The sequence below is a fragment of the Trinickia sp. LjRoot230 genome, from assembly GCF_964253315.1.
Lineage (GTDB): Bacteria > Pseudomonadota > Gammaproteobacteria > Burkholderiales > Burkholderiaceae > Trinickia.
In genome coordinates this window covers 1766785-1823810 of record NZ_CAXUQX020000001.1, presented here as the reverse complement: position 1 = coordinate 1823810, position 57026 = coordinate 1766785, and the positions used below count along the sequence as shown (strand labels likewise).

At 61.3% G+C, this 57026-nt stretch carries 58 protein-coding genes and 1 pseudogene (2 of these 59 only partly in view); 18 read left to right on the top strand and 41 right to left on the bottom strand.

The annotated features are described in order from the left end of the window. Positions 1-816, bottom strand: partial view of an ABC transporter ATP-binding protein gene (locus ACSQ20_RS08530; RefSeq protein ID WP_436018925.1) — the 5' portion only. 783 nt of this gene lie to the left of the window's left edge; 816 of the gene's 1599 nt are visible here — the first part of the coding sequence; its start codon is at positions 814-816; the stop codon falls past the left edge of the window. A 201-nt stretch (positions 817-1017) separates the two neighbouring features. Between ACSQ20_RS08530 and ACSQ20_RS08525 the strand changes: the two genes are divergently transcribed. Continuing rightward, positions 1018-1953, top strand: coding sequence for a LysR substrate-binding domain-containing protein (locus ACSQ20_RS08525; RefSeq protein WP_436018923.1), 936 nt, complete (start codon positions 1018-1020; stop codon positions 1951-1953). Between the two features lie 31 nt (positions 1954-1984). On the opposite strand, the gene ACSQ20_RS08520 is transcribed toward ACSQ20_RS08525, so the two are convergent. Next, positions 1985-3391, bottom strand: coding sequence for an 8-oxoguanine deaminase (locus ACSQ20_RS08520; RefSeq protein WP_436018921.1), 1407 nt, complete (start codon positions 3389-3391; stop codon positions 1985-1987). Between the two features lie 247 nt (positions 3392-3638). Here ACSQ20_RS08520 and uraH point away from each other — a divergent pair, with 247 nt between their 5' ends. Together uraH and ACSQ20_RS08510 are read left to right on the top strand one after the other, a co-directional pair. Beyond that, positions 3639-3992: a hydroxyisourate hydrolase gene (uraH, locus tag ACSQ20_RS08515; protein ID WP_436018919.1), complete on the top strand. Its 354-nt coding sequence runs from the start codon at positions 3639-3641 to the stop codon at positions 3990-3992. 44 nt (positions 3993-4036) lie between these two features. Next, entirely contained in the window at positions 4037-5230 is a 1194-nt protein-coding gene (locus ACSQ20_RS08510; protein WP_436018917.1) for a urate hydroxylase PuuD, read from the top strand. Between the two features lie 71 nt (positions 5231-5301). Here ACSQ20_RS08510 and ACSQ20_RS08505 read toward each other — a convergent pair whose 3' ends face one another. The 12 genes from ACSQ20_RS08505 to ACSQ20_RS08450 form a co-directional block, all read right to left on the bottom strand. Continuing rightward, positions 5302-5601 (bottom strand): flagellar transcriptional regulator FlhD, encoded by a 300-nt coding sequence (locus ACSQ20_RS08505; protein ID WP_436018915.1) that lies wholly within the window; start codon positions 5599-5601, stop codon positions 5302-5304. A 193-nt stretch (positions 5602-5794) separates the two neighbouring features. Then, positions 5795-5935, bottom strand: a complete 141-nt coding sequence (locus ACSQ20_RS08500; protein WP_436018913.1) for a hypothetical protein — start codon at positions 5933-5935, stop codon at positions 5795-5797. A gap of 257 nt (positions 5936-6192) precedes the next feature. Continuing rightward, positions 6193-6708: an ureidoglycolate lyase gene (locus tag ACSQ20_RS08495; protein WP_436018911.1), complete on the bottom strand. Its 516-nt coding sequence runs from the start codon at positions 6706-6708 to the stop codon at positions 6193-6195. Between the two features lie 11 nt (positions 6709-6719). After that, positions 6720-7733, bottom strand: coding sequence for an allantoicase (gene alc, locus ACSQ20_RS08490; protein WP_436018909.1), 1014 nt, complete (start codon positions 7731-7733; stop codon positions 6720-6722). 64 nt (positions 7734-7797) lie between these two features. After that, complete coding sequence (uraD, locus tag ACSQ20_RS08485) at positions 7798-8319, bottom strand: 2-oxo-4-hydroxy-4-carboxy-5-ureidoimidazoline decarboxylase (RefSeq protein ID WP_436018907.1); 522 nt, start codon at positions 8317-8319, stop codon at positions 7798-7800. Further along, positions 8316-9266 carry an allantoinase PuuE gene (gene puuE, locus ACSQ20_RS08480; protein ID WP_436018905.1) on the bottom strand — a complete coding sequence of 317 codons (951 nt, stop codon included), beginning with the start codon at positions 9264-9266 and terminating at the stop codon, positions 8316-8318. The genes uraD and puuE overlap by 4 nt, the downstream gene beginning before the upstream one ends. Positions 9267-9461: 195 nt before the next feature. After that, the gene (gene ldcA, locus ACSQ20_RS08475) at positions 9462-10403 is read right to left on the bottom strand and encodes a muramoyltetrapeptide carboxypeptidase (protein WP_436018903.1); all 942 of its coding nucleotides are present in this window, start codon (positions 10401-10403) and stop codon (positions 9462-9464) included. A gap of 42 nt (positions 10404-10445) precedes the next feature. Further along, positions 10446-11015, bottom strand: coding sequence for a tRNA adenosine(34) deaminase TadA (gene tadA, locus ACSQ20_RS08470; RefSeq protein ID WP_436018901.1), 570 nt, complete (start codon positions 11013-11015; stop codon positions 10446-10448). Further along, positions 11012-11437, bottom strand: coding sequence for a DnaJ family domain-containing protein (locus ACSQ20_RS08465; RefSeq protein ID WP_436018899.1), 426 nt, complete (start codon positions 11435-11437; stop codon positions 11012-11014). Before ACSQ20_RS08465 ends, tadA begins: the two co-directional genes overlap by 4 nt. 106 nt (positions 11438-11543) lie before the next feature. After that, complete coding sequence (locus ACSQ20_RS08460) at positions 11544-11810, bottom strand: hypothetical protein (protein ID WP_436018897.1); 267 nt, start codon at positions 11808-11810, stop codon at positions 11544-11546. Between the two features lie 159 nt (positions 11811-11969). Continuing rightward, on the bottom strand, positions 11970-13532 hold the full coding sequence (locus ACSQ20_RS08455) for a methyl-accepting chemotaxis protein (protein ID WP_436018895.1): 1563 nt from the start codon (positions 13530-13532) through the stop codon (positions 11970-11972). A gap of 228 nt (positions 13533-13760) precedes the next feature. Further along, positions 13761-14687, bottom strand: a complete 927-nt coding sequence (locus ACSQ20_RS08450; RefSeq protein WP_436018893.1) for a LysR family transcriptional regulator — start codon at positions 14685-14687, stop codon at positions 13761-13763. 90 nt (positions 14688-14777) lie between these two features. Between ACSQ20_RS08450 and ACSQ20_RS08445 the strand changes: the two genes are divergently transcribed. Next, positions 14778-15797, top strand: coding sequence for a zinc-dependent alcohol dehydrogenase family protein (locus tag ACSQ20_RS08445; protein ID WP_436018891.1), 1020 nt, complete (start codon positions 14778-14780; stop codon positions 15795-15797). Here the strand turns inward: ACSQ20_RS08445 and ACSQ20_RS08440 are convergent. Next, entirely contained in the window at positions 15794-17005 is a 1212-nt protein-coding gene (locus ACSQ20_RS08440; protein ID WP_436018888.1) for a CynX/NimT family MFS transporter, read from the bottom strand. The two genes, ACSQ20_RS08445 and ACSQ20_RS08440, sit on opposite strands and share 4 nt — an antisense overlap. Before the next feature lie 117 nt (positions 17006-17122). Between ACSQ20_RS08440 and ACSQ20_RS08435 the strand changes: the two genes are divergently transcribed. Continuing rightward, positions 17123-17920: an AraC family transcriptional regulator gene (locus tag ACSQ20_RS08435; protein ID WP_436018886.1), complete on the top strand. Its 798-nt coding sequence runs from the start codon at positions 17123-17125 to the stop codon at positions 17918-17920. A 48-nt stretch (positions 17921-17968) separates the two neighbouring features. Here ACSQ20_RS08435 and ACSQ20_RS08430 read toward each other — a convergent pair whose 3' ends face one another. Further along, a complete protein-coding gene (locus tag ACSQ20_RS08430; RefSeq protein WP_436018884.1) occupies positions 17969-18343 on the bottom strand; it encodes a nuclear transport factor 2 family protein in 375 nt (124 codons plus the stop codon). 99 nt (positions 18344-18442) lie between these two features. Here ACSQ20_RS08430 and ACSQ20_RS08425 point away from each other — a divergent pair, with 99 nt between their 5' ends. After that, a complete protein-coding gene (locus ACSQ20_RS08425) occupies positions 18443-19378 on the top strand; it encodes a LysR family transcriptional regulator (RefSeq protein WP_436018882.1) in 936 nt (311 codons plus the stop codon). 45 nt (positions 19379-19423) lie between these two features. Here the strand turns inward: ACSQ20_RS08425 and ACSQ20_RS08420 are convergent, their stop codons facing one another. Both ACSQ20_RS08420 and ACSQ20_RS08415 read right to left on the bottom strand, forming a co-directional pair. Further along, positions 19424-20038: a GNAT family N-acetyltransferase gene (locus ACSQ20_RS08420; RefSeq protein WP_436018880.1), complete on the bottom strand. Its 615-nt coding sequence runs from the start codon at positions 20036-20038 to the stop codon at positions 19424-19426. A 474-nt stretch (positions 20039-20512) separates the two neighbouring features. Then, a pseudogene (locus ACSQ20_RS08415) lies at positions 20513-20608 on the bottom strand (IS5/IS1182 family transposase); the annotation flags it as partial. 503 nt (positions 20609-21111) lie between these two features. On the opposite strand from ACSQ20_RS08415, the gene ACSQ20_RS08410 reads away from it, so the two are divergent. From ACSQ20_RS08410 to ACSQ20_RS08375, 8 genes are all read left to right on the top strand, one after another. After that, positions 21112-21849, top strand: a complete 738-nt coding sequence (locus ACSQ20_RS08410; protein ID WP_436018878.1) for a tRNA-dependent cyclodipeptide synthase — start codon at positions 21112-21114, stop codon at positions 21847-21849. Positions 21850-21851: 2 nt separating this feature from the next. Beyond that, complete coding sequence (locus ACSQ20_RS08405; protein WP_436018876.1) at positions 21852-22817, top strand: 2OG-Fe(II) oxygenase family protein; 966 nt, start codon at positions 21852-21854, stop codon at positions 22815-22817. Further along, positions 22814-23722: a 2OG-Fe(II) oxygenase family protein gene (locus ACSQ20_RS08400; protein ID WP_436018874.1), complete on the top strand. Its 909-nt coding sequence runs from the start codon at positions 22814-22816 to the stop codon at positions 23720-23722. The genes ACSQ20_RS08405 and ACSQ20_RS08400 overlap by 4 nt, the downstream gene beginning before the upstream one ends. After that, on the top strand, positions 23719-25158 hold the full coding sequence (locus ACSQ20_RS08395) for a cytochrome P450 (RefSeq protein ID WP_436018872.1): 1440 nt from the start codon (positions 23719-23721) through the stop codon (positions 25156-25158). Before ACSQ20_RS08400 ends, ACSQ20_RS08395 begins: the two co-directional genes overlap by 4 nt. A gap of 13 nt (positions 25159-25171) precedes the next feature. Beyond that, positions 25172-26059, top strand: coding sequence for a 2OG-Fe(II) oxygenase family protein (locus tag ACSQ20_RS08390; RefSeq protein ID WP_436018869.1), 888 nt, complete (start codon positions 25172-25174; stop codon positions 26057-26059). 30 nt (positions 26060-26089) lie between these two features. Beyond that, positions 26090-27022 carry a 2OG-Fe(II) oxygenase family protein gene (locus tag ACSQ20_RS08385; protein WP_436018867.1) on the top strand — a complete coding sequence of 311 codons (933 nt, stop codon included), beginning with the start codon at positions 26090-26092 and terminating at the stop codon, positions 27020-27022. A gap of 24 nt (positions 27023-27046) precedes the next feature. Then, complete coding sequence (locus ACSQ20_RS08380) at positions 27047-27949, top strand: 2OG-Fe(II) oxygenase family protein (protein WP_436018865.1); 903 nt, start codon at positions 27047-27049, stop codon at positions 27947-27949. Positions 27950-28012: 63 nt separating this feature from the next. Beyond that, positions 28013-29203: an MFS transporter gene (locus ACSQ20_RS08375; protein ID WP_436018863.1), complete on the top strand. Its 1191-nt coding sequence runs from the start codon at positions 28013-28015 to the stop codon at positions 29201-29203. 231 nt (positions 29204-29434) lie between these two features. Here ACSQ20_RS08375 and guaA read toward each other — a convergent pair whose 3' ends face one another. Together guaA and guaB are read right to left on the bottom strand one after the other, a co-directional pair. Then, positions 29435-31018 (bottom strand): glutamine-hydrolyzing GMP synthase, encoded by a 1584-nt coding sequence (guaA, locus tag ACSQ20_RS08370; protein WP_436018861.1) that lies wholly within the window; start codon positions 31016-31018, stop codon positions 29435-29437. Positions 31019-31139: 121 nt separating this feature from the next. After that, entirely contained in the window at positions 31140-32600 is a 1461-nt protein-coding gene (guaB, locus tag ACSQ20_RS08365; protein ID WP_436018858.1) for an IMP dehydrogenase, read from the bottom strand. Between the two features lie 290 nt (positions 32601-32890). Here guaB and ACSQ20_RS08360 point away from each other — a divergent pair, with 290 nt between their 5' ends. Beyond that, a complete protein-coding gene (locus ACSQ20_RS08360; protein WP_436018856.1) occupies positions 32891-33901 on the top strand; it encodes a DMT family transporter in 1011 nt (336 codons plus the stop codon). Between the two features lie 14 nt (positions 33902-33915). Here ACSQ20_RS08360 and ACSQ20_RS08355 read toward each other — a convergent pair whose 3' ends face one another. Both ACSQ20_RS08355 and ACSQ20_RS08350 read right to left on the bottom strand, forming a co-directional pair. Continuing rightward, the gene (locus ACSQ20_RS08355; RefSeq protein ID WP_436018854.1) at positions 33916-34251 is read right to left on the bottom strand and encodes an RnfH family protein; all 336 of its coding nucleotides are present in this window, start codon (positions 34249-34251) and stop codon (positions 33916-33918) included. Next, positions 34248-34685, bottom strand: a complete 438-nt coding sequence (locus tag ACSQ20_RS08350) for a type II toxin-antitoxin system RatA family toxin (RefSeq protein ID WP_436018852.1) — start codon at positions 34683-34685, stop codon at positions 34248-34250. The genes ACSQ20_RS08355 and ACSQ20_RS08350 overlap by 4 nt, the downstream gene beginning before the upstream one ends. A gap of 100 nt (positions 34686-34785) precedes the next feature. On the opposite strand from ACSQ20_RS08350, the gene smpB reads away from it, so the two are divergent. Next, positions 34786-35232 (top strand): SsrA-binding protein SmpB, encoded by a 447-nt coding sequence (gene smpB, locus ACSQ20_RS08345; protein WP_436018850.1) that lies wholly within the window; start codon positions 34786-34788, stop codon positions 35230-35232. Between the two features lie 30 nt (positions 35233-35262). Here the strand turns inward: smpB and ACSQ20_RS08340 are convergent, their stop codons facing one another. From ACSQ20_RS08340 to ppsA, 3 genes are all read right to left on the bottom strand, one after another. After that, positions 35263-36201, bottom strand: a complete 939-nt coding sequence (locus ACSQ20_RS08340; protein ID WP_436018848.1) for an SPFH domain-containing protein — start codon at positions 36199-36201, stop codon at positions 35263-35265. Between the two features lie 3 nt (positions 36202-36204). Next, entirely contained in the window at positions 36205-36684 is a 480-nt protein-coding gene (locus tag ACSQ20_RS08335; RefSeq protein WP_436018846.1) for an NfeD family protein, read from the bottom strand. A gap of 108 nt (positions 36685-36792) precedes the next feature. Continuing rightward, the gene (gene ppsA / locus ACSQ20_RS08330; protein ID WP_436018844.1) at positions 36793-39201 is read right to left on the bottom strand and encodes a phosphoenolpyruvate synthase; all 2409 of its coding nucleotides are present in this window, start codon (positions 39199-39201) and stop codon (positions 36793-36795) included. A gap of 342 nt (positions 39202-39543) precedes the next feature. Here ppsA and ppsR point away from each other — a divergent pair, with 342 nt between their 5' ends. Beyond that, positions 39544-40359 (top strand): posphoenolpyruvate synthetase regulatory kinase/phosphorylase PpsR, encoded by an 816-nt coding sequence (gene ppsR / locus ACSQ20_RS08325; protein ID WP_436018842.1) that lies wholly within the window; start codon positions 39544-39546, stop codon positions 40357-40359. A gap of 40 nt (positions 40360-40399) precedes the next feature. Here the strand turns inward: ppsR and ACSQ20_RS08320 are convergent, their stop codons facing one another. The 16 genes from ACSQ20_RS08320 to rpsB all read right to left on the bottom strand — a co-directional run bounded on the left by ACSQ20_RS08320 (position 40400) and on the right by rpsB (position 56439). After that, a complete protein-coding gene (locus ACSQ20_RS08320) occupies positions 40400-41185 on the bottom strand; it encodes a TrmH family RNA methyltransferase (RefSeq protein ID WP_436022991.1) in 786 nt (261 codons plus the stop codon). Between the two features lie 21 nt (positions 41186-41206). Continuing rightward, a complete protein-coding gene (rnhB, locus tag ACSQ20_RS08315; RefSeq protein ID WP_436018840.1) occupies positions 41207-41977 on the bottom strand; it encodes a ribonuclease HII in 771 nt (256 codons plus the stop codon). Further along, a complete protein-coding gene (lpxB, locus tag ACSQ20_RS08310; protein ID WP_436018838.1) occupies positions 41974-43143 on the bottom strand; it encodes a lipid-A-disaccharide synthase in 1170 nt (389 codons plus the stop codon). The genes rnhB and lpxB overlap by 4 nt, the downstream gene beginning before the upstream one ends. Then, entirely contained in the window at positions 43144-43932 is a 789-nt protein-coding gene (gene lpxA, locus ACSQ20_RS08305; protein ID WP_436018836.1) for an acyl-ACP--UDP-N-acetylglucosamine O-acyltransferase, read from the bottom strand. A gap of 83 nt (positions 43933-44015) precedes the next feature. After that, a complete protein-coding gene (fabZ, locus tag ACSQ20_RS08300; protein ID WP_436018834.1) occupies positions 44016-44474 on the bottom strand; it encodes a 3-hydroxyacyl-ACP dehydratase FabZ in 459 nt (152 codons plus the stop codon). A gap of 162 nt (positions 44475-44636) precedes the next feature. After that, on the bottom strand, positions 44637-45704 hold the full coding sequence (lpxD, locus tag ACSQ20_RS08295; protein WP_436018832.1) for a UDP-3-O-(3-hydroxymyristoyl)glucosamine N-acyltransferase: 1068 nt from the start codon (positions 45702-45704) through the stop codon (positions 44637-44639). A gap of 20 nt (positions 45705-45724) precedes the next feature. After that, positions 45725-46261, bottom strand: coding sequence for an OmpH family outer membrane protein (locus ACSQ20_RS08290; protein WP_436018830.1), 537 nt, complete (start codon positions 46259-46261; stop codon positions 45725-45727). Between the two features lie 29 nt (positions 46262-46290). After that, the gene (gene bamA / locus ACSQ20_RS08285) at positions 46291-48594 is read right to left on the bottom strand and encodes an outer membrane protein assembly factor BamA (protein ID WP_436018828.1); all 2304 of its coding nucleotides are present in this window, start codon (positions 48592-48594) and stop codon (positions 46291-46293) included. Between the two features lie 69 nt (positions 48595-48663). Then, entirely contained in the window at positions 48664-50046 is a 1383-nt protein-coding gene (gene rseP / locus ACSQ20_RS08280) for an RIP metalloprotease RseP (RefSeq protein ID WP_436018826.1), read from the bottom strand. Positions 50047-50062: 16 nt separating this feature from the next. Continuing rightward, entirely contained in the window at positions 50063-51286 is a 1224-nt protein-coding gene (locus ACSQ20_RS08275; protein ID WP_436018824.1) for a 1-deoxy-D-xylulose-5-phosphate reductoisomerase, read from the bottom strand. Positions 51287-51313: 27 nt separating this feature from the next. Beyond that, positions 51314-52135: a phosphatidate cytidylyltransferase gene (locus tag ACSQ20_RS08270; protein ID WP_436018822.1), complete on the bottom strand. Its 822-nt coding sequence runs from the start codon at positions 52133-52135 to the stop codon at positions 51314-51316. Continuing rightward, entirely contained in the window at positions 52129-52911 is a 783-nt protein-coding gene (uppS, locus tag ACSQ20_RS08265; protein WP_436018820.1) for a polyprenyl diphosphate synthase, read from the bottom strand. Before uppS ends, ACSQ20_RS08270 begins: the two co-directional genes overlap by 7 nt. Positions 52912-52970: 59 nt before the next feature. Further along, complete coding sequence (frr, locus tag ACSQ20_RS08260) at positions 52971-53531, bottom strand: ribosome recycling factor (protein ID WP_436018818.1); 561 nt, start codon at positions 53529-53531, stop codon at positions 52971-52973. 95 nt (positions 53532-53626) lie between these two features. Then, positions 53627-54340 carry a UMP kinase gene (gene pyrH / locus ACSQ20_RS08255; protein WP_436018816.1) on the bottom strand — a complete coding sequence of 238 codons (714 nt, stop codon included), beginning with the start codon at positions 54338-54340 and terminating at the stop codon, positions 53627-53629. A gap of 275 nt (positions 54341-54615) precedes the next feature. Then, positions 54616-55497 carry a translation elongation factor Ts gene (tsf, locus tag ACSQ20_RS08250; RefSeq protein WP_436022989.1) on the bottom strand — a complete coding sequence of 294 codons (882 nt, stop codon included), beginning with the start codon at positions 55495-55497 and terminating at the stop codon, positions 54616-54618. A 192-nt stretch (positions 55498-55689) separates the two neighbouring features. After that, complete coding sequence (rpsB, locus tag ACSQ20_RS08245) at positions 55690-56439, bottom strand: 30S ribosomal protein S2 (RefSeq protein WP_436018814.1); 750 nt, start codon at positions 56437-56439, stop codon at positions 55690-55692. Between the two features lie 398 nt (positions 56440-56837). Here rpsB and map point away from each other — a divergent pair, with 398 nt between their 5' ends. Beyond that, positions 56838-57026: the 5' portion of a type I methionyl aminopeptidase gene (map, locus tag ACSQ20_RS08240; protein ID WP_436018812.1), read on the top strand. It continues 624 nt past the right edge of the window; only the first 189 of its 813 coding nucleotides appear in the window; it begins with the start codon at positions 56838-56840; its stop codon lies beyond the right edge, outside the window.

The window sequence follows — 57026 nt, the reverse complement described above, 5'->3', positions numbered from 1 at the left end:
GACGCTGAGCAACGCTGCGCCCGGCGTGTGTGGGCGGCGCTGGTAGTCAGGCAACGAATGCCCGACCATCAATTGTGCGAGCGACGCATGGGTTTGCTCGCGCGGCCTTACGCGCCCGGTCACGCGGCCGCCCCGCATGACTGTGGCGGAATCGCACAGCGCCTGGATTTCGTCGAGCTTGTGGCTGATGTACAAAATGCTGCACCCAAGTGCTGCGAGCCGTCGCAATGTTTCGAAGAGCTTGTGCACAGCTTGCGGCGTCAGCACGGAGGTCGGTTCGTCCATGATCAACAGACGCGGATGCTGCAACAGACAGCGCACGATCTCGACGCGCTGGCGCTCCCCAACCGTCAGGCTGTGCACGTGTCGCGCGGGATCGATATCGAGCCCGAACTCGTGCGAGACCACACGAATCTGTTTTGCGAGCGCGGCGAGATCGAACGGCTCGTCGAGCGCAAGCGCAATGTTCTCGGCCACGGTCAGCGTCTCGAAGAGCGAGAAATGCTGAAAGACCATGCCTATGCCGAGCTTGCGTGCCGCCGCCGGGCTCGTTATCTCGACTGGCTCGCCTTCCCATCGGATCTCGCCCGCGTCTGGTCTCACCGCGCCATAGATGATCTTCATCAGCGTGCTCTTGCCGGCGCCGTTCTCGCCCAGCACGGCGTGAATTTCGCCCGGCGCGACGACGAGATCGACATCGTCGTTGGCCCGCACGCCCGGGTATTGCTTGGAAATGGCGGTCAGCGCCAGACGCGCCGCGTTCGGTGCGCCGCGTCCGTTATCCAAGCCGTCATTGGAGAAAGAGATTTCGCTCATTACGTCAGTGGTCTACGTCTGCATCGTGGCCCGACGATACCCAAATCGGGGCGGACCGTCGAGCCGACAAAATGAGGCGAATGGCATACGTGCACACACCCGCATTCGCACTTTTCCTCGCTTGACGCCGATTTATGCACATATTAAAAATCTGATACTCCTGCCCCTGGTCGATCAGCTTCACCATATATCGGAGAAATCATGAGCCAGCAACGCGAAGCGATCGACACGTACCTGTTGCGCGTATTGCACACGCTGTTGATGGAGCGCAGCGTGACACGCGCGGCTGTCAAACTGAACCAATCCCAACCTGCCATCAGCGCCGCGTTGCGGCGGCTGCGCGACATTACTGGCGACCCGCTGCTCGTGCGCGGCAAGTCCGGCATGGTGCCGACCGAATATGGTCTATGCCTGCTCGAACCCGTGCAAAACGCACTGCGCGAAATCGAACGCATCCGCTTTCAGCAACACAATTTCGATCCGGCCACGTCGATCCGCTGCTATCGAATCGGCTGCCCCGACTATCTCAACGTGCTCTTCGTACCCACTGTTGTCGAGCGCTTTCGCCTGGCCGCACCGAATGCGCAACTCGAATTTCACTCGCTCGGCCCGGCGTTCGACTACGAACTCGCGCTCGAAGACGGCAAGCTCGATATCGTCGTGGGCAACTGGCCCGAACCGCCCGAGCAATTGCATCTGTCGAATTTGTTCATCGACGAAATCGTCTGTCTCGTGAGCAGCACACACCCGTTCGCCAAGCGTGGCCGCATGACGCTCGATCAATACCTGAGCGCCCCGCATCTCGCGCCGACGCCCTACTCCATCGGCCAACGCGGCGCCATCGATTTACACCTTGCGCGCGAACGCTTGAAGCGGCATGTCGTCGTTACGCTGCCTTACTTCAATCTCGCGCCGTATGCGCTCGTGAAATCGGACCTCATCTTTACGACGACGCGACTCTTCGCCGACCACTACGCCAAGCTGTTGCCGCTGACCGTCCTGCCCGCGCCGCTCGACTTTCCGCCGATGCAGTACTACCAACTGTGGCACGAGCGCTCGCATTACTCAGACGAGGTGCGCTGGCTGCGCGGTCTCGTCGCCGATGCGACGCGCACGCTCGTTCAACAAGCGGCGTAAGCGCTCGATCACGCCAGCCGCCGCGGACCTGCTAATGCGCCGCGCTCGCCAGACGCTGCGCCAGCGCATTGTGCCGGTTGATGAGCGGCTCCAATTCCACCGTCGCAAGATGACCCTCGCGCACCACAACCTTTCCGTCGATCACGCTATACGCGACCTGCGACGGCGCACAAAAAATAAGCGCGGCGACAGGGTCATGCCACGCGCCCGCAAACCGCGGTTGATGCAAATCGAACGCGACGAAATCGGCGGCCATGCCCGGCGCGAGCGCGCCGATATCGTCACGACCGAGCACCGCTGCGCCACCGAGCGTCGCGATCTCGAGCGCCTCTCGCGCGCTCATCGCATCGGGGCCGAAGCCGACGCGTTGCAGCAGCAGCGCCTGGCGCGCTTCGGCCACCATCTGCGCGCCGTCGTTCGAAGCCGAGCCGTCCACGCCAAGGCCGACCGGCACGCCGGCCGCGCGCATGCTGCGAACCGGCGCGATGCCAGACGCGAGACGCATGTTCGAGCAAGGGCAATGCGCTACGCCGGTGCGCGTGCGTGCAAATAGATCGATGCCCGCTGCATCGAGTTGAACGCAGTGAGCGTGCCAGACGTCCGGCCCCAGCCAGCCAACGTCTTGCGCATACTCGGCGGGCGTCATGCCGAATCGCTCGCGGCTATAGGCAACATCGGCTGCGTTTTCAGCCAGATGCGTGTGCATCGACACGCCATACGTACGCGCGAGCGCAGCGGATTCGCGCATCAGATCGCGGCTCACCGAAAACGGCGAACACGGCGCCACCGCCACGCGCAGCATCGCGTAGCGGCCGGCATCGTGATAGGTCTCGATCAGGCGCTGGGTGTCCGCCAGGATATCGGCCTCGCGCTCGACGAGCCCATCAGGCGGCAATCCGCCGTCTTTCGCGCCGACGCTCATGCTGCCGCGACTGGCGTGAAAGCGCATGCCGATGCGCGCGGCGGCCGCGATGCTGTCATCGAGCCGACAGCCGTTGGGATACAAATAGAGATGATCGCTCGACGTCGTGCAGCCCGAGAGCAGCAGCTCCGCCATGGCGGTAAGCGTCGATATTTCGATCATCTCTGGCGTGAGATTCGCCCAGATGCGGTAAAGGCTCGTGAGCCAGCCGAACAGTTCGGCGTTTTGCGCAGCCGGCACCGCGCGCGTCAAGCTCTGATACATGTGATGGTGCGTATTGACGAGCCCCGGCACGACGAGATGGCCGCGCAGGTCAAGCACTTCGTCCGCCGTGGGCGGCAGCTCGCTCGTCGGCGCGACCGCGGTGATGCGGTTGTCTTCGATGAAGAGCCCGGCATCGCGCAACTCGCGGCGCGCGCCATCCATCGTCACGAGCACCTCGGCATGCCTGACGAGCATCGTCTTCGGACATGATCGGCCAGGCGAAGACGGACGATAGGACGGCTCGGGGGTCATTCGATCTCCGTTGGCTGCTGTTGACATAACGATCAAGGGCCAAAATAACGCTGGCAATGTGCCGCGGCGCGATACCCACCTTCACGGCTACGATATAGTCCCGCGCTTCATGCGGCCGTCCTTATCTTGCCTATCGGTTGTGCGCACCGGCTCGCGCCTTTTTTAGAATGCCATCAATGCGCGGCGCCCGGTCGTCATCGCGGTCGTTGCCAACGGCCGCCGCGCTTACTACGAGGATCGATTGCAAATGGGAAAGCTTACGACTCACGTGCTGGACACCGCGCTCGGCCGCCCTGGCGCCGGAATGACGATCGACGTTTTCGCGGCGGACGGCGATGCGCGCCGACTGCTCGGCACGGTCGTCACGAACGCGGACGGCCGCTGCGACGCGCCCCTCGTCGAGGGAGCCGATTTTGTGATCGGGCAATACGAACTTGTCTTTTATGCGGGCGATTATTTTTTCACCGCGGGTCTCGGGCTACCGGCGCCGAATTTTCTCGATCGCGTGGTCGTACGCTTCGGCGTATCCGATGCCACCGCTGATTATCACGTCCCGCTGCTCGTTTCTCCCTGGGCGTACACCACCTATCGCGGCAGTTGAGCGCACACGATAACGAACATCATCGGCCTTTAGGGAGGCAATTCATGGAAGGGTTCATCGCCGACTGGCTCAATCTCGCGATTCGCTGGCTGCATGTCGTGGTGGCGACCGCGTGGATCGGCGAGTCGTTTTACTTCGTCGCGCTTGATAACGGCTTGAAAAAGCCCAAGGACCCTGCGCTCGTCGCGCGCGGCGTATTCGGCGAACTCTGGCACGTGCATGGCGGCGGCTTTTACAACATGCAGAAATACATGGTTGCGCCGCCGGAGATGCCCGAACACCTGCACTGGTCGAAGTGGCCCTCCTATACGACGTGGATGTCGGGCTTTGCGCTCTTCACCGTGCTTTACCTCTTTTCCCCTGGCACTTATCTGATCGATCGCAACGTCCTCGATATGACCGCGCCGATGGCGATCGCCGCGGCGCTGGGCTTTCTGGCGGCAGGGTGGATCGTCTACGACGCGTTGTGCCGCCTGCTCGGCACCCGCGACCGCCTGCTCGGTCTGACGGTTGGCCTTTATGTGCTCGCCGCGGCGTGGCTTGCCTGCCACACGTTTTCAGGCAGAGCCGCCTATCTGATCGTCGGCGCAATGCTCGCGACGATCATGTCCGCCAACGTGTTCTTCGTGATCATTCCGGGACAACGCAAGATGGTCGGCGCCATGCTGCGCGGCGAGGCACCCGATCCAATTTACGGTAAGCGCGGCAAACAGCGCTCGGTACACAATACCTATTTCACGCTGCCCGTCGTCTTCGCGATGCTGTCGAACCACTATGCGATGACCTATACGCACCGCTACAACTGGGCGGTGCTGGCCGTCATCATGCTTGCGGGCGCCCTGATCCGGCAGTTCTTCGTCATGCGACATCGGGGACAAGTGCTGTGGTACCTGCCCGCGGCGGGCGTCGCGTTGCTTCTCGCCGCACTCGCGTGGACGATGCCGCGACCGATCGCACCGCAAGCGCAGGCCGCCAACGCACCGGTGATCCGCATCGCCGACATCACCCCGGTGCTGAAGGCGCGATGCGTCGCCTGCCACTCCGCGCAGCCATCGTTGATGAACAGCGCACCGGCCGGCGTGATGTTCGACACGCCGGACGAGATCGCGCAAAACGCGCAACGCATCTATCAACAGGCCGTCCAATTGAAAGCGATGCCGCTTGGCAATGTCACACATATGACCGACGACGAGCGTATGCAGCTCGCTGCCTGGTTCCAAGGTGGCGCGTCGAAGTAAAAAAAACCCGCCGGTGAAGGCGGGCAAGGTATGGTCCGCCAAACGACGGACAGGAAACGGACTCGCTCGAATCAGTTAGCTTGTGCGACCAACCGCGCTTTATCTGCGGCAGAGACAGCGGCTTCGCCGGGCGCACCCAATGTGCCAAGCATCGCCTGATCGTTGAAGCGAAAGAAGCAAACGAGTTGATCGCATGATGCAAGCTTGAGCGTTTGGGCTTGCGAGAGGCCGGACAGCACCTCCGCCAGCGGAGCCGACAAGCCAAGCGATGCCATGCCGGCCGTGCGGTCGTCGTTCAGCATGCGCTGCACGAGCGACAAATACGACAGGTTGATTTCGCGAATCGATTCGAGTGTGTCGCAACCGTTCATGGCATTCCTTTGCTGTGTGTCCCATTGTTTCGTTATGTGCTGCTCGCTCTTTTTGTTATTCCCTGATTGCCGCCTGGTCTCCCGCACGCTTCGTTGCGGTTGTTCTTTCGTGTTCAATGTTTCGGTGTTTCGATTACTGCCGATGCCTGCCGACGGAGCCAACGTTTGCGTGCCCGGCCAGGCTTAAATCCGATCAGCAGCCAGCCCGCTGGTCGTTGACGCCCGAGGCGATCAAACTCGCGGCCACTTCGCGCAGCAGATGCTGCGTCAGCGCTCCCGCACCGCCCTGTGTCAGGCGCCTGAGTTCCAGCAGATCTTTGGCTATGCGGCTCATGTCATTTCTCCAAGGGGTGGCGGCGCTGTTGCTGCCTGCCTGCCGGCTATTTCGAAACCGGTTTCCTGTGAACAAAGTATGGGTCAGCCCGAGGCGGAATCAAATCAGCGGGCGCTGAGCCGTACGTAATACGAACGCGCTTGGGTGTCAGCGCTTTCCTACGTGAGCCATGCGTAAAAGCGACGAAGCCCGGGCACGCCCCGGGCTTCGTCGCTTTTGCACTCGACAATCGGTAAAAGGTGCAGCCGGCCGTATGTCTATGAGATCGCCTGCCGCAAGCACTCGTGCGTCAGCCACAGCGATTCCGGTAGCATTTGCTCGTCACAGTTGTGCCCTTCACCACCACGATCGACGACGATGAAATCGCTGGTGTGCTCACCGAGCGCAATCAACGGATGGTGCCAGACACCTTTGGCGTAGTTGACGCCCTGCCAGCCGCGCGCCACGAACGCGCGAACGTCTGAGGGCACCAACGCACCCGCCGGCGCCACGACGACCAGATACGGATTAGCGTCGAGCGGAACGAACGCCTGGCTGCCGAGCGGATGGCGCTCGAGCATGGTCACTTCGAACGGCAGCGTGCGCGGCTCGCCACGAAAAACGTTCAGCAGCGGGCGCCCGCCCGCATCGGCCACGTCGATGCGGGCCAGATCGTGGTAACGCATCGTCGTGCCGAGATTGATCGGAATCTGATGCGCGCCCTCAAGCTCGATGACATCGCCGAACCGCGCAAACCCCTGCCGCGTGAGCGGTTCGATAGGAAGCACTTTCACGCGCCCGCTCCTTATTCGATGTGGCCCCAAAGACGCAGGCGCGACACGCCGCCGTCCGGAATGATATTGAAACGAACGTGCGTCACAGGCCCCAACGCCGCAAGCTCGCTTTCGAACAGATGCTGGTTGTCCATCTGCAGCTTTTGCTCCGCGAGCAATGTGGGCCAGAACATGGCCTGCGTGACGAGCGAGCTGTCCGTGCCACCTGAGACACTGGCGGCTTGCAACGAGCAGCGATCCGGGTAATTGCCCTTGAAGTACGCCGTATCGACTTCAATTTTGGCGATCGTGCCGCGATGCGCCAGCGCAACGATGGCCCAGTCGTTGCCGGGCTCGCGTCGGCGGCGCGTCTCCCAGCCATCGCCCATATTCACACCGCGCCCCGGCATCAGCAAATTGGAGGCTGCGCCGAAATGCTGATTGTTCGCGGCCACCACGTAGGCGCCGTTATCCATCGCGGCGAGATCCACGAGCGCATTGCGGTCCGCACTCGCCCAGTCGATCTGCGGCTCGCCGTAAATGCGCAACCGCGCCACCCCGCCGTCGGGGAAAAGGTTGAGCCGGATATGCGTGCACGCACTGCCGTCATGCACATCGAGGTAGTGGTGACTATTGCCCTGCAATGTCGTGGCTGCGACGAGTTCCGTCCATTGCGTCGTCGCGTCGGGGGCGGCACCGGCCGCGACATGGGCCGCTTCGATCGATGCCGCGGGCGGAAAGTTGCCCGTGAAATGGCTCGTATCGATATCGACGCCCTTGACGACACCGGCGCGAGCGAGCTTGACCACGCACCAGTCGTGCCCCGCGGTACGCTTGCGGCGCGTTTCCCAGCCGTCCATCCATTTGCCGTGGTCGTCGTATTTGCCGGGAATGAACACCGCCGGCTCAGGGTTCAGCATGCGAGCTTTGGGCGCAAAAAAATCGTCGCTCGCTTCAAGCGCTTCGGCACCAAGCCGAGCGTCGGCAAGATTGACGTAGCGGCGCGTGAAATTCGGTGCATTGGGGTCCGTAGTCGGAACAGCCATCGTCGTCATCCTTACCAATCCAATGAATGAAATGAGCCGTGTTCGTCGGGCAGCCTGACGTGCGTCATCCGCCGATGAGATCGTCGAGCCGAAAGCGCGCGATCCGGTGAATCTGTTCCACGCTCATGCGCAATTCCTCCTCGCGGCTATGGCTCAAACGAGCCTCGACGTTCGCAATGATGCCGTCTCGATCGTAGCCCCGCACGGCGAGGATAAAAGGAAAGCCGAACTTCTCGCGATAAGCGCGATTCAGGCGCTGCAGCTTTTCCAATTGCTCGGGCGTACATTGCGATAGCCCTGCGCCGCTTTGTTCGCGTGTCGATTCGGCCGTCAACTCGCCGCGCACGGCGGCCGCACCGGCCAACTCCGGGTGCGCGTTGATGAGCGCGAGCTGACGTGCCGCGCCCGCCTGCTCGACGACGTCTGCCATCCGCCGGGCCATTGCATCGACGCTGTCGAACGGGCGCGCGCCCGCCGCTGCTTCGGCCACCCACGCGGAGTGCTCGTAGATGCCGGCCAGTAACGCAACGAATGCGTCTGCCCGCAGTGCATTCAGTTGTGCAAGCGTGTATCGCATCGCGTTCATGCCGTCGCGCCGGATGCGACGCCGCCATAGGGGTGGCGCGTGCGCCAGTGTTGTGCGATATCGATGCGCCGTGTCACCCAGACGCGATCATGCTTTTCGATGTGATCGAGAAACCGCTGCAACGCGCGAAAACGCCCCGGCCGCCCAAGAAGCCGGCAATGCATGCCAATCGACATCATCTTGGGTGCCTCATCGCCTTCTTCGTAAAGCACGTCGAATGCGTCACGCAAGTAAGTGAAGAAATGCTCCGCGGTATTGAACCCTTGCGGCGTGGCAAAACGCATGTCATTCGTGTCGAGCGTGTAAGGCACGATCAGGTGCGGCCGTCTTTCGCCGCCCGTCACTTCGACGTCGGTCCAAAACGGCAGATCGTCGCCATAGTAATCGGAGTCGTAAAGCAAGCCCCCATACTCGACCGCGAGCCGACGTGTGTGCGGGCTGTCGCGGCCCGTGTACCAGCCCAACGGCCGCACGCCCGTTATGCGCTCGATTGCCTGCATGCCGAGACGCATGTGCTCGGCCTCTTGCTCGGGCGACATGTCCTGATAGTGAATCCATCGCCAGCCATGACAGGCGATTTCGTGGCCGAGTTCGACGAACGCGCGCGCGAGTTCGGGGTGCCGCTCAATTGCCATGCCGACACCGAACACGGTGAGCGGCAGGCCACGCTTTTCGAATTCCCGCAAGATGCGCCAAACCCCGGCGCGCGAGCCATATTCGTAGATCGACTCCATGCTCATGTGGCGGGCTGGATAAGCAGCGGCGCCTACGATTTCGGACAGGAACTGCTCGGACGCGGCATCGCCGTGCAAGACGCAGTTCTCCCCGCCTTCTTCGTAATTGAGAACAAACTGCACGGCCACGCGCGCACCGCCTGGCCAGTCAGCCTGGACAGGGTGCCGGCCGTAACCGACCAAGTCGCGCGGATAAGTGGGATCGAATGACATGTTTGCAAAGCGTGGCGGCCAAGGGCCGATGCGCGGGACGCGGCGTGCGCCGGAACGTACGTTTGCCGTTCATCGCTTGACGCCAACTGGCATCGGGATTGCGGCCAGTGTAGCGAAAACACCCGGCCGCGCCCATATGGCCGAACGGATAGTGCGAGTCAGAGGCGAAGTATGTGGACGACGCGCGGTGGTGCGTCATCGCGTATCGGTATCGCGCAGATGCGGATAGGACGACACGCTGAGCCGAAACCCGTCCGGGCGCGCAACGAGATGCGCCGTGCCGCCGACCGGAAGCGTGATGAGGTCGGCACAATGGCCGAATGGCAGCCCCGTCACGACAGGGATATTTACGACCGAACGGATATGCTCGATCATCGCGCTCAGGTCGTAGCCGTTGTCGTAATCGAAGGCCCGGATGCCGGAGAAGTCCCCCAGCACCAGCGCGCGCTGCCTTGCGAGCACGCCCGAGCGCTGCAGTTGATAAATCATCCGTTCGATACGGAACGGCTGTTCGTTGGTGTCCTCGATAAAAAGAATGCCGCCCTCGACGTCGGGCAGATAGCGCGTGCCGACGAGCGAAACGATCGTCGACAGGTTGCCGCCCCAAAGCGTGCCTGATACATCGGCCGTCTGTGCTTGCGGCACGGCGAACTCGAGCGTCAGCGTAGGCCCGTTCATCGCACGCCAGAAATGGTCCATCGTGAACGCGCTCGGCACCTCGGCGCCGAAATGCATCGCCAGCATCGGGCCGCTGAAGGACGGCAGCCCCGCGCGAGCCAGCAGCGCCAACTGAATCGCCGTGAAATCGCTGTGACCGACGAGCGCCACCGGCTGGCCCGTCAAACGCCGCCGCAGCCCGTCGTAATCGAGCGCATCGAGCAACCGCACCGCGCCGTAGCCGCCGCGCAACGCCAGCACGATGTCGGGCAACGCATGCGCTGGATCCGCCAGACGGTTGATATCCTCTGCTCGTTCGCCGTCCGTCCCGCCAAAGCGTTGATAGCGTCGAGCGGTCGCCGCTTCGTTGCGGACCTCGTGCCCGGCAACGCGCAGCCGTGCGATTGCCCGCTCGACCGCTGCCTGGTCTGGAGGGTAGCCCGATGGCGCAATGAGTTCGACGATGCGGGAAAGGCTCATGAGAGGGTCGATCCGATGTTGATCCGCTTGAGGGGCACCGCGTCAGCCGGGCGGTAGCGGCACGTTGGCAACGGTGCTTGCGGCGGCCTCGCGCGCCGCGCGAATGGCTTGCCGCCGCTGCGCAAAAAACGACTTCAGGGCGTTGCTGCATTCGGTCGCGAGCACGCCGCCTTCAACACGTGTGTGATGATTGAGCTGCGCGTTGGCAAATGCATCGACAACACTGCCGCATGCGCCGGTCTTCGGGTCGTGCGCGCCGAATACGACGCGCGCGACACGTGCGTGCATGATCGCGCCGGCGCACATCAGGCAAGGCTCGAGCGTCACGTAAAGCTCGCACCCGGGCAAGCGATAGTTCTGAAGCGCAAGCGCTGCAGCACGCAGCGCGATCATTTCCGCATGCGCGGACGGATCATGGGCGCCAATCGGATGATTGAAACCCGTTGCTATCACCTCGTCGCCGCGCACGAGCACCGCACCCACCGGCACTTCGCCCGCCGCGCGCGCAACCTCGGCGGCTGCCAACGCTTGCGCCATGAAGCGGCGATCGCGTTCGGCATCGCCCGCTTGCGGGCCGGCCGCCGGAGGCTCTACGGCGGGCAAGCCGCTCACGAATGCCCCGCTACGTCGCCTGCGCTCAAAGCGTCCAGATCGACGCCGCCCGAGAGCGCGCGCTCCGACAGCCGCTCGGCAATGCGGCGGCAATATTCGCGCGGCACGACAGTGGGCGCGCCGCGCAATGATTCGAGCGCCATGTCGAGCGCCAACAGCTTCGAGTGCAGCCTGCAACGCTCGGCCTGGTCGCCTGCCACGCGCAACTCGTCTTGCAAATGCCGCAGCGCGCGCAGTTGTTCGACAGCAGGCGGAACGAACCCGGCGTTCTTGAGAATGCGGTTCGCCACCCGCACTTCCTCTGGGACGAGCAGATCGTCGTCCAGTTCCTGCGGAGCACCCGCACCGGGCAAATCGTCGAACTCGCCACGCGCGGCGGCTGCGGCAATGCGCTGTTCGACCAAAGCATCGAGCAATTTCATCTGTGATCCACTACATGGCGGCGCCGGCATTTTAGCAGGCTGCCGCCCTCCTTCGGCGCAGCGCGTTAGGCGCTCTACTCGGTACGGGGTGTGGCGTCAGCCGGGCTTACTTGCCGATCTTCATGCGCAGCTCGCGCGCCGTTTCGAGCAACCCTTCGTAGCCCGCTCGGCTGTGCTCCGGCAAATCGGGGTCGCCAACCAGCGCGCCGAGCGTCTCGATCAAGCTGTAAAGGATGCCCTTTGCGGCGCTCACGGCAATGCTGCCCGTGCTTAACTGGGTATTGACATGGCTGAGCGCCGCGTCCAATTGCTCCAATTCCAATGGCTTTGACGAAGGCTCTTCGGGTGACTTATTCGACGGGTCGGACGTCATGAGATCATTTCCTATAGGGTCGATGCGTCGCGCAGAGCCGGCCAGCGCCGTGCGAGACACGTTGTCCGGTTTTTATATACCTGCGCGGCGCTCGCGTCCACTATTGCAGCCGGCAGCGGCCGCATGGCAGCCAGCGCGGAGGCCGAGGCGGCGATGCGCTCAAGCGCTCGCCGTCTCGCCGATCCGGAAAACCGCAATCGCGGTCTGCAATTGCCGCGCCTCGCCCGCCAGCGATTCGACCGCCGTCGCGGCCCGCTCCACGAGGGCCGCATTTTGCTGCGTCATGCCGTCCATATGCGCCACCGACGCGTTCACGGCTTCGATGCCCGCGGTTTGCTCATTCGCGGCCTGCGCGATCGCTGCGACGATCTCCATGACCTGCGCGATGGCGCCGCGCGCCTCGTCGATCGTTGCGCCGGTTTGCTCGACGAGCTCGGCACCGTCGCCTACCCGGCCGACCGCGTTCTGAATGAGTTTGCGGATTTCCTTGGCCGCATTCGCGCTGCGCTGAGCCAGCGAACGGACTTCGCTCGCCACGACGGCAAAACCGCGGCCGTCCTCGCCCGCACGCGCCGCTTCGACCGCTGCATTGAGCGCGAGAATGTTGGTCTGAAATGCGATTCCCTCGATCACCGCGATGATCTCGACCATCTTTTTCGATTCGTCGGAAATATCGCGCATCGTCGAAACGGCTTGTGTTGCCGCCGCGCCGCCGCGATCGGTGATAGCCACCGCACGCTGGGCAAGCTCATTTGCCGCGCGGGCATGGTCCGAAGCCTGCCGAACTTGCGACGTGATCTGCGTCATGCTGGCGGCGGTCTCGCGCAGCGCCGTGGCCTGATCGACCGTGCGCGCCGAGAGATCGACGTTGCCACCCGCGATCTCGCCGGAGACCATCGCCACGTTATCCGATGCGTGCTTGATCCGCGCAATCATGCCGATCAGCGACTCGCGCATGTGAGCGATCGCGCGCAACAGGCTTTGCGCATGTGCGTCGTGCACATGCGTCGCCGTCACCAGATTACCGGCCGCGATGCCGTCGGCGATGCGTGCTGCGATGGTCGGGTCGCCGCCGATCGTTCGCACAATGCTGCGATTGATGAATGCAACCAGCGCCGCGAGCAGCGTCGCCAAAACGATTAGGATACCTAACGATGCATAGACGGACCGCGTAAACGCGCTATCGATATCGTCGATGTACGCACCAGTCGAAATGATCCAGTCCCAGGGTGCATAGCGCACGACATAACCGAGCTTCGCGATGGCCTGCGTGGTGTGCGGCCGCGGGAAGACGTAATCGACAAAACCGCCTTCCGGAGCCTGCGCTGCTTGCGCAAACGCAACGTAGTGATGGCGGCCGTCCGCATCGGCGACGCTTGCCAGGTCATGGCCAACCGTCGCCGGCTTCATCGGATGCATCACCATGCGCGGCGTCGAATCGATCACGATGAAGTAGCCGTTTTCCCCATAGCGCACCGCGCGCAGCCGAGCAAGTGCCTGCTGGCGCGCTTGCGGCTCGCTCAATGCGCCGCTGTGCGCCAACGACGCATACTCCTCGACGATAGCAAGCCCCACGTGGGCCACGTTCACCAGATCGTTCTTGCGCTCTTCCATGCGCGTGGCGCGCAACATCAATGCTGCGGCTACCGAGACCGCCGCTAATACGATCATGCTGACGACCAACGGCAACCACAATTTTTGCTTGAAAGTGAGTGTGGCCATGAAGACACTCCAGAGTCATCGTTTTCGCCGACAGCCACCCTCATTGTTCGGCGCTTTCAGATAAGCGAAACCTGCATATTCGTGCTTATCGACCGCGAACAAAAAAGCTTGATAGAGCAAAACCCGTGCTTCGGATAGGTAATCGCAATCGCAACGCATTGAAAGCTTGTCGACATGTTGCGCCAGCGCCGCTTCGGCTCCGGCGAAGCGCGCATTATTCGATTCAGTTCAGCGCTGGTGCGAAAGCCAAGGCGGAGGATGCATCCGTTCGCTGATCAGGTCAGCGAACGCACGTGTTTTCGATGATGCACCGCCTGCGGAAGGCATGACGACATAGATCGCGCCCTCGTCCGCAACCGTCCATTCGTGCAGCAACGGCACGAGGCGCCCCTCGGCGAGTTCGCGACCAACGAGCCAATCGGTGGCCATGACGATTCCGATCCCGGCAACGGCAGTTGCGACCAGCGCTTCGGCGTCGTCGGAGACGACGGGGCCATCGATCGACACCGTGCGAACCTCCCCCGACGCGTGCGCAAACTGCCAACGATACGGCGTCGGAAATCCGGAGAAGATCATGCAAGGATGATCGGTCAGCGCCTCGGGGGTACGGGGCTCGCCGTGTCGTTCGAGATACGCGGGCGCCGCACAGACGAGCCGCCGCCGCCGGGCGACCTGGCGCGCGACGAGCCGCGAGTCGGGCAGCACACCGAGCCGCACGGCCACGTCGAACCCCTCGCCGATCAGGTCGACAAAGCGATTCGAGAACGAAATATCGACCGTCACCTCGGGATACCGGGCGAGAAAGACCGGCACAAGCGGCGCGAGCCACATCCGTCCGAACGTACTTGGCGCTGCAACGCGAAGCCGCCCGCGCGGCGCACCGGAAGCATACGCCGCCGCCTCGCGAGTAGCGGCGCCAAGTTCACGCAAGATTGGCTGCACGCGCGTGAGGTAGGCCGCTCCCGCCTCGGTCAACGCCACGCGGCGCGTCGAGCGCGCGAACAGGCGCACGCCCAGCCGAGCCTCGAGCGCCTGCACACGCCGCGAGACGATCGTGGCGTCACGGCTCAGTTGCCGCCCGGCGGCCGCAAACGAAGCGTGCTCAGCTACCGCAACGAAGGCAGCGATGTCGTCAATATCGGGATATTCATGCATATAACGCAGCATTAAACTGCAATCATCACCGATTATCAATCTTAACCGCATGATTTAGTCTGACAGCACGCTAACCCATGGGAGATGAACATGCGCGCAATTCAGCTGACCGGTCCTTCGCTTGACGCTTTCGCCTCGGTCGACTTGCCCGAACCTCCGCCGCCGGGCCACGGCCAATTGCACATCGCTATGCGTGCCGCGAGCCTGAATTTCATCGATGTGGCCGTCGCGCTGGGGCAATACCCAGGGGTCTCGTTTCCGCTGATACCGGTGGCTGACGGCGCCGGGGAAGTGCTTGCTGTCGGAGAGGGGGTATCCGCGTTCAACGTAGGCGATCGCGTGGCGCTGCATCCGAAGGCACGCTGGGCTGCTGGCCGTCCTACCGTCGAACGGTCCCGCGTCATGCGCGGCGTGAACTTGCCGGGGGTGTTGATGCAGGTGGCCACCGTGGACGCGAGCGCTGTCGTCAAGGCGCCGGATCACTTGAGTTGGGAAGAGACGGCATCGCTGCCCATCGTTGCCACGACCGCCTGGAATGCGCTGGAAGCCGCCCACATCGGTCCGGGCTCGCACGTCGTCGTACTGGGAACGGGCGGCACGTCGCTGATGACGCTGCAATTGGCGAAGGCCCGTGGCGCGCGCGTCATCGTGACGTCGTCCTCCGACGACAAGCTCGTGCGCGCTCAAGCGTTAGGCGCCGATCACATCGTCAACTATCGCACTCACCCGACGTGGGACGACGAAGTCCAGCGGCTGACCGACGGCGTCGGCGCGGATCTCGTGCTTGAAACGGTCGGACCGCAAACGTTCATGCGCTCCCTCGGCGCGGTTCGCCAAGGCGGCACCGTGTTCACAATCGGCTTTTTGAGCGGCACGGTGGGCCAGATCGACTTACTGCCGTTGATCATCAAGAGCGTGCGCGTGCAGGGCAACAACACGGGCTCCGCCGAAGATCTGGCAGACGCGTTGGCAGCCATCGCCGCGCACCGGATCAAGCCCGTGCTCGGTCGCACGTTCCCCGTGCGACGAATTGAGGATGCCTATCGCAGCGCTGCCGAAGGCGGCTCGTTCGGCAAGCTTGCGATCACACTGGACGAGATCGCGCTTTAGCGAATGGTGTCCGCACCGATCTGACGGTTGCGGCCCGCGAGCACACCGAAGATTGCCATCGCCACGGCGAGCACCGCGCCGATGGCGAGCGGCGCGTGCCAGCCGCCGGTGAGATCGTGCATCTTGCCAGCCATGGCTGGCCCGCAAGCCGCGAGCAGATATCCGACGCACTGAGCCATGCCCGAGAGCGTTGCCGCCTGATGCGCGCTGCGCGTGCGCAGCCCCATCGCGATGAATGCGAGCAACACACCGCCGCCCGAACCTGCGCCGAACAGGCACACCCAGAGCAATGACCAGTGCGGCGCGAAGATAAGACCGAGTAGCCCTGTGCACATGAATGTCGCCGTCGCGGCAGCGATCAATTTCTGATCGTTCATGCGGCTGACGATAGGCCCTAATACGAGTCCGGGAAGCGCAGACGCAAGCTGCATCGCGCCGTGCAGCGAGCCAGCCGACGCGGGCGAAAATCCCGCATCGATCAAGATCGCGGGCAGCCATCCAGCCAGGATGTAGTAGAGCAGCGAATTGAAACCCATGAAAAGCGTCACCTGCCATGCCAGCGCGGAATGCCAGATGGGTCCGCCGTGCGAAAGCGTCGACGTGTTCGCGGCGGGCGGCGAGTGGCTGCCGAGCTGCGCGCTCCAGACAGCGCCGGAAACGAGCGGCAGCACGATAATCGCGCCAAGGGCCGCTTGCCAGCCCAAGCCGTTGTAAAGCGGCACGGCCGATATGGAAGCGAGCGCAGCGGCCCCGCCCATCGCAATGCCGCAGATGCCGGTTATCGTCGGCACCTTTGTTGGAAAATCGCGCTTGACGAGACTTGGCAACAGGACATTACCCACTGCGATGGCAGTGCCCAGCATGCCGGTACCGAGATATAGACACCACACCGGCCCAAGCGACCGAACGATAACGCCGGCAACAATCCCGAGCAACGCACCGAATAAGGTACGCTCCAAGCCATAGGCCCGCGCCAATGCCGCGGCAAATGGGGAAATAAATCCAAATGCGAGTAGCGGCAGCGTCGTCAATAAACCGGCTTGTAGCGGGGACAGCGCCAACGTCGACTGAATCGTCTCGAGGACAGGCGCGACGCCGGTGATCGGCGCGCGAAGGTTGGTTGCAATCAGCAGCAGGCCGACAACCAGCAATGCGGGGCGCGCAATGTTGTCGACTCTGACGCTGACGGGGGCGTTGACCTGACTCATGTGTATTAATCCAAAGACAAGCGGTTCGAATATGGATTAACACCTTAACGTTTGAGCCTTTAAATGGATTTAGCTAGAATGCCAAACAATATCTAAATCCGGCCAACTTTCGATTACGTGTCACTCGAACGCTCGCTCACCCACTTCGATGAAGTCAGCATCCGCGGTCCAGCTGTGGGCATGCGGATGCAAGTGGCGGACTACAAGAGCGAGGTTCCGGTGCACCAGCATCGCTTGGGTCAACTCGTGCTCGCGCTCAAAGGCGGCGTGATGTGCAGCGTTCCCAGCGCGCTGTGGATGGTCCCGCCGTCGTGTGCCGTCTGGGTGCCCGGCGGGACACCGCACAGCATCCGTGCCACAGCCAACGCGCGAATTTGCTACCTCTTTGTACAGCCGGGTGCTGTTCGATTACCGGAACACTGCTGCACGTTGTCCATTTCGCCGCTGGTGCGGGAGTTGGTCGTCCACATGACGGATGAACCGCTCGATTACCCGTTGAACAGCCCGACGGGACGCAAAGCCATCGTGCTGCTGGACGAGTTGGCCCGTATGCCGGTCGAGCATTTGCACCTGCCCACTTCGGACGAGCCGCGCATGCGGAAAATCGCGAAGATGCTGTCGGCCGACCCTGCCGATCGACGTACGTTAGCGGAGTGGGGAAAGCTCGTGGCAATGAGCGAGCGGTCGCTGGCGCGGCTCGTTCGGCAGGAAACGGGCTTGAGCTTTGGACGCTGGCGGCAACAACTGCATTTGATCGTCGCGATACGTCAACTTTGTGCGGGGCAGAGTGTGCAACGTGTCGCTGAAGCGCTCGGCTATCAATCTGTCACCGCCTTCATTACGATGTTCAAGAAGTCGTTGGGCAAGCCGCCGGCGAAATACTTCGCTTCGATCAGCGAGTCGCGTGATGGTTGAAATGGAAGACACCGCATCGCGATTTGAACCTCGAAGGTTGGACATCCATCAGTCGAAGGTGCGCACGATAAAGGACGCCTTGACCGTTATCAGCCAATTGCCATCCACCTTGTGCATGACAAAGTGATCGTTGAACAATTTCTTTCCTATCCGGACCCTCACAGTTGCTGTTGAAAGGCTCTCAGAGATGTTTTCGATGGAGAGGATCGCTTCATCTCTGGGCGAACCAGTTGATTGCGGACTCGGCCTCCCGTTGATGAGCGCCGCGTAGTCCTGTGACGACAGCGTGTTCAGCCGACCTTCATCAAGCCACTGGACCACGCAGATCTGATGGAAGACTTTATTGAAGTCACGGCTCTTCGGCTCATAGGCCAAATTGAAGTAGTCGTCAATCAACGCGACTATGGCTTGGGTTTGGGTCATTGCGGGTTTCCTCAATGGTTGAACGATCCGTATAGTGAAGGTTCCGCCTGCTCTCAGCTACGGCGAATCGGTTATCGCTGCCATTACCGGAACACATAGATGATGGATGACCTTGATGGAGGACTTGTAGGCGGCTTGCTTGCGCTTGCGGCCGTCGCCGAATCCAAGAGCTTTGGTCGTGCTGCCTCTCGTCTGGGTAAGACTCAGCCTGCGGTGAGTCGCGCCATCCAACGATTGGAGGACCGTCTGCGCGCAAAGCTCCTGCATCGCACGAGCCGACACGTTGAAGTGACCGAGGCTGGGCATGAGCTGTTGTCGAAAGTGCTACCGCTACTCCAGGGAATCGAAGAGGCGACGGTCAGCGCCTCAGGCCAGGCATCAGTCGTCAACGGCACACTGCGCGTCGCGTGCGATCCTCGGTTCGCCGACCTCGTATTGGCGCCGGAGTTGACCCAGTTCATGAAGGACCACCCTGCCCTTCAACTGAAGCTGGAGACAAGGAACGCCCTCTCAGATTTAGTGAGCGACGGATTTGATCTCGCCATACGGTTTGGGCCGCCATCCATTTCAAGCTTGGTCTGCCGCCGGCTATACAGCCCGCGAGTCCTGACTGTTGCCGCGCCGTCCTACCTGGAGCGACGCGGTCGACCCAGGTCGCCGAAGGATTTGGTCGATGATGGCCATGAATGCATCCTGGCCATCGACCCGGCTACCGGCAGACCCTTCGAATGGGAATTCTGGCGTGGCGACGAGAAGGTGAAAGTGGCTGTTAGCGGTAACCTGACCGTCACCGATGCGGGAACCAAAATTGGAGCCTGTCTTGCGGGCTATGGGATCGCCCAGGTGATCGACCTAGGCATCGACACGCACCTGCGAGCCGGCACGCTGGAGCCCGTTTTGACGGACTGGCCTGACGAGACGTTTCCTCTTTACGTCTACTACCCCAGTCGGAGCCACGTTCCGGCCAAGGTCAGAGCATTCATCGACTTTGTTGCCAGCACAATGCCCGGACGAAAAGACCGTGCGCTGCGTTGATTCCGTGTGGCTCCTGTCACTGCATATGTGATCGCTAAACCGATGTCACCGATCGGCGCCTTGCAGTTCAAGCCATCGGCAGCGCGAAAGTCGATACAGCATCTGGGAACGGAGAGGATTGCCTTCCGCGACAAGCGGGTGCTGGAAATCGTCGTGGGCATCGCGTGTCATGCCAAGCTTTTCCATGACCCGAGCAGAGATCTTATTGGCCACGCCAGCGTTGGCCACGATCTCGGGCAACTTCAGCGAGTCAAAGCCATATCGAAGGGCCGCGGCAGCAGCTTCCGGTGCATAGCCCAGTCCCCAAAACGCGCGCGCAATCCGCCAACCGATTTCAACGGCGGGCGTGAAGTGCGCTTCGTAGCTAACAGGAAGCAGGCCGACTGCGCCGATAAACAGCCTGCTCTCCTTGGCTTCAACGGCCCAAAAGCACATGCCATGCTGCTTCAAAGCGTCGATCTGTCGATCAATCCACGTGTAATACGCATCATGCGGCGTCAGTGGCATCAAATGCTCCATAACGCGTTCGTCGGCGGACATGTCGGCGAAAGGCTGTCTGTCCGCTTCCTGCCATGAGCGCAAGATTAGCCGCTCCGTCTGGATTTGCATGGATTCAAGGTTGGTGATCATGGTCAGATCCTTATCGCTAACGACGCTCAATATGATCGTGGAATTGCCTCGATCAAGATGACATCGCGCGCTCGGCGCGCCAATGGCGGGCGGACCGCGGGACGCAGGATACGATAGGCCGTCCTTCCTTGTTCGGCGGAATCAATGCCTGGCAGATCCGCCCATACCTGAAGCGCGAAAGTGTCGTCATCGCGTGACTTAACGGGAGGCTCGTTGATCGACTGCTTTGTCATTGTTGCACGGCAGTCCGATCCGGATCTGGTCCCGCTCGCCTCAATGACGCTCGCGAGCGGGACAGTTGCTATGGTGGCAGCGGTTTTCGCAGGTGGCACGGATGTCGGTTCCGCGCTGACGCTGTACGAAGCGCTGGTTCGCTCCGCCCAAAGCGGTAGCCCCACGCGCGTTCAAAACCAAGAGCGGGGCGCTAGCCGCTCGCATTGCCTGCACGGCGGATACCGTCACTGATCGCATCAATGCCGCCGACCGTATGAAATGAGCGAACGCAAACGCAATGCCCGTCAGTACCGCGCGGTCGGGTGGCGGTTTGCGGCCCGGATACTGGCGATTGCGTGGTGCCGGCATTGGTAGTGGTGGTTCGATGAGTGACTATAGTTCGTCGTCCATGAGCTCTTTCGGCATCGCTTCCTGTTGGGCAAAACAAGACAGAAAGTCAACACCAAATCGAAAAAGTTAACAGACCAAACTTTAAATTTCGCAACAGATCCTTACGCGTCGCCTCAGCCACCTTTGGGATCGTGTCAAGAGCCGGTTTCTGCGCCAGAGTGATGAAAAACGCAGCTCTGATGCTCCGGGAAGCGGTTCGGCTTATGTGGAAACGGCGTTGCGTTGAATCGTTTGCAGATTGAGGCCTGCTTTCTCATCTCATTCATTTTGACTAACCCTCGTTATCTCGATACATTCATTTTGACTAGCCCTCATTATCTCGATATTAAACTCTAATCCAAATAAATCGAGATTCGATAAAAGCTTGCTAACATAGAGCTTTCATCACCTCACCACGCTTAAATTACTCGTTATCTTTTTACTGGAATATGCCAGCGAGCATCATCCCATTTCTCGCCTCAACATTGGGAGACTGAAAAGTGGTTTTTGACGAAATTTTGGTAGCCCCCTCTCCGACGAGCGAAAATGAAGCACGTTATCGCGCAAAAATAGACTTTGTGTCTCCTCAAAGCCGACGCGATACATTCGACCTTGAACATGAATGTTTCCTTGGTGTCAGTCTTGAGAACCGGAACTTTGAACCGGCCCGTTTCCATTCGTTGCTTGAATGGGTGTCGCGCCGATTCCTGAAATGCAAGATCCTGGTTGGCGATAGCATCCACCGGCTGACGCTCGAATCGTGCTCACGCATGCCAGCCCAGGAAGCGCATGACAGAGCCCTGCGGCTTGGACGTGATTTCATGGACGCGAACCGCGACATCATTGCCGCTTATCAGTCGAACACGCAGTTCGAATTCATCACCTGCCATGAAATCCAGCAGACTCCCGAATATTTTGCGCATCATCGTGCAATCACGGATTATTTCCACGGTTTTCCCGCATTTCGCGAATCGGTCGAAAGTTTCGGGATTCGCTATCACCGGAATCATTGGCATATGCTCAGCGAAGGCGAGCGTGCAGCACGATTGAACAATTCGTCGAGTTACTTCATCGAGGAATTCGCTATATTCGCGTGCCTTGTGAACCGAGGAATTACAGTGATGGTCTATCCTGGCTCATTCAGCACCCTAGCTGATATTGCCGACAATAAGTTCCCCGGCGTATCTAAGGAACTCGAATCGCTCTGTGTCGTATCCATCCATTTCAAAAAGAGATAGATATGAGCCAATCAATTGTCATTAGCGAATGGACCTTGGATCCCGGGAAAATCTATCTGAGGGAATTGCACAAACGCGTCGATCAACGGGCCGCCCAAACGGCTGCGTCCCTTGAGCGCGCGAGCCTGGAGGGCTCGGATCTTGTATTCGCCTCGACCGCAACCCGGGATAAGGCGTTAAACGACGGCGTATTCTTACTGACCGTTCCGGAATCGATGGATTTCACAGCCTGCGACGCGTTTTCTCGTCAGTTCTACACGGGTAATAAGCACCTCTCCTACGGCCATTATCGCCTCCTGAACGGTGACCGTTTCGGCGACGAACTGCTCGGCTTTCATGAGCGAATCAACCAGATCGAGCAGTTCCTACTCGAGCGCCGGTTCTGGCGGGCCGCTTATCCCCCTGAAATCGACGCATGCGGAGTCGCGCTGACAGCCATCGCGGGACATGTTCTGCGCGCGATACTGAAGTTGACCGACATCCCAATGCGTCATTGGCTCGAGGCGACAGGCGGCTGCTCGTCCGAATGCGGCTCTTACCATCTCACGTTTAATCACTACCGCCCGGCGCAGCCGGGAATCGGTCTCTCGTCGCATAAGGACGACGGCTTCGTGACGATCCTCCGGACCACCGCGCCAGGACTCGAAATCAACCGCCGCAATCAATGGGAGAGTGTTACGCCCGATCCCGCGTGTTTCGTGATCAATTTCGGGCTGTCCATGGAGATTCTGACGCGCAAATCGTCACGGCCGGTCAGCGCGATCATGCATCGCGTGCAGCATCAAACAGCAGACCGCTTTAGCTTCGCACATTTCAGCTCGAGCTTCTGCGAGCCGGGCTCGGCGGCCGGCATCTACGGGTACGACAGTAGACACGGGCTGCGACTCATCTGCTCCTCACGTGAGCTGATCGATGCGAATGACGACGAGATCTATCACGGCACAAAAGCCGGGGGACCGGCGCAATGAGCCTGAAAACTTTTTGCCCCTGCCTCGCCAAGGTTATCAACGACGAACTGAACTTCACGCGCGGTTCCTTGCGCAAGGCCATCGACGACGGTTGCTTCGCGCTGGAAATTCCAGGTGATCTTGACGTCGCACCCGGCATCCGCCTCGCGAACGAATTCCATCTCCACCGCGCGGATTCTCTGTCCGGCGAAGCGGCAGCCTATCGCGGCTTCCGATCGCGCGACGGCGTCTATTTCGACCGAGATCATTACCAGACCGAGCACATCCTGATCGACGGACCTCGCCGCCGCGCCGAATTTCCCGGTCCCGTCAACGCGATGTGCGAACGGATGTATGCGATCGGAAGGATAGTTCTTCGCAAAGTCCTGTCCGCCACCAGCATTCCGCCGTCGTTCTGGCATCGCTCTACCGATCAGTGCTCGGCCGACGGCGGCGTGCAATGGTTCGCGGTCAGTCATTACCGGCCCGAAAGAGACGCGCCTGGGGCACCGGAGCACAAAGACACCGGATTCGTCACTGTCCTCTACTGCGAACAGCCTGGCCTCGAGGCATTCGTCGCCAACGCCTGGCACGACGTGCCACCCATACCTGGCTATTTCCTCATTAACTTTGGCGGCGCGCTCGAGGCTCTGACCGCCCGTTTGCCCGTTCGCGTCAGAGCGGTCCTCCATCGCGTCCGTCAATGCGGGCAGAGCACCGCGACAAACGGCAACAGATTTTCGTTCGCGGCGTTTCTTAACCCTGTCGCGACAGGCGAAGCGTTCCAGGTATCACGCGATGGCTGCCGTCTCATATCGCTCGGTTCGGTCGAAGCGTTCCTGCGCGATTTCAACCGAGCGGCTTGGCACGACAACTATGCCGACTTCGGCATCTCCAAACGTCCTGAAGATTCAGCCGCATCATGACAATCCGGACACTGACAAGTCTGGCCGAGCGTGCGCGCCCCGCTCCCTTTCCAGGATTAATCGCCCACGCGCCTGGTCGCGACCCAGCGACCGGGCACGGCGCCGCGTTTCACGCTGCCGTTGTCGAGGGTGGCCTGAACGCCTCTGACTATTTCGCCCGATCTGGCGTCGCCGAACTGGCGAGCCGCTCAGGAGGACTCTGCACGCTCTGGATCGGAGACAATCTCGCCGTCTATCAGAATACTAACGAGCCGCTCGTCCACGACGACGACCTTATGCCATCCATCAATGCGAACGCGGACCTGTTCGGCTCGTTCATGGGCGCGCTTAATATGAACGATCCCTCCCGCGCCGCGAAACGGGAGTTCGTCGAACGGATTCTCGGCAACGGCCGTTTCATCGACGGTCTGTCCGACGAGATCACAGCCGCGACGCGGTCTTACATGCGCTTGCATCCGCCCCGGGATGAGCCACTCGATACGTTTTGCCTGAATCTGACCGCGTACGTTGACAGCGTCATTCCCGGAATCCTCGATCTTCGGGGACGGCCGCTGACTGACTATCTCACCGATGCGACGTTCGGAAAGATCGCGACCAGCTTCTTCGAGATTGCATCGGAAGCCATCAGCAAGCTCAACGTTGCGGCCATCAAGGATGCCGATCTGATCGTCGAGCTGACAACCCAAATCCTTCTTGACAACAGCGAATCGATTGAGCGGGCGCCAGCGAGCAACCTCATCCGCTCTCAGTTCGACAATTTCGGCATCCCCTTCTCTCGGAGCGCCGTTTCAGCGCTGACCGACGCCCAGTTGAAGGAGCTTGGCACACTGATCATCGCGACCTATGACACAACGGCGCTGAGCCTGCTCTGGACGATCGCTTATCTGGAGACGACGCCAGATATGCGCACCCAATTCATGGATTCGCTCTGCGACGAGACGCTCGCGCAGAGCACCGCTACGCTGATGGTGCTCGAGGCGATACGGCTCGGCGGCAGCAATCCAACCTCCCTCTGGCGCAAGTCCCGACATGCGGTGACGATCCACCACCAAGGCAACTCCATCGAGATCCCGGCGGGCACAATGTTCTGGCTGGATCGCCGTCGCGCCAATCGCGATCCGCAACGGTTCGCGCACCCTGACACCTACGATGCGCGGAACATCGAGGGCATCACAAATCAAGGCGCCATCAACACAGGGGCGCTACTTGCGCGCAATCGCTACGAGATCAACTCGTTTTCGATGATCAACACCGTGCGCAACCCGCGCAAGTGCCCCGGACGCATCTTTTCAGTGCGCGCACAGACTTTGATGCTGATTGCTTTGTACCGCAACCACAAAGTCGTCGTCGACGGCGTTTCGACCGGACTGATGCCGGCAAGCGCCATGCCCCGCCCTGTCCGTCCCGGTTCGATCCGTATCGAGCCCATCCAATGAATCGGAGAACGCCATGAAATCTCTTCTTCCTGTTGCTCACTTCCAGGACCGAGCATTGCACTTCGTCGAGCCGGATGGTTTCGAGCATGCCCGGTCGCTCGGCGCATTCCATCTTCGCCACCCGGGCGATTTCGACTTCCGGGCTGGCGTCGAACTCGCGCAGAAATACTATCTGCCCGCCGGCGAAGGTCCGGATGCCTCATTCCGCGGCTACCGCACGCGAGCGCTTTCCCGCTCGCTTCTCGGCTATTCGCAAACAGGCAGCGATCAAGACGAACTACTGCAAATCGAAGCGAATCTATGGCACGAATATCTGCCGAACGACACCGCGACGCTGCTCTGGCGGATGAATAACCTCAGCCGCGCCGTCCTGAGCGATTTGTTTCTCCGCGCGGGCGTCGCGCCCGTCGACATCGATACGGTAGCGGGCGGCATGTCAAAGGATGAAGCTCTGCAATACTGCATCTTCAATCACTATCGTTCGGAAGTCGATCAGCCCATCGGGCTGACCGCGCACAAGGACAGCGGCTTCATCACGATGCTGTACACGACCGAGCCGGGCCTCGAGTCGCACGATGGGCAGGACTGGATTCCATTCGATCCGCTGCCCGATCATTTCACGATCGTCCTCGGTCATTCGTTCGAGCTGCTGACCAAACTGCTGCCTAATCCGGTCAAGGCCAGCTACCACCGCGTACGCCGGATGGCAACCCGCAAGGCCGGAGCGCCAGATCGCTTCACGTTCGGTGTCTATATCGGGCCGCGCTGGGATCAGCGCCTCTATCAGTATGACGCTATCGGCAAGCTCTCGGATGTCGGCACCTTCCTCGATTTCCAGCGAGCCAAGGCTGCGGAGATGGCCTACGAATTCCACCCGCGCGTCGATTCGGCAATGGACTAGATCAACACCTCTCTAGAGACGGAGACCGACATGTCAAGCATTTCATCCCCCACGCTCCGGCCAGCGGCCGCACTTCCGCCGATGCCGGACGAACACGAGGCGAGCCGGCTGTATCCAGCCTGCGACATGGCTCGCGCCCGATTCGAGCGCGATGACCTCCGGTTCGACGAGGCGAACGGCTTTGATCGCGCGCTGAGCGACGGATTCTTCCTGCTGGAGATTCCGAAGGGCGTCGAACTCGGTGCTGCCGATCGCTTCGTCCGCCATTTCTTCGAGCCGCGTGCCGACGGCGAACTGGCACCTTGCAACTGCATCGTGCCAGGCGACTACCAGGGATACTTCGATCGCGAGCACGATCAGTGGGAAAACTTCTACATCGAACGGAGCAACTGGGGCATGCTGCCCGCTGCGGTAGCGCGCACCGGCGAAGCGATGTCGGGGATCGGCATCGAAATCCTGCGCGCTACGCTCGGCCATCTCGGCATTCCCGAGGCCGAGTGGGACACGCTGACCAGTGGACTCACCGCGAAACACGGTCACCAGATGCTCGCATTCAATCATTTCCGTTCCGACAAACGCGCACGCGGCTCGAAGTTTCACCGCGACTCCGGCTGGGTAACGGTGCTTCGCTCGACCACACCCGGCTTGCTCGCATATATCGACGACGGCTTGCGCGCCATCAATCCGGTAGCCGGCTACTTCATCGTCAATTTCGGGAGTTCGATCGAGGTCCTGACCGAGCGGCTGGCGAAGCGCGTGCGAGCCAACATCCACGGCGTGGCGCAGACGATCCGCCGGCACGACAGGCAGGAGCGCGTGTCCTACGTCGTCTTCCTCGACAGCGACCTGGGCGGCGACATCTATCAGTATCAAGGCAACGCGCCGGTTAGAGTCCAGTCGGTGAAGGATTTCGCTATCCAGGAAGTCTCGCGCACCTACGACGATGCCGAGCAAATGCTCTGATCCGAACGCTCTGGAGACAAGAACATGGACATACTGGATACGTATGAGTGGGTTGCCGCACGGCTCGACGACGGGAAGCTGAGCTTCGATACCCCTGACGGATTCGAGCGCGCACTCGCCGACGGTTTCTTCTTCGTGCACAAGCCGGTCGGATTGGATCTGACGGCGGCCGACCGCTTCGCGGCCAATTTCTATCTCGACCGCAGCGGCAGTGAAGACGACGAATACCGCGGCTTTCGTGCGTGGGGCGCCGCGCGGCTCGCCGAACGCGAGGGATATTACTGCCGCGATGCCGATCAAGTTGAACAGTTCTTTCTGGAGACCCGCTTTTGGAACGAGGTGTTTCCAGCCGCGCTATCGCGCCAGGCGCGCGAGATGCAGGACTTCGCGGTTGCCGTCGTCAGGGCGATCCTCGGACGGCTCGATCTACCGCGCGAGATCCTCGAGAAGGCGACAGGCGGCATTCTGTCGGGACGAGGAACCTACCATTTGACGTTCAATCATTTCAGGCCGCACATCCGCGCGCGCGGGTTGAACATCCATAAGGATTCGGGATGGATCACGATGCTGCGCTCGCTGGAACCCGGCCTCGAAGTCCGGCGTGGCCGCCAATGGCTGCCGATCATTCCGCGGCCGGACGCATTCGTCATGAATTTTGGCTGCGCGATCGAAATCCTCACGAAGGACACTCGCTCGCCTGTTGCCGCGGTCGCGCATCGCGTCGTCGAACAGCAGGCTCGTCCCGAAGGCGTCCCCGACCGGTTTTCGTATGCCCTGTTCGTGGATAGCAGCCTGGATACGGCGCAATGCGAAGGATTGTATAGGTTCGACCCACAGACGGGTTTGGTGCTGACCGCCGATTTCAATACCTTCCTTGACAAGATCGTGGCCAATACCTACGACCGCGATACGGAGGGGCTTTACTAACGCCGACGGTCCATCCCTCCCAAACCTATGTTTTGTCGATTTTGCATTTTTATGGGACCAGACTTGTCATCTTCAGAAGCCATTTCCAGTGTGGATAACGAGCGCGTGCTGTTGTCCGTCCTCTCCATGTCGGTATTCTTCGTCGGCGCCAGCGAGTTTATGCTCTCAGCGATGCTCAATCCGCTCAGCGTCGCATTCGGCACCGATTCCGTCCGCATCACTTGGCTGATCTCGAGCTATGCGTTCGCCTATGCCATCGCGGCACCGTTCCTCGGCGGTCTATCTGACCGAACAAATCGCAGCCGCTTGCTGCTGATAGCACTGCTATCGTTCGCGATCGACGGCGTCGGCATCGCCTTCTCGCCGACGCTCGAAATCGCGATCGCGCTGCGAATCTTCGGCGGACTCGCCTCCGCGGTCATCATTCCGACCGCGTTCGCCCTCATTTCCGAGGTTATTCCGCGCGCACGCCACGCAGCCGCGATGGGGGCTGTCATGCTGGGCATGACGTTCGGCATCGCGCTCGGTCCGGCGCTGGCTGGCCTGCTGACCAACTGGGTAGGGTGGCGAGCACCATTCCTCGTGACGTCGACCGGCTGCATCGTCGCATTTCTGATCGGTACCGCGACGATGCCGAAACGGCACACCGCCGTCGCGAAACGCAAGCCCCACGGCTTCAGGTGGCTCCGCAACCCGAACATCACGCGTCCGCTGCTTGCGAAAGGCTTATGGAATGGAACGGGCGTATCCGCTTTCCTGTTGTCTGGCGAAGTGTTGCGCCAGCGCTACCAACTCGACGTTGCCCATGTCGGGATGAGCGCGACCGCGTTCGGCGTCGGCCTGGGAATCGGCAATCTGTCGGCCGGGAAGCTGCGGCGCCTGACCGGCAGCGAGGAACGTTCGCTGATCGTCGTGACGAGCCTTTTAATCGCTTCCGTCGCGGCATTCAATCTTCTGCCGCTCCCGGTATTCGGCGCGCTCCTCTGCCTCGCGGCGTGGGGCGCCGCGCTCGGGGCTGGAGCCCCCTCGGCGACAACCGTGCTAGCCGAACGTTCGGGTCGCGACAAAGGCGTGGTTTTGGCAACAGCCGAGACGCTCAACAACGTCGTCATTCTGTCGGTCGTCCCGCTCGCCTCAATGACGCTCGCGAGCGGGACAGCTGCTATGGCGACAGCGGTTTTCGCAGCGGGCATGGGTGTCGGTGCCGCGCTGACGCTGTACGACGCGCTGGTTAGTTCTGCCCGGAGCCGGTAGCCCCTATGCATGGAGACCCGCGCGTTCAAAACCAAGAGCGGAGCGCTAGCCGCTCCCATTGCCAGCATGCCGGATACCGTCACTAATATCGTCAGTGCCGCTGACGGTATGAAACGAGCTACTGCGCATGCCGCTCGCACATACCGTCAGTTCTCGCCAATTCGGAATACTGCGTGGATCATTCATCCAGCACTGCAAACCATTGATTTCAAAGACGATCCTGTCGCAATCCTACTCCCACTCAATCGTCGCAGGCGGCTTCCCCGAAATGTCATAAACGACGCGATTAATCCCCCGCACTTCGTTAATAATTCGGTTCGACACTCGCCCGAGCAACTCATGTGGCAGATGCGCCCAATGCGCGGTCATAAAATCCAGCGTTTGCACCGCGCGCAGCGCAACGACGTACTCATACGTGCGCCCATCGCCCATCACGCCGACGCTCTTCACCGGCAAAAACACCGCAAACGCCTGACTAGTCAGGTCATACCAAGACTTCCCTGTCGCTTCGTCGATCGTATTGCGAAGCGTCTCGATGAAGATCGCATCGGCACGGCGCAGCAAATCGGCGAACTCCCGCCGCACTTCGCCCAGAATACGCACGCCCAGCCCCGGCCCCGGGAACGGATGCCGATAGACCATTTCATACGGCAACCCAAGCTTCACGCCGAGCTCTCGAACTTCATCCTTGAACAACTCGCGCAGCGGCTCGAGAAGCTTGAGATTCAGCGTCTCCGGCAAGCCGCCAACGTTGTGGTGGCTCTTGATCGTATGCGCGGCCTTCTTGCCCTTACCCGCGGACTCGATCACATCGGGGTAGATCGTGCCCTGCGCAAGCCACTTCGCATCACGGAGCTTGCCCGCTTCGGTCTGGAACACCTCGACGAATTCCGCCCCGATGATCTTGCGCTTTTGCTCCGGGTCGGCGACGCCGCCCAACTTCGAGAGAAACGCCGCGCTGGCATCGACGTGAATCACGCGCACGCCAAGGTGATCGCCAAACGTCGTCATGACCTGCTCCGCCTCATTCAGACGCAACAAGCCATGATCGACGAACACGCACGTCAGTTGGTCGCCAATCGCACGATGCAAAAGCGCCGCGGCCACCGAAGAATCGACACCGCCCGATAAACCGAGAATCACATGCTCGTTACCGACTTGGCAGCGAATTTTCTCGACTGCTTCGTCGATGTAATGCCCCATCTCCCAATCAGCCTTCGCACCGCAGATCTGCAGCACAAAGCGCTCAAGCATCGCACGGCCTTGCACCGTATGCGTTACCTCCGGGTGCCACTGAATGCCATAAAAGTGGCGCGATTCGTCCGCCATCGCGGCGATCGGGCACGATTGCGTCGATGCCATCAACGCGAAGCCCGGCGGCATTTCAGTCACTTTATCGCCGTGACTCATCCAGACCTTGAGCATGCCGTGGCCTTCCGTCGTGCGGAAATCCTCGATGCCGTCAAGAAAACGCGTGTGGCCGCGCGCCCGCACTTCGGCGTAACCGAATTCGCGCACGTGTCCGCCGTCCACCTTGCCGCCGAGCTGCTCGGCCATCGTCTGCATGCCGTAGCAGATGCCAAGCACCGGCACGCCCAGTTCGAATACCGCCTGCGGCGCGCGCGGCGTGTCCGATTCGGTGACGGAGTTAGGCCCGCCGGAGAGAATCACACCCTTGGGCGCGAACTCGCGGATAAAGGCGTCGTCGACGTCATAGGGATGGATTTCCGAATAGACATGCGCTTCGCGAATGCGGCGCGCAATCAGTTGGGTGACTTGCGAGCCGAAGTCGAGAATCAGAATTTTGTCATGCATGGCTGGGCGCAACACTCAAAAGGACGAATAGAAAACGGATGCCGAAAGCCGATAAACAAATTGCGCCACGGTGCCGGAAGCTCTCCGACGCGCGCGGCGCAATCCAGATTTCATCTGGGCATCATTCGACGTGATAGTTGGGGGCTTCCTTCGTAATCTGCACATCGTGCACGTGCGATTCGCGCATACCGGCCGACGTGATCTCAACGAACTGCGCTTTCTCGTGCATTTCGCCAATCGTGCTGCAACCGCAGTAGCCCATGCTGGCACGCACGCCGCCGATCAACTGGAACAGGATTGCATTGACCGAGCCCTTGTAGGCCACGCGGCCTTCGATGCCTTCCGGCACGAGCTTGTCGATATTGGCCGAATTGTCCTGGAAGTAGCGGTCCGCCGCGCCATCTTTCATCGCACCAACCGAACCCATGCCGCGGTACGACTTGTACTGACGACCTTGGTAAAGGAATACGTCGCCAGGCGCCTCTTCGGTGCCCGCAAGCATGCTGCCCATCATGACGGCGTCCGCGCCGGCCGCCAAAGCTTTGCTGACGTCGCCCGAAAAGCGCACGCCACCGTCCGCAATGACAGGCACGCCCGTACCCCTCAGCGCCTCATGGACGTTCGCGATCGCAGTGATCTGCGGCACGCCCACGCCCGCGACGATGCGCGTCGTACAGATCGAGCCTGGCCCGATCCCCACCTTCACGCCGTCCGCCCCGTATTCGACGAGCGCGCGCGCCGCATCCGCCGTCGCAATGTTTCCGCCAATCACCTCGACGTGCGGAAACTGCTTCTTGACCCAGCGCACGCGCTCTAGCACGCCTTTGCTGTGGCCGTGCGCCGTATCGACCACGATGACATCGACACCGGCCGCAGCCAACAGCGTCACACGCTCTTCGTTATCGGCGCCGACGCCCACGGCCGCACCTACGCGCAGCTTGCCGTGCTCGTCTTTGCACGCGTCGGGATGCTCCGTCTGCTTCGTGATGTCCTTGACCGTCATCAAGCCGCGCAAATCAAATGCGTCGTTCACGACCAGGACCCGCTCGAGACGATGGCTATGCATCAGCGCCTTCGCCTCGGCAAGCGGCGTGCCTTCCTTCACGGTCACGAGCCGCTCGCGCGGCGTCATGATGCTGCGCACGGCCTCGTCCAGCCGCGTTTCGAAACGCAAGTCGCGATTCGTCACGATACCGACAAGCTGCGCGCCCTCGACCACTGGAAAACCCGAAATGCCATGCTGCATCGACAACGCGATCACATCGCGCACCTTCATGTCGGGCGGCACCGTGATCGGATCGCGCACGACGCCCGACTCGAAACGCTTGACCTTCGCCACTTCGCGCGCTTGCTCGAGCGCCGTCAGGTTCTTATGAATGATGCCCACACCGCCTTGTTGCGCCATGGCGATTGCGAGGCGCGCTTCAGTCACCGTGTCCATCGCAGCGGACACGAGCGGCATGTTCAGCGAGATCTTGCGGGTCAGCTTGGTCTTGAGGCTGGTGTCGCGCGGCAAAACGTCGGAGAAAGCCGGGACGAGGAGCACGTCATCGAATGTGAGTGCTTTTTGGATCAGACGCATGGCAAATCCTATAGGCGCAAAAGCGAATTATACGCGATACCTCCCCGGTTTTTCACTGCGCGAACAGCAAGTTAGCGTTTTTTGCTCGTTCCCGGCAGCAGCAATTTCGATTTCGCGTTCGGGCCCGTTTCGCTCTTTTTTCGTTTGCCGAGAGCGCGCACCGCGAAAGAACAGACGAAAAAATGCGCTCGATTCAAGTCGGCGGCGCACATTGCAGAATCGAACAAGACACCGCGCATTCGGCACGCCTACATTAAGCCCGACGACAATCAATCGAACGGGGAACATCCATGCAGCGCGGGGTCACTTACGGAATGATGGCGGGCGCGCTGTGGGGTACGGTGTTCCTCGTGCCAAGGCTCCTGCCGGACTTCGCGCCCGCGCTGCTTGCCACGGCGCGCTGCCTCGCGTACGGCTTCGTCTCGCTGCTAGCGGCCGCCCCGCTTGCCTCGCGTCTGGCTGCGAAGCTCACGCGGGCCGAAGTCGTCGCGCTCGCGAAGCTCGCTTTCATCGGCAACCTCGTCTACTACGCTTTCGTCACCGCAGCCGTGCAGCGCGTCGGAATCGGGCCCACGTCGCTGATCGTCGGAGTGCTGCCTGTGACTGTAACGCTTGCGGGTCGCCGCGACCACGGCGCAGTGCCGATCGGCCAGTTGGCGATGCCGCTCGCGCTAGTCATTGCGGGCATCGTCTGCATCAACGTCGACGTATTTGCGAGCAACGGGGTCACGGTCGCTGACACTAGCACCAGCACTGGCGCCGTCGTCGACAAGCTGATCGGCGTGGCGTGCGCGGTCGGCGCACTCGCGAGCTGGACGTGGTTCGCCGTCGCGAATGCGCGCACTCTGCGGCGCAACACCCATTTCGACAGCAACGAATGGTCCGTACTGCTTGGTCTCGCGACGGGGATTTTCGGCGCCGTGTTCTGGCTGCCCGCGCTGATGCTGGCACACGGACACGGCGGGACGACCGCAGGCAGCCTCAGCGACGCCCGCTGGCAGGCTTTTTGGGTGCTCAATCTCGGGCTGGCCGTGGGCGCCTCATGGCTCGGCAACGGCCTCTGGAATGCGGCCGCGACCCGGCTGCCGCTTACGCTTTCCGGTCAGTTGATCGTATTCGAGACCCTTTTTGCGTTGCTCTACGGCTTCGCCTACGACGGCCGGTGGCCGCGCCTACTCGAGGGGGCGGCCATTGCATTGTTGCTGGCCGGCATCGTGTGGTCGGTGCGGCGGCACGGCGCCGCACCGCTCAGTACGGCAACGCGACGCGCACCCGCTGAAGTCGAAACATCGGCGCACTGAGCAATTTCCCCTCGTCAGCGCGAATCTTTCGACAACCACTTGCGCCCTTCTATCGACCCAGCTCGGCGCGTCTTCTCCACGCGACGCTGACGCGCGAGCTTGGGGTCGACGATCAGCCCGCGGTAGATCTCCACTCGGTCGTGATCGGCCAGTGGGGCATCGAGCGGCTTGGGCTTGCCATAAACACCGACCGTCGCGGTGCCCAGATCGATTTCAGGGCATCGTTCGACGATACCGCTTGCCTCGATCGCATCGCGCAGCGTCGAACCTGCGGGCAAGTTCACGGTGATGAGCGTCTGCGTGTCGCGCAGGGCATAACAGACGCTGACGGACAGCAGCTGCGCGCTCATGGCTTGCCGTAGCGTTCGTCGGCGCGTTTCACAAACGATTCGACAAACGTATTGGCGATATGGCTGAATACGGGGCCGATGATTTTTTCGAGAATGATGCTCGCGAATTCGTAATGCAGGGCGAATTCGATTTTGCAGGCGTCGGTGCGCAGCGGCGTGAAGCGCCAATAGCCGGTGAACTTGCGAAATGGCCCGTCGGCGAACTCCATGTCGATGCGAGTCGGCCGATCTTGCGTGTTGTGCGTGGCGAAATGCTGCTTGATCCCCTTGAAATTGATGTCGATGCGTGCTTCCATGACATGCTCTTCCTGCCGCCTGATTTCGACACCCCCGCACCAGGGCAGGAAGTTCGGGTAATCGGCGACGTCGGTCACGAGATCGAACATCTGTTCCGCCGAGTGGCGGATCAATACGGTTTTCTGGACATCTGCCATAAAGTGCACTGCGCGCGGCAAAAGGGAGCGGACACGGCGGCCCGAGTCGGCGCCGCTTTGCTAAAATTGCGATTTTAAACGAGTTGAGCACCGTCCATTCATGAGCATCATCGACAACAGAAAAGCATTCTTCGATTACTTCATCGAAGAACGCTACGAAGCGGGGCTCGTGCTCGAAGGATGGGAGGTCAAGGCACTGCGCGCGGGGCGCGGCCAGATCAAGGAAGGTTACGTCGTGGTACGCGACAGCGAACTCTTTTTGATCGGTGCGCACATCAGCCCGCTGGCCGAGGCGTCCACACACATCAAGCCAGACCCGGTGCGCACGCGCAAACTGCTGCTGCACGCGGACGAAATCAAGAAATTGATCGGCAAAGTCCAGCAGCGCGGCTACACGCTCGTACCCCTCAACTTCCATTACAAGGGCGGCCGCGTCAAATGCGAGATCGGTCTCGCGAAGGGCAAGAAATTGCACGACAAGCGCGAGACCGAGAAAAAGCGCGATTGGGAGCGTGAAAAAGCGCGCATCATGCGCGCGGCCGGCTGAGTAGCACCAGCCGAGCGCGCGCCTGCAATCTCAGCGCGCGCCGTCTACCTGCGCGCTTTTGCCGCGGCCCACGATGGTCAGCGCCGAGGCAATCATCGAACTCATGTCCGACAAATTGCCCGGCACGATCAGCGTGTTGCTCGTTTTGGCCAAGTTCGCGAATGCGTTGACGTACTGCTCGGCCACTTTCAGATTGACGGCGTCCATGCCGCCGTTCGACTGAATGGCATTCGCGATCTTCTGAATCGCCTGTGCATTGGCCTCGGCCACAGCGAGAATCGCCGAAGCCTGGCCTTGCGCCTGATTGATCGCGGCCTGCCGCTCGCCTTCTGAGCGTTGAATGGCGGCTTCGCGCCCGCCGGCAGCAATGTTGATCTGCTCCTGCTTGCGCCCTTCCGAAGCGGCAATCAGCGCGCGCTTTTCGCGCTCGGCCGTGATCTGGGCCTGCATCGCGTGCAGGATTTCTTTCGGCGGCGTGAGGTCCTTGATTTCGTAACGCAGCACCTTGACGCCCCAGCTTGTCGCCGCTTCGTCAAGCGCCGCCACGACGTTGCGATTGATCAGATCGCGCTCCTCGAACGTCTTGTCGAGCTCGAGCCGGCCAATGATGGAGCGCAGCGTCGTCTGCGAAAGCTGTGTGATTGCCACGACGAAGTTGCTCGAGCCGTACGATGCCTTCATCGCATCGGTCACCTGAAAATACAGCACGCCGTCAACCTGCAGTTGCGTGTTGTCGCGCGTGATACAGATCTGCGCTGGCACGTCGAGTGGGATTTCTTTCAGCAAATGCTTGTAGGCGACGCGATCGACGAACGGCAGCACGATGTTCAAGCCCGGTACTAACGTGCCGTGATAACGGCCGAAACGCTCGACAACCCATGCATGCTGTTGCGGCACGATCTTGATCGCCTGTGCGGCGATCACGATGACGACGATCAGCAGCACAGCCCCCACGATGGTCATATCCATTGTTCACTCCTTCGTTGTTGAGAGCGGATGATGCTCCTTGGCTGGGCCGGCGGACTTTTTCTCGGCAACGATCAGACAGCTGCCGCGCACCGACACCACTTCGTAAAACCGGGCGTCGGCGCGCGCGCCCCGCGCGAGTTCGACATCCCATTGCGCGCCACGATAAGGCACGCGGGCACGGCCCTCGTGCCACTCGAGCACTTCGAGCGCGGCGCCGATATCGGGATTGACGTCGGGGTTCGATGACGCGTCACGCCGCGCCCCGCGCCGGCCGAACCGCGAGCGACGCAAAACAAGCACCGCCAGCAGCGCGACGAGCGCGGCCGCGGTGTATTGCGTGGCCGCGCCAGCGCCCATCATCAGCGCGACCGCACCAGCAAGAAAACCGAGCGCGATCATCAACAGATAGAACGTTCCGGTCAGCAATTCGGCAACGATCAGCACCCCCGTGCCGATCCACCAAAAATAGTCGTGCGGGTTCATTGTCTGGTCTCCTCGTGCATCGATTCGAGCCCCTCAAAAAAACAAACGCCCCGGGGCGATACCGGGGCGTTATAGCACGAAGCGGGCGGCTAGCCACCCATCGCGTTTTTACTTCGCTGCGGCAGCCTTTGCAAGCGCTTGCCAGGTCTCGATGATCGTATCCGGATTCAGCGAAATGGATGCAATGCCTTCATCGCAAAGCCACTGCGCGAAATCAGGGTGATCAGACGGCCCTTGACCGCAAATACCGACGTACTTGTTCAGTCGCAGGCACGTTTCGATCGCGCGCTTGAGCAGGAACTTCACGGCTTCGTCGCGTTCGTCGAAGTCGGCGGCAAGCAGCTCCATGCCTGAATCGCGATCGAGGCCAAGTGTGAGCTGCGTGAGGTCGTTCGAGCCGATCGAAAAACCATCGAAATGCTCGAGGAATTGCTCCGCGAGAATCGCATTCGACGGAATCTCGCACATCATGATCAAACGCAGGCCGTTTTCGCCGCGCTTCAAGCCGAACTTCGCAAGCAGCCCGACGACGCGCTCGGCTTGCTTCACGGTACGCACGAACGGCACCATAATCTCGACGTTCGAAAGCCCCATGTCCTCTCGCACGCGCTTGAGTGCCAAGCATTCCATCTCGAACGCCTGTGCAAAGTCGTGCGCGATATAGCGTGAAGCCCCGCGAAAGCCGAGCATCGGGTTCTCTTCGTCGGGCTCGTAGCGCGAACCGCCGATCAGCTTCTTATACTCGTTCGACTTGAAATCGGAGAGCCGCACGATGACGGGACGCGGATAGAACGCAGCCGCAATCGTCGCGATACCTTCCGTCAGCTTGTCGACGTAAAACGCACGCGGTGACGCATGGCCGCGCGCCACGCTCTCGACTGCCTTCTTCAGATCCTGATCGACATTCGGATATTCGAGAATCGCCTTCGGATGCACACCGATATTGTTGTTGATGATGAATTCGAGCCGTGCCAGACCCACGCCGCCGTTGGGCAACTGCGCGAAATCGAACGCAAGCTGCGGGTTACCGACGTTCATCATGATCTTGACCGGAATCTCAGGCAATTCGCCGCGCTCGATTTCGGTGACCTCGGTTTCGAGCAGGCCGTCGTAAATCTTGCCTTCATCGCCCTCGGCGCACGAGACCGTAACGAGCGTGCCTTCCTTCAAGATATCGGTGGCGTCGCCGCAGCCCACTACGGCCGGCACGCCAAGCTCGCGCGCGATGATCGCCGCGTGACAGGTACGCCCGCCGCGGTTCGTGATAATCGCGGCGGCACGCTTCATCACGGGTTCCCAGTTCGGGTCCGTCATGTCGGCAACCAGCACGTCGCCCGGCTGCACGCGTTCCATTTCGGACGGATCGTGAATCACACGCACCGGGCCGGCACCGATCTTCTGGCCAATGGCGCGGCCCGTTGTAAGCACCGTGGACTGCCCTTTGAGCTTGAAGCGCTGTTCGATCTTGCCCGAGCCCTGGCTCTTCACCGTCTCGGGGCGTGCCTGCAAGATGAATATTTTGCCGTCGCGGCCGTCCTTGCCCCACTCGATGTCCATCGGACGCTGGTAATGCTTTTCGATGATGACGGCATACTTGGCAAGCTCGATCACGTCTTCGTCGGTGATCGAAAAACGGTTGCGTTGCTCGTGCGGCACATCGACCGTTTTCACGCGACCGGGCTCGCCCGGCTTCGTGAACTCCATCTTGATCAGCTTCGAGCCGATCGAGCGGCGGATGATCGGGTACTTGCCCTGCGCGAGCGTCGTCTTGAAGACATAGAACTCGTCGGGGTTCACCGCGCCTTGCACGATCGTTTCGCCGAGGCCGTAGCTCGACGTGATGAAGACCGCATCTTTGAAACCCGATTCGGTATCGAGCGTGAACATGACGCCGGCCGCGCCGACGTCCGAGCGAACCATACGCTGCACGCCGGCCGACAGCGCCACCTCCGCATGCGTGAAGCCCTTGTGGACACGATAGGAGATCGCGCGATCGTTATAGAGCGAGGCAAAGACGTGCTTCATCCGATCGAGGACATCGTCGATGCCCACGACGTTCAGATAGCTTTCCTGCTGGCCGGCAAACGAGGCGTCCGGCAAGTCCTCGGCCGTGGCCGACGAGCGCACGGCAAACGACAACTCTTCGGGAGAGGTTTTTTGCAGCGTCTCGAAATGAGCGCGGATGTCGGATTGAAGACGCGGCTGCAGCGGCGCTTCGACGATCCATTGGCGAATTTCGGCACCCGCGGCGGCAAGCGCCTTGACGTCATCGACGTCGAGCGTCTCGAGACGCGCTGCGATACGCTCGGTCAGATGGTTATGCTTGAGAAAGTCACGAAAGGCCAGCGCCGTGGTGGCGAAGCCCGTCGGCACGCGAACACCGGCCTCGGCCAATTGGCTGATCATCTCGCCGAGCGAGGCGTTCTTGCCGCCCACGATCTCGACATCGGTCATTCGCAACTGCTCGAACGGCACTACATACGCTTGGTCCTTTGCCAGGTTTGTTGCGTTAGTCATCGAAGCCCCTAAGTGTGAAAGAAATTCACGGCTGCGCACGTGGGCTTGGATGCCCTAGCCCCGCTGGAGGCATTGGACATCGCGCGCAACCTGTTGGATAAGCAATCGGATAAGCAATCGCCGTTCCGCGTCCATAGCAATTGCTTATCCAACAGGTTGCCGCTATTCTACCGTGCTGCCTCGCCAAATAGTGGCAGGCGCGCGATAATTGCCGCGGCCACGGCTGAAAAGTGCCGTGCAAGGTGCGCCTGGGAACGTAGCCGTGCCGCATGGCGCCAACGTGCGCCATCGCGTCCGATACGTGCCGTCGCAGCTGCCCCGAGCCTTTGAGAGTGTTTGTCGATGCCGCCCACCGTATTCATCGTCTCCGACGGTACCGGGATCACTGCCGAGACGTTCGCGCATTCGATCCTGTCCCAGTTCGATCAAAAATTCCGCCTGGTACGCGTGCCGTTCGTCGATTCGGCCGACAAAGCCTACGCGACGGTCGAAAAGATCAGCGAATCTGCGTTGCTCGATGGGCGCCGCCCGATCGTCTTCACGACGCTCGTCGACAGCGCCTCGAATGCCATCGTCAAGAATTCCAACGCGCTCGTGCTCGACATCTTTCAGCAGTTCGTCGAGCCGCTCGAGCAGGAACTCGACATGAAGTCGACGCATGCGATCGGCCGAGGGCATCAGAATGCCGATACCGACGAATACAAGACGCGCATCGAGGCCATCAATTTCTCGCTCGCGCATGACGACGGTCAGTCGAATCGCAATCTGACGGACGCGGACGTCATCCTGATCGGCGTTTCGCGCAGCGGCAAGACGCCAACGAGCCTCTATCTGGCGATGCAATATGGCGTGAAGGCGGCAAACTACCCGCTGATTCCCGAAGACTTCGAGCGCGGCAAGCTGCCAGGTTCGCTCGCGCAGCACCGCGAGAAACTGTTTGGGCTGTCAATCGACCCGCAACGTCTTTCCGAGATCCGCAACGAGCGGCGGCCCGGCAGCAAATATGCCGCGCTCGAAAACTGCCGCTATGAAATCAATGAGGCGGAAGCGATGATGCGGCGCGAGGGCATTCATTGGCTCTCGTCGACGCATAAATCGATCGAAGAGATCGCGACGACGATCCTGCAGGAAATCAGGCTCGAGCGGCCCGGATATTGAGCCGGCTCAGGTAACGACCTGCAGACTGATAAGGTTAAATTTAGCCTTGGCCGCGCCGCTGGCGGCACTGTTCGAACAAGCAGACTGCCGCCGCGGCGGCCACGTTCAGCGATTCCATACCACCGGGCTGCGGAATGGTCAGCCGATGCGAAACCGCCGCGCGCCAAGCGGGCGACACCCCCGCGCCTTCATTGCCGAACACCCATGCAACCGGGCCCGACAAATCGCAGTCGTAAAGCGGCTGCGCCGCGTGGGAATCGGTAATCGCCACCGGCACGTCGAGTCGGTCGATTAGCACGTCGGCATCGACGTCTTCATGGACATTGAGCAAAAAGTGCGCGCCCATGCCGGAGCGCAGTACCTTCGATGACCAAGCATACGCCGTCCCGGGACCGCAAAACACATGCTGCACGCCGGCGGCAGCCGCACTGCGCAGAATCGAGCCAACGTTGCCCGCGTCTTGTACGCCATCGAGTACCACACAGGTCTGCGTGACACGCACCGGCATCGGCGGCGAAAGCTTCGGCACGAGCAGCAACAGCCCAACCCCGTTCACGACATTCGAGAGCTGCCCGAACAGCGCTTGGGGTAACGTCACGATGCGCGATGGGTCGACTCGACCGATGATCGTCTGCGCTTCCGGATGCTCCAACGCGGCGTCAGTCACCACGCAGGTCTCGGGCTCGCCGGCGACGTCAAGATAAGCACTCGCCAGATGAAAGCCCTCTAGCAGCGCGTGGCCGCTGCGGCGCTGCTGATGCGTCGAGCCGGCAAGCGCTTTTAGGCGCTTGTAGAGCGGGTTATCGCGGGAGGTGATGAGCTTCACAGCGGGCTTTACAGCGGACATTCATAGCGTGGGCGGCGGCGCAGGCCGCGTATCGACGAGATCGAACGCTTCCTCCAGCGTTCCCGGCTCGACGATTGTCACGCCCTCAGAAAGCGTCACCGGTACGCCGTGCCGTGCGTACGCTTCGCGCACCGGCGCGAACGAGCGGCGATGGTGTTCGCAAGGGCCATGTTCGGCAAGCGCAGCCAGGTGCTGCGGCGTGCCATACCCGACATGCGAATTGAAGCCGTATATCGGAAACCGCTCGTGCAGCGTCGCGAGCATGCGGTCCCGTGCCACTTTCGCCAAAATCGATGCGGCCGAAATGGCCGGCACCAGCGCGTCGCCGCCAATCACCGCCTCGCTGCGAATCGCAAGCACCGGGCAGCGGTTACCGTCGATGCGGGCAAGCGTAGGCGCGACACCCAACCCTTCTACCGCGCGTTTCATCGCGAGCATCGTGGCATGCAAGATATTGAGCGTATCGATCTCTTCGACGCTCGCCGAGGCGACGCAATACGCGATCGAGCGTGCCACGATCTTCTCGTAAAGCGCCTCACGCGTTTTCGCACTGAGCACCTTGGAGTCATCAAGGCCGCGGATGCGCCGCTTCGGATCGAGTATCACCGCGGCAGCCACCACGGGCCCGGCCAGCGGACCGCGTCCAGCCTCGTCGACCCCGCAGACGATGTCGAGCGGCGAGCTGAAGTCGAGCCCCGGCTGCGCGGATTGAGCCGCAGGTCGAACCGTCACGGCGACACGCTTGCCGCGCGCCTTTTCGGACGCTGTCATGGGCGCAGCCTCCTCGCTTCGATCACCCGTTCCACCGCTTCGGCCGCACGCTCGGCCGTGTTGCGACGCAGGCTCTCGTGCATCCGCGTGAACACGTCGGTCAATGTGCGCCGATTCGCATCGTCATGCAACTGAGTCAATGTGGCATCGGCCAACGCCTCGGGCGTGGCGAACTGCTGAAGCAGCTCCGGTACGACGAAGCGGCCGGCGAGAATATTGGGCAAACCGACGTACGGCAGATAGCCCTGCCGGCGCATGATCTGCCCCGTCAGCCAGGGCACTTTATAGGAAATCACCATTGGTTTTTTCAGCAGCGCCGCCTCGAGCGTCACCGTACCGCTTTTCACGAGCACGGCATCGGCCGCGGTCATTGCACGCTGAGCATCGCCATCAGTCAACGTGAGCGCGAGCCCCGGATGTGCGTCGGCCAGAGGCTGCAACAACGCACGCAGCGCAGGCGTAGCTGCCGGCATCACGAAGCGCACGCTCGGTTCACGCTGTTGCATCAGTGCCATTGCCGCGAAAAACGTCGGCCCGATAAGCGCGATCTCCGAGCGTCTGCTGCCAGGCAGCACCGCAACGACCGGGCCGCTCGCAGGTAAGCCGAGCGCCGCGCGGGCACCAGGCATATCCGGCTCGAGCGGGATCTCGTCAGCAAGCGGATGGCCGACGTAGGTGGCCGGCACGCGTGCACGCTCGAGCAGTTCGATCTCGAATGGAAACACGCAAAGCATGTGATCGACCGCCCGCGCGATCTTCTTGATGCGCCCGCCGCGCCAGGCCCAGATCGACGGGCAGACGAAGTGGATCGTCGGAATGCCGGCCACGCGCAACGGCTCTTCGAGGCCGAAATTGAAATCGGGCGCATCGATGCCGATAAACGCCTGCGGCCGCTCGGCCAGCAACTGATGTTTGAGATCGCGCCGAATCCGCAGGATCTCGGGAATGTGCCGCAGCGCTTCGACATAGCCGCGCACGGTCAGCTTTTCCATCGGCCAATGCGCATCGAAACCCTGCGCAATCATGCGAGGACCGCCAATCCCGTAATAGCCGGTTGTGGCCGGCAATCGGCGAGCAAGCCCGGCAAGGAGCGCTGCCCCAAGCAAGTCGCCAGAGGGCTCACCCGCGACCATCGCGACGCGCAGCGGACTCGTCGGCAGCACCATTTAACGGATGATGCCGCGCTGCGATGCGTCGACGAACGCGATCAGCTTGCGGACGTGCTCGTCGCCGTCGCCGCCGGCTGCCGCCAGTTCGGCGAGCTGCGTTTTTGCCTCTTCAAGCGACAAGCCGTTTTTGTAGAGCAGCCGATAGGCGCTGCGCAACGCCGAGATCGCATCGGCCGAGAAGCCTCGGCGGCGCAAGCCTTCGACGTTGATGCCGTGCGGCTCGGCCTTGTTGCCGGCTGCGATCACGAACGGCGGTATGTCCTGCACGAGCGCCGACGCCCCGCCGAGCATCGAATGCTCGCCGATGTTCACGAACTGGTGCACGCCCGACATACCGCCGACGATCGCCCAATCGCCAACGAATACATGCCCGGCCATCTGCGCATTGCTCGACAAAATGACATGGCTGCCGACGCGGCAATCATGACCGATATGCACGTAAGCCATGATCCAGTTGTCGTCGCCGACCATCGTCACGCCGGTGTCCTGCACCGTGCCCGTGTGGATCGTCGTGAATTCGCGAATGGTGTTGCGATCGCCGATAACGAGTTTCGTCGGCTCGCCTTGATACTTCATGTCCTGTGGCCGGCCGCCGATCGACGCGTAATGTCCGATCCGGTTATCGGCACCGATCGTCGTATGTCCTTCGATCACGCAATGTGCGCCGATGGTCGTGCCCGCGCCAATCGTCAGATGTTGGCCGATGACGGTATATGGACCGATCTCGACGTTCTCGCCCAGTTGTGCGCCGGACTCGATGATCGCTGTGGGATGAATCCTGCTCATACGCCTAGCCCTTCTTCAATACATCCTGTTGCTGTCGCGACCGCGAGGCGCCGAGCACCCCACGCCTTGCGAACCCTCGCCCGTCAGTCGTCGGCATGCTTCACCGTGCACATCAAATCCGCTTCGGCGGCTATCACGCCATTCACCTCCGCACGCGTCTTGAACTTCCAGATGCCGCGCATATGGCGCTCGAACGACGCGTTCAGGATCAGTTGATCCCCCGGCTCGACCACACGCTTGAAGCGCGCACCGTCGATGCCGACGAAGTAATACAGCGCCTTTTCAGGATCATGCGACGTCTCGGTGAACGTCAGCAATGCCGCCGTCTGCGCGAGCGCCTCGAGAATCAGCACCCCCGGCATCACCGGCCGCTGAGGAAAATGCCCTACGAAGTAGGGCTCGTTGATCGACACGTTCTTGAGCGCCTTGATGCTCTTGTGAGGCTCGAGCTCAAGGACCCGATCGACCAGCAAGATCGGATAGCGGTGCGGCAGCAGCTTCAGAATGTTATGGATGTCGAAATTGATTTTTTCAGTGCTCATGGTCTGTCTGCTTCACGCCGGATTGGGGCGGATGATAAGTGCGGATAGTCAGGGCCGATGCGAGCGTGCTGCCCGCGCCTCGCTCGTCGCCCTTCGCCGCGTCTTCTTGAGCCCGAAGCGCCGCGACGCGCGCTCAGGCGTTCTTGATACCTGCAACGTTAGTTACGATCGCGGCTGCTCGAGCGCGGCCTCTAATGCTTTGATACGCTCACGCAGTTTATCGAGATTGCGCATCAACGCCGCGCTCCGGTTCCACTCGCCATGCTCGACTGCCGGGAAGGCGCTCGTATACATTCCCGGCTTCAACAGCGACTTGGATACCCCCGATTTTGCCGTGACGATCACGTAGTCCCCGAGCGTCACGTGCCCCGCGATGCCGACGGCACCACCAATCATGCAGTGCTGGCCGATCGTCGTGCTGCCCGCGATACCGGCGCATCCGGCAATGACGGTATAGGCACCGATGCGGCAGTTATGGCCGATCTGCACGAGATTGTCGATTTTGACGCAGGCCTCGATCACCGTGTCGGCCATTGCGCCGCGGTCGATGGTCGTGTTCGCGCCGATTTCGACGTCCGGCCCGATCGTCACGCCACCCACTTGCGGAATCTTTACCCACGTGCCCTGCCGCTCGTCGCCTTCACCGACGAAGTCCGGAGCAAATCCGAAACCATCCGAGCCAATGACGGCGCCCGAATGGATGATCGCGCGCGCGCCGATCTTGCAGCCGTGATAGACGACCACATTCGGATACAGATGAGCGCCCTCGCCCACCATCGTCCCTCGCCCTATCACGACGTGCGCGTCGAGGCGCACGCCCTCGCCGATTACCGCGCCCGCTTCCACCACGACGTGCGGGCCGATGACGGCGCTCGCCGCGACCTGCGCGGACGGATCGACGATGGCGCTGCCATGCGAACCGGCAGCAACCTTGGGCGCAGCCAAGTCGATGAACATCTGCGCAACGCGCGCGAAGTAAGCGTAGGGATTCGGTGTGACGATAAAGTTACGTCCTTCGCGAGACGCAAGCTTGGCGAGATCGTCCCGTGCGACCAGCACCGCGCCCGCACCGGTCGTCTCGACCTGGGACAAATATTTGGGATTGGCCAAAAAGGCGAGCTGATGCGCCTGCGCCTGATCGAGCGGCGCCAGGCCGCCGATGCGCAGCGTCGCGTCACCGACGACTTCGCCGCCAAAACGCTGCGCAATGTCTCCGAGCGTCAATGCCATTCGCTTGCGACTCCCGCGGTTTAGTTGGCTGCGTTCGCGGCAAGCGCCTTGAGCACTTGGTCCGTAATATCGATACGCGGACTCACGTACACAGCCTCTTGCACGATCAGATCGTAATGCTGCTGCTCGGCGATCTGCTTGATAACCCTGTTGGCGCGCTCGAGCACCGCCGCAAGCTCTTCATTGCGGCGTTGATTGAGGTCTTCGTTGAATTCGCGGCGCTTGCGTTGGAAGTCGCTATCGAGATTCGACAACTCGCGCTGCTTGTCGGCTCGCTCGATCGTTGAAAGCGATGCAGCGTTCTTGTCGAGCGCATCCGACATCGACTTCAAGCGTTGCGCCATGTCGCGCAGGCCTTTATCCCGCTTCGCGAATTCAGCTTCGAGCTTCTTTTGCGCGGCTTGCGCCGAGGCCGATTCGCGCAAAATGCGGTCAGAGTTGACGGCCGCGATGCGGGCTTCCTGTGCACCCGCCTGCGCGGCACTGGCTCCCAGCGCCGCCGCAAGCGCGAACGTGCAAATCAAGCGTTTCGAAAACGTACCGGTTGGCAAAATCATCCTCTCGATGCTGTTTCAGGCGAGCTTTCTCAGAAAGCCGTCCCGATCTGGAACTGGAACTTCTGGTACTGGTCGCCGGCATGCTTGGTGACCGGGAAGCCAAGGCTGAGCTTGAGCGGGCCGATCGGCGAAATCCATGCAAGGCCGAAACCGTAGCCATAACGCAGGCCGTTCGAACCGACGCTGTTACCCACGTTACCCCAAACGTTACCGCCGTCCAGGAATGTGAACACGCGCAGCGTCCGATCGTATCCGGTGCCCGGCAGCGGGAACGTGAGCTCGATGTTGCCAACCACCATCTTCGAACCGCCGATCGGGTCGTTCGTCGACTTGTCACGCGGGCCCAGCGAACTCGGCTCATAGCCGCGCACCGAGCCGATACCGCCGGCGTAATAGTTCTTGAAAATCGGATATGGCTTGCCGGACAAGCCGTTACCATAGCCGCTCTGGAAATTCAAACCCAGCACGAAGCCGCGCGCAAACGAGTAGTAATACTGAGCGTTCAGATCGGCCTTGTAGTACTGCGTGCCGCCAGCCGGCGTGCCGTACTCCGCATTCGCCTGCGTGTAATAGCCGCGGCTCGGCACAAGCGCGCTGTCGCGCGAATCGCGCGACCAGCCAATCGTCAGCGGAACGTTGTTCGAGACACGGCCGAAGTCGGTCACGTAGTCTTTATAGCTTTGCGGGGTAGCCGAATCGACGGACAGCCGGTTCTGCTCGAAGCCCGCGCCGAAATAGACGGTGTCCACTTCTGAAAACGGGATGCCGAACTTCAAGTCGCCGCCCGCCGTGACAATTCGGAAGCTCGAGTCCGTCGAATAATAGAGCGGTTGCGTCGTCCGATAGTAGACGTCGGTAATCCGCTTGATGCCGTCGACCGTGAAGTAAGGATCGATCTGCGTCACGGTCAGCGTGCGGTACGAGCGCGCCGTATTGACGTTCACGGCGAGGCTCGTGCCCGAGCCGAACACGTTGTCTTGCGAAACGCCTGCCGACAACACGACTTTGTCGGTCGACGAAAAGCCCGCGCCAAGCGTGATTGCGCCAGTCGGCTTTTCGGCCACCTTGACGTCCACGTCGACTTGGTCGGCCGTGCCTTCCACGGGCACCGTCGTCACATCAACATCGGTGAAATAGCCGAGCCGGTTCACGCGATCTTTCGATAGTGCCAAGCGGCTCGAGTCGAACCACGAGCTTTCCAGCTGGCGCATTTCGCGACGCACGACTTCATCGCGCGTACGCGTATTGCCAACGATGTTGACGCGGCGCACATAGACGCGCCGGCTCGGGTCGACTTGCAGCGTCAACGCAACCTTGTGATGCTGCTGATCGATCTGCGGCTGCGCGTTGACCGTGGCGAACGCATAGCCGTATTCGCCAAGCTTGTCGACGATCGCCTTGGTCGCCGTCTGCAGCTTATCGGCCGAAAAGCGCTCGCCCGGCTTGATCTTCACAAGCTTGCGCAATTCGGGGCCGCGATCGAGCAGATTGCCGGCAAGGTCGATGCTCGAAACGGTATACGGCTCGCCCTCATGCACCGTCAGCGTCAGGTACATGTCTTTCTTGTCGGGCGAGATCGACACCTGCGTCGACTCGATATTGAACTCGAGATAGCCGTGATTCAGATAGTACTTGCGAACGTTCTCGAGGTCTGTCGTCAGCTTGTCTTTCGCATAGAGATCGTTTTTCGTGTACCACGAGAACCAGTTCGGCGTGGACAACTGCATCTCGTTGCGCAGCGTGCCAGTACTAAACGCCTTATTGCCGATGAAGTTCACCTGGCGAATCTTCGCGCTCGGACCTTCGGCCACCGAAAACAAAATCGATACCCGGTTACGGTCGACCGGCGTCACCGTCGTCGTGATTTCGGCCGCGTAAAAGCCGCGCGTCAGATATTGCCGCTTGAGCTCCTGCTCTGAGCGATCGAGCAGCGATTTGTCGTAGTAGCGCCCTTGCGACAAACCGACGCTCTTGAGCGCCTTGAGCAGCGCGTCCTTTTCGAATTCGTGGAGCCCAGCGAAATCGATCGATGCAATCGCGGAGCGCTCGGCCACATTGACGACGACGACATCGCCCTCGGTGGCTATACGCACATCATTGAAAAAACCGGTCGCGTACAGCGCGCGAATGGCCTCCGACGCCTTTTCGTCCGTGAAGGTATCGCCTTGCTTGATCGGCAAATAGGCGAACACTGTGCCGGCTTCGATCTGCTGCAGCCCGTTGATCTTGATGTCCTTCACCACGAAGGGCGTCGTAGCATGCGCCATCAGCCCATGGAAGGCGATCGCCGCGGCTACGGCAGTCTTAGGAACAAAGCGATGAGGTTTCAACAACGTGCTTCCCCAGTGTTTTTAGCTGCATCAGTTCGCGGCGGCTGCCAATGGCGCGCGCCGCCGGACGGTTTAGAAGTGGATTAACCGAGCCAGATCGTTGAATAGCGCAATCGCGGACAAGGCGACGATACAAACGAGGCCGGCCCTTTGCAGAACAAGCTGCCAACGCTCCGATACGGCTTTGCCGGTCGCAGCTTCAACCAAATAATATAACAGATGACCCCCGTCCAATACCGGAATCGGCAATAAGTTCAACACGCCGAGACTGATGCTGACGAGCGCCAGAAAAGATAAAAAAGGCACCCAGCCGAGCCGCGCGCTCTTGCCGGCGTAGTCGGCGATCGTCACAGGGCCGGACAAGTTCTTGATCGACGCCTCACCCGTCAGCATGCGGCCGAACATCCGCAGCGAATAGATGCCGATCTCCCACGTACGCCGCGCGCCGCGCGCGACGCTGTCGATAGGACCGTAGCGCACGTCGACCGTCGCGACCTTCGTGGCGAGCGCCGCGCCGATGCGCCCGATGGTATGTCCGGAATGCGCATCGCGCTCGGCAACGGGTGTGGTCGTCAGCGCAAGCAGGTTCGGAGCCGCACCGCCGCGCTCGACTTGCAGCACGATCGGGCGACCGGAATGCGATTTCACGTAAGCAATGAATGCATCGGCGCCATCGATGCGCTTGCCGTCGACTGCACGCAGCACGTCGCCGGCTGCGAGCCCGGCCCGCTCGGCCGCGCTGTTGGGCTCCACGCCCGCAACGGCAAGCGCCCCGCCTTCATCGAAGCCGAGCTTCGCCATGAAGTCGTCGCTGACATCCTGCTCGGACACACGGCTCAGGTCGACGCGAAAATCGTAAGTACCCGTGCCGTGCCCGTCATGTGCCCGCATCACGACGCGCCGATGATCGAACGCGGCATCGAGCAACTTCCAGCGCAAATCGGACCACGAACGCACCGGCTCGGTTTCGCTGCCGTGCTCGTCGCCGATCGCCACGACGGTCTCACCGCCCTCGAAGCCCGCACGCGCAGCAACGGTGTCGGGAGCCGGCGTCGCCAGCGTCGCGACGGGCTCCATGACGCCCGTCGCGAATACGACCGCAAACAGCAAAATGGCGAGCACGAAGTTAGCTACCGGGCCGGCCAGCACGATTGCAATCCGCTTGGCGACATGCTGACGGTTGAAAGCAAACGGCAGATCGGCGGGCGCAATGCCCGGCCCCGGGTCGCGCTCGTCGAGCATCTTGACGTAACCGCCGAGCGGCAACGCGCACACCGCCCATTCGGTGCCGCTTTTCTTGCCGACCCAGCGCAGCAGTGGACGGCCGAAACCGATCGAAAAACGCAGCACCTTGACGCCGCACAATCGGGCCACACCGTAGTGGCCGTACTCGTGCACGACGACGAGCACGCCGATCGCAACGGCGAACGCGACAATTTCGATCAGCAGATTCATCCGAGTCTCAATGCGCTCACTGAACCGCGCGGCGGGTCAGGTTTGCGCGGTCTGCGTGGTGACCGAGGTGGGCGCTCGACGCGATGAGTTCACGCGCCGCGCGACGCGCCGAAGCGTCGGCTTCGAGCACGTCATCGAGACCATCGGGGCGACGGTTGGGTATTGCGTCCAGCACGGCGCTAACGGTTTGCGCGATGTCCATAAAGCCAATGCGCCGCGCGAGGAATGCATCGACCGCCACCTCGTTCGCCGCATTCAGCGCCGCGCTGGCAACGCCGCCGTCGGCCAGCGCCTGCATCGCCAGCGCAAGACACGGGAAGCGCTCGTAGTCGGGCTTTTCAAAGCTCAGCGAAGCGATCTGCGCCAAGTCGAGCTGGGCCACACCCGACTCGACGCGCTCGGGATACGCGAGCGCATGGGCGATCGGTGTGCGCATGTCGGGGTTGCCAAGCTGAGCCAGCACCGACCCGTCGGCATAGGACACAAGCGAATGAATCACGCTTTGCGGGTGAATCAGCACCTCGATGCGCTCGCCGGGCAGGCCAAACAACCAATGCGCTTCGATGACCTCGAGACCCTTGTTCATCATCGTGGCCGAATCAACGGAGATCTTGCGGCCCATCACCCAATTCGGGTGCTTGCAGGCTTCGTCCGGCGTCACGTCGGCGAGCGTCGCCGGCTCGCGCGTGCGAAACGGGCCACCCGAAGCCGTCAGAATGATTTTCGCCACGCCGCCGTGCGCGGACACATCACGCGGCAGGCATTGGAAGATCGCGTTGTGCTCGCTGTCGACCGGCAAAAGCGTCGCGCCGTGGTCGCGCACCGCATTCATGAAGATCGCGCCCGACATCACCAGCGCCTCTTTGTTGGCCAGCAAAATGCGCTTGCCGGCAACGGCTGCGGCCAGCGTGGGCGCCAGGCCCGCCGCGCCGACGATTGCCGCAACGACCGTATCGCATCCGTCGCTTTTCGAAACGTCGACGAGCGCTTGCGGCCCGTATGAAACGTCGGTCGCACACCCTGCCGCGCGCAACTGCGTCTCGATTTGCGCTGCCGTTTGCGCGTCGCCGACCACCGCCACTTCCGGCCTGAACCGCAGACATTGGGCAACGAGCTTGTCGCCGTTGCGATGAGCCGTCAGTGCGTAAACCGAAAAGCGCTCGGGGTGGCGCGCAATGACATCAAGCGTGCTCTCGCCAATCGAGCCCGTCGAACCGAGCAGTGTCAATCGTTTTGTCATATCTATTCCCTGGTCCGCCGATGTGGGCTACCCGACCAGCAGCATTGCGAGCGGCAGCACAGGCAGCAATGCATCGATGCGGTCAAGCACCCCACCGTGCCCCGGTAACAGCGCACTCGAATCTTTTACGCCCGCTTGGCGCTTCATCAGCGACTCGAATAAATCGCCGACGATGCTGAACGCAACGAGCAACGTCAGCGCCAGCACGGCCCGCCCCCACCCCAACCGGGTGACGAGCGTCGAAAAAATCGTCGGGGCGAAGGCCAGTGTCGCCATGGCCACGGCGCCCACGGCCAGTACCGCGAGCCAGCCACCCGCGGCACCCTCCCAGGTCTTACCCGGGCTGATGGCAACAGCTAGCTTGTGTGTGCCGAACGCCTTGCCCGCAAAGTATGCGCCGACATCAGCCAGCCATACGACAATCAGCACCGAAAGCACGAACGATACGCCGATCAGGCGAGCCGCCAGCAGTGCATGCCAGCAGGCGACAAACAGAATGAGGCCGGCCAAAAAGAGGAAAAGCCGCCACGGGCCATGCGCCAACTGCGGCTTGCGCACGAGCACGAACGGCCCGGCCAGCACCCAAAAGACCGCCGCCGCCTCGAAAAGCGGCCGCACGGCGCGCATCCCGGAACCCAGCCGCGTGCTCGCCCAAAGCGCTAGCGCCGCGAGCACCGCATAGCCGATGGCGGCCACGCCGGACAAGCCCAGCAGGCGCGCCCATTCCCAAGCCGCTAATACGACTACGATCGCAATCAATGCGCCGAACGCGCTTACCGGCCCGTAGAACGTTACGGGCAGGAACACGGCCAGCAGCGCGATGGCCGTGATAACACGGGTTTTTAGCATGGCAGCGAATCGACGTCCTGCGATTGCGGCTCGAGCTGCGCGCTCGTCCGGCCGAAGCGCCGCTCGCGACGTGTGTACGACGCAATTGCGTCGTCGAGCGTTTTCGCATCGAAATCGGGCCAGAACGTCTCGGTGAAATAGAGCTCGGTATAAGCGAGCTGCCAAAGCAGAAAGTTGCTGATGCGCGTCTCGCCGCCCGTGCGAATGAAAAGGTCGGGCTCGGGCGCATAGGCCATGGCAAGGTGGCCGGCAAACGCTTGTTCGTCGATGTCGCCGGGGCGGCCCTCGCGCGCTGCTTCCTCGGCCGCCTTGCTCGCGGCCTGGAGGACGTCCCAACGCCCGCCGTAGTTGGCGGCGATCGTCAGCGTCAGGCGTTGATTGTTAGCGGTTTTCGTTTCGGCGCGGCGGATCAGGTCCTGAATGCGCGGGTCGAACTTCGTCAGATCGCCGATGACGCGCAGGCGAATGCCGTTCGCATGCAGCTTGCCGATCTCGCGTTCAAGCGCGGTCACGAAAAGCCGCATCAGGAACGACACCTCTTCGACTGGGCGTCGCCAGTTCTCGGAACTGAAAGCAAAAAGCGTCAGATATTCGACGCCGGCGCGCGCACATGCTTCCACCGTGGCCCGCACAGCATCGACGCCGCGCGTGTGGCCGGCGACACGCGGCAAACGACGCTGCGTCGCCCAGCGGCCGTTGCCATCCATGATGATCGCGATATGGCGCGGAACCGCCGCGACATCAGGTACGCGAACAGTTGAACTGGTATAAGTCATGGCCGCCGGGAGGTGAGCGCTTGCAAGAAGTGACGAAAACAGGACGAAGCTGGTCAGCCTCAGACCGTCATGATTTCGGCTTCTTTCGTATGGACGAGTTTTTCGATTTCGGCGACGTATTTGTCAGTGAGCTTTTGGACTTCGTCGCCGGCACGACGATCGTCGTCCTCGGAAATTTCCTTGTCTTTGACGAGCTTCTTCAACTGCTCGTTGGCGTCGCGACGCAAATTGCGCACGGCCACCTTGGCGGTTTCACCCTCGCTCTTGACGACTTTCGTCAGCTCGCGGCGACGCTCTTCCGTCAGCGCCGGCATCGGCACGCGGATTTGGTCGCCCTGCGTGGCGGGGTTCAGGCCAAGATCTGATTCGCGGATGGCCTTCTCGACGATTGCCACCATCTTCTTTTCCCACGGCTGCACACCGATGGTGCGCGCATCGATGAGCGTCAGATTCGCGACTTGCGAGATAGGCACGTTGGAGCCGTAGTAATCGACCTGAATGTGATCGAGCAGCCCGGTGTGAGCACGCCCCGTACGGATCTTCGCCAGGTCGTTCTTGAACGCTTCGATCGAGCGCTGCATCTTTTGCTCGGCGCCTTTTTTTACGTCTGCCAGACTCATTTGAACCTCCGAACCTTCATAACAGTGCCGGCCACCCCGCCCACGTCGTTCGTCGATACCGAACGCCCAAGCGGGTGGCCGCGTTGTGCGAGAGTTTACACGTGGACGAGCGTCCCCTCGTCCTCGCCCTGGATGATGCGCTTGAGCGCGCCCGCCTTGACGATCGAAAAAACGCGGATCGGCAGCTTCTGGTCGCGGCACAGCGCAAACGCCGTCGCATCCATCACCTGCAGGTTGCGCCCGATCGCCTCGTCGAAACTGATCGTGGCGTAGCGGGTCGCCGCAGGGTCCTTGTTCGGGTCAGCGGAGTATACGCCGTCGACCTTCGTCGCCTTGAGCACCACTTCCGCGCCGATTTCCGAGCCGCGCAGCGCAGCCGCCGTGTCGGTCGTGAAAAACGGGTTCCCGGTACCGGCTGCGAAAATCACGACCTTGCCCTCTTCCAACTGCCGGATGGCGCGCGGCCGAATGTACGGCTCGACCACCTGGTCCATCCGCAACGCCGACTGCACCCGCGCTTCGATTCCCGCGTGTCGCATCGCGTCTTGCAGCGCGAGCGCGTTCATCATGGTGGCGAGCATGCCCATGTAGTCGGCCGTGGCGCGGTCCATGCCGGCCGCGCCGCCTGCCACGCCGCGGAAAATATTCCCGCCGCCGATCACCACGGCGAGCTGCGTGCCCAAGCGAACAACCTCCGCGATATCCGTCACCATTCTTTCGATCGTCGCCCGGTTGATGCCGAAGGCGTCGTCGCCCATCAGAGCTTCACCGGAGAGTTTGAGAAGAACGCGTTTGTAGGCAGTGGGCATAGCGGTATCCGAATCGCGCGGAAGGAAAGACAACAATGTGGAACTGTAGGGGTGAAACAATATTTGGAGCAAGCGCCGCCCCAGGCGCGCCGCGCCATCACCGGTCAGACGCTATTCACGCCCGGCCGGCGATTTTGGCACGCAATGACTAGGGGAAACCCCTTGCCTCAACAGGCGATGAGGCTCGTATCAGCGCCTGACGCTGGCGAGATGCGAGCCGGATGCGCTTGATCGTTGTTACCGTTGTTACTGTGCTCTTACGTGCTTACTGCGCTTCACTGCTGCTTCGCAGCCGCAACTTGAGCAGCCACTTCGGCTGCGAAATCGTCCTGGCGCTTTTCGATGCCCTCGCCAACCACGAACAGCGCAAATTTTTGCACCGACGCATTGCCGGCTTTCAGCATCTGCTCGATCGTTTGCTTGTCGTTCTTCACGAACGGCTGGTTCAGCAGCGACACTTCCTTCAGGTACTTCTGCACGCTGCCTTCGACCATCTTCGCGACGATTTCGGCCGGCTTGCCCGATTCAGCGGCCTTTTGCTCGGCAATGCTGCGCTCCTTGGCGATCAACTCGGCCGGCACGTCGCTTGCCGCCAGAGAAACCGGCTTCATGGCCGCGATATGCATCGCGACGTCCTTGCCGACTTGTTCGTCCTGGCCCGCGTACTCGACGAGCACACCAATGCGCATGCCGTGGAGATAAGCCGCAAGCTTGTTGGTCGTCTGGAAGCGGACGAAACGGCGGATCGACAGGTTTTCGCCGATCTTGCCGACGAGCGCGAGACGCACCGCATCGACGGTTTGACCGTTCAACGGCAGCGCCGACAGCGCAGCCACGTCCGCCGGGTTTTCACTAACGATAAGTTCGGCGATTTGCTTGGCAAAACCGTTGAAATCGTCGTTCTTTGCAACGAAGTCCGTTTCGCAGTTCAGTTCGACGAGCGCGCCTGCGCCAGCCCCGATGGACGATGCGATGATGCCTTCGGCCGTCACACGCGAAGCTGCCTTGCTGGCCTTATTGCCCAACTTCACACGCAACAACTCTTCGGCGCGCGACATATCGCCGTCGGCTTCCGTCAGCGCCTTTTTGCATTCCATCATCGGCGCGTCGGTCTTCGCGCGCAGTTCTGCCACCATGCTTGCGGTAATTGCCGCCATCATTCGCTCCTTGAGTCCGTCTTTCACACGCTGCGCGCATTCGATGCGAGCAGCCGGTATTCGTTTGCGGCATGCGCCGAGCGGCACGCCGCATCAATCGCCGGCAACCGGGCCGAAGCTTAAAAAAAGGGGGCCCTCGAGAAGCCCCCTTATTTGCCGGCCGCGGGTATGCCGCGGGTTGCCGGGGGCAGCTTACGCCTCCCCGTTGACCTCGACGAATTCGTCGCCGTCGCCACGCACGGCTTGTACGACTTCATTGACCGCGTTCGCGCGGCCTTCGAGGATCGCATCAGCCACGCCAGCCGCATACAGCGCGACGGCCTTGCTGGCGTCGTCGTTGCCCGGGATCACGTAGTCGATGCCTTCCGGCGAGTGATTCGTGTCGACCACGGCGATGACCGGCACGCCGAGCTTGTTCGCCTCGGTCACGGCGATCTTATGGTAGCCGACGTCCACGACGAACACTGCGTCGGGAATGCCACCCATGTCTTTCACACCGCCGATCGACTTTTGCAGCTTGGCAATCTCGCGTTCGAACAGCAGCGCTTCCTTCTTGCTCATGCGCTCCGTTTCGCCTGCCTCGACCGCCGCTTCCATTTCCTTGAGGCGCTTGATCGATACCTTCAGCGTCTTGAAGTTGGTCAGCATGCCGCCGAGCCAGCGCGCATTGACGTACGGCATACCGCAGCGCTGCGCTTCTTCGGCGACGATTTCACGCGATTGGCGCTTCGTACCGACAAAAAGAATCGTGCCCCGATTGGCTGCCAGTTGACGCATGTACTTCAGCGCGTCGTTGTACATCGGCAGCGTTTTTTCGAGGTTGATGATGTGAATCTTGTTGCGATGACCGAAAATGAACGGGGCCATCTTCGGGTTCCAGAAGCGCGTTTGGTGACCGAAGTGGACACCGGCTTCCAGCATTTGACGCATGGTAACTGCCATGAAATTCTCCGCGAGGGTTAGGTCTTAAGCCGGCTGCCGTACCGGTCCTGCCGCAGGGAACTCGACTTCGAGAGTTGGCCCGCCGCATGGACCGGCACCCTGGGTGCGCCGGCTTGCGAATCGGTGTGCCGCACTTGTTGCAGCGCACCGCTCGTCGCACTGAGGTTGTCCAAGGCAAAACAGCAAAAGGCCAAGGTAAACCCTAAAGCGACTAGCCCGAAAGTATAGCACGCACGCCTTGTCTGCCTCAAGCGCGCTGACAGCGCGCTGACAGCCGCTCGACACGAGCTTGTCAGCCCCGAGCCGAGCCGCGGGTGCCGCGCCGACTCGTATCAGCACCTGCCATCCGCTCCATAAGGTGCGATAATCGGCGGACCTACGTTTCAGGCACGCATCCAATGGCTATTACGATCAAAAACGAACACGACATTGCGCAAATGCGCATCGCGTGTCGCCTCGCCAGCGAAGTACTCGATTACATCACGCCGTTCGTCAAAGCCGGGGTGACCACCGGCGAACTCGACCGGCTTTGCCACAATTACATGCTCGACGTCCAGGGCACGGTTCCGGCACCGCTCAATTATCAG

Coding starts and splice junctions, on each gene's coding strand:
- ACSQ20_RS08525 (WP_436018923.1), top strand. CDS start 1,018: ATGAGCCAGCAACGCGAAGCGATCGACACGTACCTGTTGCGCGTATTG.
- ACSQ20_RS08520 (WP_436018921.1), bottom strand. CDS start 3,391: ATGACCCCCGAGCCGTCCTATCGTCCGTCTTCGCCTGGCCGATCATGT.
- uraH (WP_436018919.1), top strand. CDS start 3,639: ATGGGAAAGCTTACGACTCACGTGCTGGACACCGCGCTCGGCCGCCCT.
- ACSQ20_RS08510 (WP_436018917.1), top strand. CDS start 4,037: ATGGAAGGGTTCATCGCCGACTGGCTCAATCTCGCGATTCGCTGGCTG.
- ACSQ20_RS08505 (WP_436018915.1), bottom strand. CDS start 5,601: ATGAACGGTTGCGACACACTCGAATCGATTCGCGAAATCAACCTGTCG.
- ACSQ20_RS08500 (WP_436018913.1), bottom strand. CDS start 5,935: ATGAGCCGCATAGCCAAAGATCTGCTGGAACTCAGGCGCCTGACACAG.
- alc (WP_436018909.1), bottom strand. CDS start 7,733: ATGGCTGTTCCGACTACGGACCCCAATGCACCGAATTTCACGCGCCGC.
- uraD (WP_436018907.1), bottom strand. CDS start 8,319: ATGAACGCGATGCGATACACGCTTGCACAACTGAATGCACTGCGGGCA.
- puuE (WP_436018905.1), bottom strand. CDS start 9,266: ATGTCATTCGATCCCACTTATCCGCGCGACTTGGTCGGTTACGGCCGG.
- ldcA (WP_436018903.1), bottom strand. CDS start 10,403: ATGAGCCTTTCCCGCATCGTCGAACTCATTGCGCCATCGGGCTACCCT.
- ACSQ20_RS08465 (WP_436018899.1), bottom strand. CDS start 11,437: ATGAAATTGCTCGATGCTTTGGTCGAACAGCGCATTGCCGCAGCCGCC.
- ACSQ20_RS08460 (WP_436018897.1), bottom strand. CDS start 11,810: ATGACGTCCGACCCGTCGAATAAGTCACCCGAAGAGCCTTCGTCAAAG.
- ACSQ20_RS08455 (WP_436018895.1), bottom strand. CDS start 13,532: ATGGCCACACTCACTTTCAAGCAAAAATTGTGGTTGCCGTTGGTCGTC.
- ACSQ20_RS08450 (WP_436018893.1), bottom strand. CDS start 14,687: ATGCATGAATATCCCGATATTGACGACATCGCTGCCTTCGTTGCGGTA.
- ACSQ20_RS08445 (WP_436018891.1), top strand. CDS start 14,778: ATGCGCGCAATTCAGCTGACCGGTCCTTCGCTTGACGCTTTCGCCTCG.
- ACSQ20_RS08440 (WP_436018888.1), bottom strand. CDS start 17,005: ATGAGTCAGGTCAACGCCCCCGTCAGCGTCAGAGTCGACAACATTGCG.
- ACSQ20_RS08430 (WP_436018884.1), bottom strand. CDS start 18,343: ATGACCCAAACCCAAGCCATAGTCGCGTTGATTGACGACTACTTCAAT.
- ACSQ20_RS08425 (WP_436018882.1), top strand. CDS start 18,443: ATGATGGATGACCTTGATGGAGGACTTGTAGGCGGCTTGCTTGCGCTT.
- ACSQ20_RS08405 (WP_436018876.1), top strand. CDS start 21,852: ATGAGCCAATCAATTGTCATTAGCGAATGGACCTTGGATCCCGGGAAA.
- ACSQ20_RS08400 (WP_436018874.1), top strand. CDS start 22,814: ATGAGCCTGAAAACTTTTTGCCCCTGCCTCGCCAAGGTTATCAACGAC.
- ACSQ20_RS08395 (WP_436018872.1), top strand. CDS start 23,719: ATGACAATCCGGACACTGACAAGTCTGGCCGAGCGTGCGCGCCCCGCT.
- ACSQ20_RS08390 (WP_436018869.1), top strand. CDS start 25,172: ATGAAATCTCTTCTTCCTGTTGCTCACTTCCAGGACCGAGCATTGCAC.
- ACSQ20_RS08385 (WP_436018867.1), top strand. CDS start 26,090: ATGTCAAGCATTTCATCCCCCACGCTCCGGCCAGCGGCCGCACTTCCG.
- ACSQ20_RS08380 (WP_436018865.1), top strand. CDS start 27,047: ATGGACATACTGGATACGTATGAGTGGGTTGCCGCACGGCTCGACGAC.
- guaA (WP_436018861.1), bottom strand. CDS start 31,018: ATGCATGACAAAATTCTGATTCTCGACTTCGGCTCGCAAGTCACCCAA.
- guaB (WP_436018858.1), bottom strand. CDS start 32,600: ATGCGTCTGATCCAAAAAGCACTCACATTCGATGACGTGCTCCTCGTC.
- ACSQ20_RS08360 (WP_436018856.1), top strand. CDS start 32,891: ATGCAGCGCGGGGTCACTTACGGAATGATGGCGGGCGCGCTGTGGGGT.
- ACSQ20_RS08355 (WP_436018854.1), bottom strand. CDS start 34,251: ATGAGCGCGCAGCTGCTGTCCGTCAGCGTCTGTTATGCCCTGCGCGAC.
- ACSQ20_RS08350 (WP_436018852.1), bottom strand. CDS start 34,685: ATGGCAGATGTCCAGAAAACCGTATTGATCCGCCACTCGGCGGAACAG.
- smpB (WP_436018850.1), top strand. CDS start 34,786: ATGAGCATCATCGACAACAGAAAAGCATTCTTCGATTACTTCATCGAA.
- ACSQ20_RS08340 (WP_436018848.1), bottom strand. CDS start 36,201: ATGGATATGACCATCGTGGGGGCTGTGCTGCTGATCGTCGTCATCGTG.
- ACSQ20_RS08335 (WP_436018846.1), bottom strand. CDS start 36,684: ATGAACCCGCACGACTATTTTTGGTGGATCGGCACGGGGGTGCTGATC.
- ppsA (WP_436018844.1), bottom strand. CDS start 39,201: ATGACTAACGCAACAAACCTGGCAAAGGACCAAGCGTATGTAGTGCCG.
- ppsR (WP_436018842.1), top strand. CDS start 39,544: ATGCCGCCCACCGTATTCATCGTCTCCGACGGTACCGGGATCACTGCC.
- rnhB (WP_436018840.1), bottom strand. CDS start 41,977: ATGACAGCGTCCGAAAAGGCGCGCGGCAAGCGTGTCGCCGTGACGGTT.
- lpxB (WP_436018838.1), bottom strand. CDS start 43,143: ATGGTGCTGCCGACGAGTCCGCTGCGCGTCGCGATGGTCGCGGGTGAG.
- lpxA (WP_436018836.1), bottom strand. CDS start 43,932: ATGAGCAGGATTCATCCCACAGCGATCATCGAGTCCGGCGCACAACTG.
- fabZ (WP_436018834.1), bottom strand. CDS start 44,474: ATGAGCACTGAAAAAATCAATTTCGACATCCATAACATTCTGAAGCTG.
- lpxD (WP_436018832.1), bottom strand. CDS start 45,704: ATGGCATTGACGCTCGGAGACATTGCGCAGCGTTTTGGCGGCGAAGTC.
- ACSQ20_RS08290 (WP_436018830.1), bottom strand. CDS start 46,261: ATGATTTTGCCAACCGGTACGTTTTCGAAACGCTTGATTTGCACGTTC.
- rseP (WP_436018826.1), bottom strand. CDS start 50,046: ATGAATCTGCTGATCGAAATTGTCGCGTTCGCCGTTGCGATCGGCGTG.
- ACSQ20_RS08275 (WP_436018824.1), bottom strand. CDS start 51,286: ATGACAAAACGATTGACACTGCTCGGTTCGACGGGCTCGATTGGCGAG.
- ACSQ20_RS08270 (WP_436018822.1), bottom strand. CDS start 52,135: ATGCTAAAAACCCGTGTTATCACGGCCATCGCGCTGCTGGCCGTGTTC.
- uppS (WP_436018820.1), bottom strand. CDS start 52,911: ATGACTTATACCAGTTCAACTGTTCGCGTACCTGATGTCGCGGCGGTT.
- frr (WP_436018818.1), bottom strand. CDS start 53,531: ATGAGTCTGGCAGACGTAAAAAAAGGCGCCGAGCAAAAGATGCAGCGC.
- pyrH (WP_436018816.1), bottom strand. CDS start 54,340: ATGCCCACTGCCTACAAACGCGTTCTTCTCAAACTCTCCGGTGAAGCT.
- tsf (WP_436022989.1), bottom strand. CDS start 55,497: ATGGCGGCAATTACCGCAAGCATGGTGGCAGAACTGCGCGCGAAGACC.
- rpsB (WP_436018814.1), bottom strand. CDS start 56,439: ATGGCAGTTACCATGCGTCAAATGCTGGAAGCCGGTGTCCACTTCGGT.